Raw genomic sequence first — 57,671 nt, forward strand, 5'->3', positions numbered from 1 at the left:
ACGTTCACCGAGCCCTCGTAGGCCAGCGGGTAGTCGGCCTGGCGGCGGCCGTTGACCAGCACCAGCGTGCGGTTCGGACCCAGTCCACGCAGGTTGATGGTGTTGGCGGCCGGTGTGAACGTATTGCCGAAGTCCTCGCCCTGCACGTTGCCGGTGTTCTCGGTCAGCGCGCTCAGCGCGTCGAAGGCATTGCGGTAGCCCTGCGCATCGATCTGCTCGCGGCTGATCACCGTCACCGGCGAGGGCCCCTCGACACTGGCACGGGGAATGCGCGAGCCGGTGACCTTCACTTCCTGCAATGTGGTGGGTGCGCTTTCCTGCGCGAAGGCCGGCAGCGAGACCAGCATCAGGGACGACAGCGCGAGCACCAGCGGACGCGGGCGCAACGCCTTGTGGGAGGCGGACATGGGCTTCCTGGGGGAGTGGGCGGGTGGTACGGGGGAGCCGTGGCCTGTGCGGCACATAACGATCCCGTAACGAAAGTGTCCTGAATGGGTGGTTTCAACGGAAATGACCAGCCCTGATGGGCTTATGCCTGAACCGAATCAGACCCCCGGCTCCGCTCACCGCATTTTTGCAATGTTTTGAATGGTGCAGGGAGGCGGGCACGGCCATCGTGCCGGGGATGATGATCCCGTATCCCACCTCGCTTCTCCCCCCGTTGCGACCGGTGCTGCGCCGTCACCTGCTGCAGCTGCAGGCCGCACCGGTCACCCTGCGCCCGTTCCAGCGTACCGACCTGCCGCGCTGGCGCCTGTTCGATGATCGCCGCCGGCGCGGCCGACGCCATCCGGCGGGTATCGACGAGGAAGCACGCTTCCTGGCCCACATGCACCGCTCGCGGCTGGAGCAGGACAACGATCAGCTGATGCTGGGGGTATTCGATGACGAGCACGGCACCGTGCTGGACCAGTTGCATGTCCGCCTGCAGTGCTTGCATACGCGCTGCGCCGAGCTGCTGTCGCTGCAGCATTGGCACCCGCACGCGGATGCAGCGCTGCGGGCGCTGTGCCCGTTCCTTTTCGAGGATGTGGGCGTGCACCGCCTGTTCGTGATGCTGCCACCGGACTGCAGCAGCCCGTTCGCCACTGCACTGCACGCCTTCGGCTTCGAACAGGAAGGGCTGCTGCGCGACCACCACCTGGATCTGGACGGTTGGCAGGATCGCCAGCTGCTGGCACTGACCGCGCCGGTCTGGCGCAGCCGCCAGCACCCCGAGAGTTAGCGGACCCGCTCCAGCGATGCACCTGCGCCGGTCAGCACTGCGCAGGCGTGGTCCTGCAGCTCTTCAGCGCTGGCCTCGTTGCCGGTGCCGGGGTCCACACGGGTGGCCAGCAGGATGAAACCCGGGCCACCCTGCACCGGATCCCGTCCCGCCACCACCAGGCTCCACTGGCCCACGTCGTCCACGCCGGCGAGGTCATAGGCCAGCAGATTGAGCGGATTGGCGGTCAGTTCCGCGCCCGGCAACAGGCGGGCCTGGTACTGATGACCGCGCAGCGGCACCGGCAACGGTGACCACTGGCTGCCCAGGGCAGCGGCATGCACGTCCAACGCCTGCAACACGTCGCCACGCAGGCAATCCACGTGGATATGCAGCTGGTGCTGCGAACGGCCGTGCGGCGAGTTCAATGCCAGGCTCGCGACGTTGCGCGGCAGCGGTTGCCGCAAGGCTTGTTCGGTGTGGCTGCGCGCCTGCCAGGCCGCAGCGAAGTAGTTCGGCGCCCCACGCTGGTAAAGACCGCGGTTCTCGATGCCACTTACCTTGTCCAGCGGCATCAGCAGGAACTGGTAGTCACCGTGTGCATCCTTGACCAGCACGTCACGGCGGCCGGTTGCCGTCTCTACCCGCAGGCAGCTGCCGCGCGGGCCGTCAGCTGCCTGGCAGTCACGCTCGATCAGGCGCCACAGCGCATCGGAATGGGCGGGCGGCGGAGGCGGCGCGCTCGCACAGGCGGACAACAGCAGCAGGGGCGACAGCAGCAACGGGCGCAGGGACACGGCGGCGACTCACGGAACAGGCACGGCAGGCGGTGCCGCGCTGCATTCTAGCCAGTGCGGTGCTGCAATCAGTAGGTGCCGAACGGCACTTCAACCACGATCGGAGCCACGCCCTCGCCCGCCTGCAGGGTGTAGCGGTCCAGTGCGCCATCATCTTCGGCGTGCGGCTGGCGCTGGAAATGCAGGGAATAACGGTCATCACCCAGGCGCACGGCGCTGCCATCGGCCTCCAGCGCGGCACCTTCGGGAATCAGCAGCCCACCCAGGTCGCTGTAGGCCCCCGGCACATCGGTGAAAGCATAGTCGGCCAGTTCATCCACGCGCTGCATCGCATAGACATGCGGCAGGTAGGGGCGTGCCGGGCTGCGGCCATTGCTGAGGTCGGTCACCCAGGCCTGTGGCAGGTGGTATTGCTCGCGCAGTGCGGCCACGCCCAGCGACGGGCTGGCCACCTGCAGGCAGCACACCGCGCGCTTGCCCTCACGATCGACAATGGCGAATCGATCGCCGCGGGTGGCGGCCTGCGGCAGCATCGCGAATGCCAGGTTGCGCTGGGCGGGTGCGTAGCCTGCCTCGGTCTGCAGGTTGCGCCAGGCACCGAACACCGGCGCTTCCGCAGCGGCGTCCGGCGCCGGTTCGATGGCAGAGGCGGCAAACGCCACGCCCAGCACCGACACTGCCAGTACCCTTCTCGCCCTGCGCTTGTCGCGCAAACTGCCTGCCGTCATAGCGTATCCAACACCTGCACCGGAATGGCCCGGCCTGCCCGCTGGCGTGCTGCCAGCCATCCCTGCCACTATGCAATGACCACGCTGTGCCGGCAATGACCGGAGTGCTGACGCCTTTCGCGCGGCGGGTGCTATCGTTCCGCCCATCTTCCCTGCGCAGGAGCGCTCGCATGTCCGCCTTCCGTCTGTCCCTGCTACTGCCTGCGTCGGCCCTGCTGCTGTCGGCCTGCGTCAGCACCCCTGGCCCGCAGGTCAAGGGTACCGGCCACTGCGATGCCAGCCAGCTGGGCTGGGCAATCGGCCAGCCGGCCAACGAACCCAACATCCGCCGCCTGTCCCGCGAGAGCGGCGCCGGCCTGGTCAACCCGATCGGCCCCAGCACCATCACCACCAAGGACATCCGCCAGGATCGCCTGCGCGTTTACGTGGACAAGGACAACATCATCACCGCCACCCGCTGCGAGTAGGCGCTGTAGAGCCGAGCCCACGCTCGGCTGCGCTTCCGTGACAGCCGAGGGCAGGCTCGGCTCTACAGAAAACTCCAGTCGAGCATGGCTCGACGCTACATGTCAGGGTTCGGTATACCCCGCGCAGTCCGGCAGCGCCTGGTCGGGGTTGAACACCCCATCACTGAAGCGGAACAGCCGCGTGTAGCTGCACGCCGGGTCCTGCTCGGTGCGCAGGTCCTTCTTCTTCAGCGGGCCCTTGGCCAGCGAATCCTCGAAGCGCGAAACACCCGCCGGGAACCGGGTCGCCACGGTCTGGTAGCGCAGCATCGGCATGCCCTCGGCCACCGGATCCAGCCCGAGCTTGGCCGAGAACCCGTATTCGTCGTGGCAGGCGCCTGCGCGCTGCTTCATGTCCTGCTCGCTGAAACAGGCGCGGATCATCGCATTGCCCAGCCATGGCACGGTCAGCACGTCGTCGTCCACCTGGATGTCGTCCTGCAGGTGGCGCACGCGTGCCAACTGCAGCGTGGACGCGTCGGCACCTCCACCGGAGTACATGGTGCTGAACTTGACGATGCCGCCTACCAGCACATTCTGGCGGGCGCGCTGCTGCGGGTCGGTCACTGTTTCGTCGCTGCCCACGCCCGACGCCAGGCGCACGATCCACGGCCACAGTGACAGGTCGGCTTCCTGCGGCACGTCGATGCTGACGTGGTAGGTGTGTGGCTTGCCCTGGCCCTGCACCTTCTCAAGCACTTCCAGCACGCTCGGCCGGTCACCCTCCTCGGCGACCGGCTGCACGCGCACGCACCAGTTGCCGTCCCGCGTGCAGTCGTAAAGCCCCGATGGTCCAGTCTCACTCGCGATCAGCACCTGCCCCAGCGGTTCCATCACATTGCCAGCGGCATCGCGCTGCTGCGGCAGGATAGAAGACTGCGCCAGCACCAGCAGCGGGGTCGCCAGCAATGCAGCGCACAGGGCGGCGCGGACGGGAATGGAAGGCATGGGCGGCTCCTGTGGCTGGGATTCCGATGGTAACCGCTACCCGGACGGCGGCGGGCCTGCCCGGCATCGCCCTTGTAGCGTCGAGCCATGCTCGACTGCCCTTTCCGTCCTCAATGCCCACTGCAATCGCAGCTGCCCCACCCCTTCGCCTTCGACGTCTGGCCAATACCCGGGTTGAAGGTATTGCTCGGGTCCAGCTGCTTGTAGAACCCGGCCAGCGCCGGCTTGGCCGGGTACAGGTGGCCGACGTTGTGCTCGGCCGGATACTCGGCGCCACGCTGGTCCAGCAGCGCCCACATCGCATGCTCGATCGCCATCGGGTCTTCGCCCTTGCGCGCGATGTAGTCCTGATGGAACACGTGGCACAGGAAGTGCCCGTAATACAGCTTGTGCAACAGGCGGCCGTCGATATCCGCCGGTAGCTGCTCGAACCAGTCGGCGTCGTCACGTCGCAGCGCGATGTCCAGCGCGACGATGTCCTGCACCTGCTCACGATGCACTTCGCGGTAGCGCACCGCGGCACCGGCTACGGCGAAACGATGCAGGAACGCCTTGCGCCCCTCCTCGGCCGTGCAGTGGAAATAGCCGCCTTCGTGGCCAGCGAAGAAATCGCGCAGCCAGGCTTCGGTTTGCGCTGCGTCCTGCGCGGACACCTTCAGCAGCAGGTGATGCTCATAGCGCTGGCGGAACTCACCCATGCGCTTGGGCAGGTGCGAGGGCAGCAGGCCGGTCAGCATCTGCATCACCCGGTCGGTCACCCCGCGCAGGCCCAGCCGTTCGAACCAGCCATCGATGCGGCTCTTCAATGCGAACGCCGCGGGCACACGAGAGGTACCGAGGCGATCAATCAGCAGGAAGCTGTCCTTGCCGTAGCGCTCGCCGATGTCATAGGCATCGCGGTGAATGTACTCGCCCGCGATCGGCAGGCGCTCGAAGCCGGTCAGCAGCTGGCGGCGGATCGCGGTGAGGCTGTCGGTGCGGTTGCTGCCGATGTAGAAGACTTCGGCGGCCTCCTTTTCGAAGGTGTCCAGGCGCACCGCGAACACCGCCAGCTTGCCCGCGGACCCGGCCGCCTCGAAGTGGCGGCTGGGATCGGCGTTGAAACGTGCGGGGGTATCGGCATCGACCTTGCGTACTTCCTCGGCATAGCGTGGATCGGAAGCCGCACGGCCGTCGCCATCGCCCACGTCGGCGGCCGTGTAGTCACCGGCCTGCAGGCGCTGCAGGATCTGCTCGGGCGTGTCACCCAGCGCGATGCCCAGATGGTTGACCAGCTGCAACTGGCCCTGCGCATCGACCTGCGCATACAGCGCCAGCTCGGTGTAGGCCGGGCCACGTCGCACCAGCGCGCCACCGGAGTTGTTGCAGATGCCGCCCAGCACCGAGGCGCCGATGCAGGACGAGCCGATCACCGAATGCGGTTCGCGACCCAGCGGGGCCAGCGTCTGCTCCAGGCGGTCCAGCGTCGCGCCAGGCAGGCACAGCACCTGCCGGCCTTCGTTCAACAACTGGATGCCGGTCAGGCGCAGCGTGCTGACCAGCACGATCGGCCGGCCATAGTCATCGCCATCCGGGGTCGAGCCGCCGGTCAGCCCGGTGTTGGCCGCCTGCAGGATGATCGCGGCGCCGCCCTGCACCGCTGCCTGCAGCACGCGCCACAGTTCCAGCAGCGTCCCCGGGCGCACCACCGCCAGCACTGGGCCATCGCCGAAGCGGTAGCCGCGACGGAAGCGCCGCGTGGCCTTGTCGCCGGTCAGTACATGGCGATTGCCGACCGCATCGCGCAACTGTGCCAGCACGGCGTCGTGGCCGCTCATGGCAGGCTGACCAGCGAATCGCGGCCGATGTCGGCGATGCGGCGCGCACCGGTCAGGGTCATCGCCACGCGCATTTCCTTGGCGATCAGGTCCAGCAGGTTGGCCACGCCGGCCTCGCCCTGCGCGGCCAGCGCATAGATGAAGGCGCGTCCCAGCAGCACGGTATCGGCCCCAAGCGCCAGCATGCGCACCACGTCCAGGCCAGTGCGGATGCCGGAATCGGCGAGGATCTTCAGGTCGCCCTGCACCGCATCGGCGATGGCCGGCAACGCACGCGCGGTGGACAGCACGCCGTCCAGCTGGCGGCCACCGTGATTGGAGACCACGATGCCATCGGCACCGAACTTCACCGCATCACGTGCGTCATCCGGGTCGAGGATGCCCTTGATCACCATCGGGCCCTTCCAGAATTCGCGGATCCACTCCAGGTCCTTCCACGAAATGGAGGGATCGAAGTTGCTGCCCAGCCAACCGATGTAATCCTCCAGCCCGGTAGGGTTGCCGCGGTAGGTGGAGATGTTGCCCAGGTCATGCGGGCGGCCGAACAGGCCCACGTCCCACGCCCAGTGCGGATGGGTGATGGCCTGGCCGATGCGGCGCAGCGAGGCATTCGGGCCGCTCATGCCCGAGTGTGCATCGCGGTAGCGCGCGCCCGGCACCGGCATGTCCACGGTGAATACCAGCGTGGTCACGCCGGCAGCCTGTGCACGCTCCAGCGCATTGCGCATGAAGCCACGGTCGCGCAGCACGTACAGCTGGAACCACATCGGCCGCTGGATGGCCGGTACCACTTCCTCGATCGGGCACACCGACACCGTGGAGAGGGTGAACGGGATGCCGCGGCTGTCGGCCGCGCGCGCCGCCTGTACCTCGCCGCGCCGCGCATACATGCCGGTCAGGCCGACCGGCGCCAGCGCCACCGGCATCGCCAGTTCTTCGCCGAACAGCTCGGTTTCCAGGCTCAGGTCGGACATGTTGCGCAGGATGCGCTGGCGCAGCGCGATGTCGGACAGGTCGGAAACGTTGCGCTTCAGCGTGTGCTCGGCATACGCGCCGCCATCGATGTAGTGGAACAGGAACGGCGGCAGCCGGCGTTCGGCAGCAGCACGGTAATCGGTGGAGGCGGAGATGATCATGGGGTCAACCGTGGGGGGAAGGCAGGCGCGAGGCCCGCGCACGCCGGGCTTCGTTGTCATCGAGGGTGCGCAGTGTGGTGTGCACGAACTCGAGGTGGGCATGCGCGGCGGCGCGCGCGCGTTCGGGGTCGCCGGCCAGCACCGCATCCATCATCTCGCGGTGCTGGTCGGACAGCGGCGAGAAGGTCCTCGCCGAGGTGTAGAGCTTTTCGCGGCTCTGCGAGATGTTGGTCTGCAGCAGTTCGAACAGCCCGCGCATCACCTGCAGCAGCACCAGATTGTGCGAGGCCTCGGCGATGGACAGGTGGAAGGCCGCGTCGGCCTCGGCTTCGCCGGTGGGGTCGTCCTTGCCGTGCGCGTCCATCATGGTCTGGAAGGCTTGTGCGATGCGCGCGCGGTCCTCGTCGGTGGCACGCAGCGCCGCATGCCAGGCGGTGGCACCTTCCAGCGCGTGGCGGATCTCCAGCACGTCGAAGCGGTATTCCGGGTCGCCCTGGAACAGCGGCAGGTACGGCGCCAGCGGTTCATCCAGCGCCTGCCGCGCGCGTGCCGCAGGCTCGGCCACGTAGGTGCCGCCACCGACCCGTGCGGTCAACAGACCTTGGCTGGCCAGCTGCGCGATGGCCTCGCGCAAGGCCGTGCGCGAGACCCCCAGCTGCACCGCCAGGGTGCGCTCGGCCGGCAGCCGGTCACCCGGCTGCAGCCGTTGTTCCTGCACCAGGCCGCGCAGCTGCGCGGCCACCTTGTCCGAAATACGTTGCGTGCTCATGGCGCCATTGTGGCCCGAAGCGCGCAGCGGGTGGTCGGCCAGCCGCGCATGGCTCAGGGAATCATCCAGGTCAGCCAGTAAGCCTGGGCCAGGGTGATCAGGCCGACCATCGTGGTGAAGATCAGGCTGTGCTTGACCGTGAAGCGGAACAGATCCGACTCCTTGCCGGCCAGGCCGACCGCCGCGCAGGCAATGGCGATCGACTGCGGCGAGATCATCTTGCCGGTGACACCGCCGGTGGTGTTGGCCGCTACCAGCAGCACGTCGGACACGCCGATCTGCTGTGCGGTGGTGGCCTGCAGTGCCGAGAACAAGGCATTGGACGAGGTGTCCGAACCGGTCAGGAACACGCCCAGCCAGCCCAGGAACGGTGAGAAGAACGGGAACGCGTCGCCGGTATGCGCCAGCGCCAGGGCCAACGTGGCAGACAGTCCCGAGTAGTTGGCGATGAAGGCGAACGCCAGCACCATGCCAATCGAGTAGATCGGCATGCGCAGCTCACGCACGGTCTCGCCGAAGGTCTGCAGCGCCGAACGGACCGGCATGCGCAGCGCGATGATGGCGATCAACGCGGCCAGGATGATCGAGGTACCGGTGGCCGAGAACCAGTCGAACTTGTAGATGGCTTCATAGCTCAGCGGCGCAGCCACGATCGGTGGCATCTTCTGCACCAGCTGGTCCAGGCCTGGCACCGGGATCTTCAGCACCCAGCCTTCCAGCGGGCCGCCCGCCGCGAACAGCGACTTGAACGGCTTGATGCTCCACAGCGTGACCATCGCGGTGAGGATCAGGAACGGCGACCATGCCCTGGCGATCTGGCCGACGCTGTGGCGCGGTGCCTCCAGCGCCTGTGCGGCCGCCTCGGCGCTGGTTTCGGTGTCGAAACGGAAGATCCGTACCGGCTTCCAGCGGCGCAGGAACAGGGTCAGGCACACCAGCGACGCCAGCGAGGCGGTGATGTCCGGCAGCTCCGGGCCGATGAAGTTGGAGGTCAGGTACTGCGCGATGGCGAACGAGCCACCGGCCACCAGCACCGCCGGCCAGGTTTCCTTGATGCCGCGCCAGCCATCCATGATCGCCATGATCCAGAACAGCACGATGATGGTCAGGAACGGCAGCTGGCGACCGGCCATCTGGCCGATCTCGAATGCATCCAGGCCGGTGACCTGCCCGGCCACGATGATCGGAATGCCCATCGCGCCGAACGCTACCGGCGCGGTGTTGACGATCAGGCACAGGCCGGCGGCATACAGCGGCTTGAAGCCCAGCCCGACCAGCAGCGCCGCGGTGATCGCCACTGGCGCACCGAAACCGGCCGCACCTTCCAGGAAGGCGCCAAAGGCGAAGCCGACCATCAGCATCTGCAGGCGCTGGTCTTCAGTCACGGACAGGATCGAGGCGCGGATGATGTCGAATTGCCCGGTCTTGACCGAAACTTTGTAGAGGAACACCGCACCGATGATGATCCACGCGATGGGCCACAGGCCGTAGACGAAACCGAAGCCGGCCGCGCCCAGCGCCTGGGGCAACGGCATGCGGTAGAACAACAGGGCCACGCCGAGTGCGATGGCCACGGTGATCGTGCCGGCCAGCCAGCCCTTCATGCGCAGCACGGCCAGGGCAACGAAGAAGAACGCGATCGGCAGCAGCGCGATCAGGCTCGACAACCACAGGTTGCCGGCGGGGTCGTACAGGTGTTGCCAGGGCTGCATGAAGACTCTCGACTGGAAACGGAAGGAGCCCACCGCAGGCGGTGGGTCGCCGTGGCCGTCGATCATTGGTATTACCATTAATGATTGCGATCAGACCACTTGCAGCGGATTTAACCGCTACTCCGACGAAGAGCCTATTAGACCATAGGGCTAGCCCTTTATTGGTCTGACCATTGGAGCCGTCATGGTGGTGTCGGCCGCTGGCCGGCAACTCGACCTTCCCTACGAGATCCGTTTCTCCAACCGCCGCATCACCGCCAGCACCAGCACGCACAGCACGCTGACCCCGATCGCGATCACGTACTTGCTGATCCCCACCGCAATCCCGATCGCCGCCGCCATGATCAGCGAACTGGCCGTGGTCAAGCCGCTGACCTGGTCCTCGCGTGAGCCGCGCAGAATGGTGCCAGCGGCCACGAAGCCGACGCAGGCCACCACCGCTTCGATCAGGCGCACCGGATCAACCTGCAGCAGGTCGCGGTAACGCTCCTGCTGGAAATGCTCGGCCACCGAGTCGCCGAGACCGACGATCAATGCCGCCGCTCCGGCAATGAGCATGTGCGTACGCAGGCCGGCGGCGTGCTTGCCCATTTCCCGCTCGACACCGAGCACACCGCCGAACAGCATCGCTGCGGCTACGCGCAGCAGGATCGAGACATCCTGGGTGAGTTCCATGGGCAAGCTCCGGAATTTTCCCGCAGCGTCGCGCGGCGATTGTGGGACGGCGGTGAAGGCCATGGCACGCCTTCTTCACCGCCCGCTTTCATCCACGCATGGCGTGGATCTGCGGGCCGCATTCGCTCACTGCGCGAGGTAGCCACCATCGATGGCGTAGTACGTGCCGGTCGCGAACGAGGCATCGTCGCTGGCCAGCCAGGCTACCAATGCGGCCACTTCCTCCGGCGTACCCAGCCGCTTCAACGCGTGCCGCCCTTCCAGCGTGGCGCGCACCTTCGGGTCCATCTTCTCCAGCAGTGGCGTGCTGATGAAGCCCGGACCCACCGCGTTGACACGGATGCCGTCAGCCGCATGTTCCCACGCTGCGGTCTGGGTCAGCCCGACCACGCCGTGCTTGGCCGCCACGTACGCAGTGGAACCGGCATAGCCCACCTGGCCCAGGATCGAGGCCATGTTGATGATGCTGCCGCCCGTGCCGGCCGCGCGCATGGCCTGGATCTGCGCACGCTGGCACAGGAACACGCTGGTGAGGTTGACATCGATCACGCGCTGCCAGCCATCGATAGGATAGTCACCGCTGGCGGCGGCCGGCCCGCTGATGCCGGCGTTGTTGACCGCCACGTGCAGGCCGTCGAGTTCCTTGATCGTGCGCTGCACCGCTGCCTCCACCGCCGCGTCGTCGGTGACGTCCAGCGCGATGCCGATGGCCTGTGTGCCGGTGCTGCGCAACTGCGCCACGGTGGCATCCACTGCATCCTGCTTGAGGTCCCAGACCGAGATACGGGCACCGGATGCGGCCAGCGTCTGGGCCACGGCCAGGCCGATGCCCGACACGCCTCCGGTCACGATCGCGGTCTTGCCGGTGAGCTGGTAGTCAATCATCTGCGTTCTCCAAATGCGGGGGTATCGAAGTGGCCTGCAGCAGCCAACCTACCTACCTTACGCGCGCGCCCGTGATGGCCGGGCTGACATCGCATCTCCAGATCGTTCCAGCCATGAAACCTCAACTGCAGTTTATGTATGGAATTGCGTACGGATATGCGTGCAAAACCCCGGCGTATGTTCTTCTGCTTTTTCACTTTGGCCGTAATCGCAAATCGTTTTGACCTTATCGAAGTCAAAAGCGCGCGAATCGCGGCGACAATGGGAAACGCTTCCAGTTTCTTCGACACATTCAATTCAACCTGTGTTTGCGCAGAGCGATGTCCCGATATTTCACTTTTGCTGATTACCGCCAGTTCGGCGAACGCCATGGCTACGACTACCGGATCGAAGGGAGTGAACTGCGCGACGACCAATGGGCAGGGCGTGGCGACGTCCACGAACAGTCACTGCGCGGTGGCCTGGGCCTGATCGCCTCGGACGTGCACAACCGGTTCACCTACACGGCCACCGCTGTGCACGGTGCCGGCCTGACCATCCGCCTGATGCTTCAGGGCGAAGTGGATGTCCAGTTTCCTCGTCGCAAGGGGTTCACCCTGCGCGCCGGCACAGGCATGACCACCAGCCACCATGAACCTGTGTCGATGGCCGGGCTGCATCCCGGTGGCAGCCACCTGCGCGGGGTCAGCTTGAGCGTACCGGCCGATCTGGACGTGGACATGCTGCGCCTGCCGGCACTGCAACGGGTCCTTCATTCCCCTCTGCAGTGCCGCCACTGGGCCATTCCGCATGCCTTGCTGCCGACGCTCGCCCAATTGTTCGACAGCCCCTGGCAGGACGACATCGATGCGCTGTGGCGCGAAGGCGTGGCCCTGCAGGTGTTGGCCGTCGGCCTGCAGGCCGAGGATATGCAGACCGAGCATGTACGCACGCTGCGCGCCGGCCAGCGCGAGCGGCTGGAGCGAGTGCGCAGCTATCTGCATGACGACCCCAGCCATGCCCACAGCCTGATCGAACTGGCCCAGCTGGCCTGCATGAGCCCCAGCTCCTTGCGTCGCCATTTTGCCCAGCAATATGGAAGCTCGGTGTTCGACTACCTGCATGAGCAGCGCATGCGCCATGCCGAACAGGGCCTGCGCGAGAACGGATGGACCGTCGAGCAGGCTGCCGCCGCCAGCGGCTACCGCCACCCCAGCAACTTCGCCGCCGCGTTCCGCAAGCGCTTCGGCCTGGTCCCCAGCCGCTGGCGCACGGGCCCGTCGAAGGTGGGCTGAAGGCCCGGGCCCTGGCAGGTGTCGACCTTGGTCGACACGCTCCTGCGCCATTGCGGATGCCGGCCAGCGGCCGGCACTACCACGTGCTACCAGGCACGGCCCGGCGCCCCCCTGCGGGCCTCAATACACCGGCAGATCGATGTAGCTGGCCTGCGCCGCGCTATGCCAGACCCGCTGCGTGGCCTTCTGGTAATCGCCCGGCTTGGCCAGGTAGATGTTCGGCACGTAGGTCTGCGGATTGCGGTCGTACAGCGGGAACAGGCTGGACTGCACCTGCACCATCACCCGGTGGCCCTTCTGGAACGTATGGTTGGCGTTGGGCAGATCGAAGCGATACGGCAGCACCTGGTTGGCGGCCAGCGGCTTCGGATCGCTGAAGCTCTCGCGGTAGCGGCCACGGAAGATCGCCAGCGACACCGGCAACTCATAGCCCCCCATTTCCGGCGTCGACGCTTCCTGGTCCGGATACACGTCGATCAGCTTCACCACCCAGTCACTGTCGGTGCCACTGGTCGAGGCCTGCAGATGCACCACCGGCGCGCCGCCGATGCGCAGCGGCGCGGTCAGCGGTTCGGTGATGAAGGTCAGCACGTCCGGGCGACCATCGACAAAGCGCTGGTCCTTGACCAGCCAGGTGGTCCACATGTCGCGGTCGCCGAAGCGCACCGGGCGCGGCACGAACGGCACCGGCTTGGCCGGGTCGGACACGTATTCCTCGAAATCACCCTCGCCCGCCGCCGGTGCCTGGAACGCCAGCTTGCCCCCGGCGCGCAGGTACAGCGGCTTGCTGCTGGCGGCACACCCCTTGTCGCAGCTGCGCGGCCAGCCCTTCAAGCGGTCCCAGTGGTTTTCGCCGGTGTTGTAGATCAGCACCGGTGGCGTATCGGCCTTCGGCGCGCCATCCACCAGGTACTGGTCAAAGAAGGGCTTGAGCACGTCGCGGCGGAACTGCAGCGCGGTATCGCCGTCGAACTTCAGCGCACCCAGTTCGCTGCCGCTGTAGTTCACCTGGCTGTGTCGCCACGGCCCCATCACCAGGTAATTGCGGTTGTTGCCGCTATCGCGTCCTTCCATCGCCTGATAGGCGTGGTTGGCACCCCACATGTCCTCCTGGTCCCACAGGCCCTGCAGCCACATGGTCGGCACCTTCAGCGGTGTCTTTGCCATCACCGCGTCCAGCGCCTGGCCCTGCCAGAAGCCGTCATAGGCCGGATGCTCGACCAGCTTCTTCCACCAGGTCAACTGGTCCACGCCGGTGAAACGCGCGTAGTCGCCTGCCGAGCCGATGCGCAGGAAGGTGCTGTAGTCGTCGTAGCCGAGGCTGGGCAGCGGCGTACCCTTGCCGCGCTTCTCGGTCTGCATGGCGAAGTAGTTGAAGTTGACCTGGCGGAACGCACCGTAGTTGAGCCAGTCGTCACCCATCCAGCCATCGACCATCGGGCTCTGTGGTGCGGCCACTTTCAGTGCCGGGTGCGGGTCGGTCAGCGCCATCACCACGGTGAAGCCCTCGTACGACGAGCCGAGCATGCCGACCTTGCCATTGCTCTCCGGCACGTTCTTCACCAACCAGTCGATGGTGTCCCAGGCGTCGGTGGAATGGTCGACTTTGGTGTTGTTCAACGGCCCGCGCAGCGGCCGGGTCATCACGTAATCGCCCTCGGAGCCATACTTGCCGCGGATATCCTGGAACACGCGGATGTAGCCGCCGTCGACAAACACCTCGTCACCCTGCGGCAACAGGTCGCGCATGCGCGGCGAATCACTGCGGCTGGCGCGACCGGCAGCATCATAGGGGGTCCGGGTCAGCAGGATCGGCGCATTGTGGGCGCCCTTGGGCACCACGATCACCGTGTACAGCTTGGTGCCATCACGCATCGGCACCATCACCACGCGCTTGTCATAGTCGCGACCGACATCCGGGGCAACGAACGGCTTGCCGCTGATATCCGGGGTCATCGGCGGGGTATCGGCGGCCAGCACGGTGCTGGACAGGCAAAGGGCAATGGCTACAGCGACGGCACGCACACGCATGGACAACCCCTCCCGGCAGGAAAGCCTCAAGCCTACTCCTGCCTGGCGCCGTGAAGTGTGCGCAGGCTTTGCATTCTTCGGTGGATGCGGGCAGGACTGATGGCACATGTGCCTGCGGTGCCGCTGCGCTCGTCGGCGAAAGGTAGTGCCGGCCGCTGGCCGGCAACCGCGTAACGCGCCCAGGATCATGAAGTTGCCGGCCAGCGGCCGGCACTGCCACGTTGCGGCAGGGGTCACCCCTGCCCCGCTACAATCGGCGCCATGCACGTCTACCTGCAACATCCCGACGCCGGTGCGCAGGCACCGCGTTTCCTGCGCCTGAGCCTGCAGCCGGACCTGTTCGGCGGTTGGGAGCTGCTGCGCGAGAGCGGCCGCGTCGGCAGCCGCTCGCAGCTGCGGCGCGAGCTGTTCCTGCAGGCCGACGACGCCCGCCACGCCTTCGAGAAGGCCCGCGATGCCGAACTGCATCGCGGCTTCCAGATCCTTTCGCACGGCGACTGACGCCGCTGCTCCTCCCGTCCAAGGAATGCCCATCGTGACCAGCCCTCTCCGCAACGATCGCCTGCTGCGCGCCCTGCGCCGCGAACCGGTGGACTGCACCCCCGTCTGGCTGATGCGCCAGGCCGGCCGCTACCTGCCGGAATACCGCGCGACCCGGACCAAGGCCGGTAGCTTCCTGGCCATGGCCAAGACCCCGGAGATCGCCTGCGAAGTCACCCTGCAGCCGCTGCGCCGCTTCCCGCTGGACGCAGCCATCCTGTTCTCGGACATCCTCACCATTCCCGATGCGATGGGCCTGGAGCTGTACTTCGTCGAAGGCGAAGGCCCGAAGTTCCGCCACCCGGTACGTGATGAAGCGGCCATCGCCAAGCTGGCGGTGCCGGACATGGAGCAGGACCTGGGCTACGTGATGGATGCGGTACGCCTGATCCGCCGCGAGCTGGACGGCCAGGTGCCGCTGATCGGCTTCTCCGGCAGCCCCTGGACGCTGGCCTGCTACATGGTGGAAGGCGGCGGCAGCAAGGATTTCGCACGCATCAAGGCGATGGCGCTGAACCATCCGCAGGCGCTGCACCGCCTGCTGGAGGTCACCACCGAAGCGGTGATCGCCTACCTCGGTGCGCAACGCGCGGCCGGTGCGCAGGCGCTGCAGGTGTTCGACACCTGGGGTGGCGTGCTGTCCCCGGCGATGTACCGCGAGTTCTCGCTGCGTTACCTGCAGCGGATTGCACAGGGCCTGGATCGCGGCGAAGGCAGCGAGCGCACGCCGCTGATCCTGTTCGGCAAGGGTACCGGCCTGCACCTGGAAGCACTGTCGCAGACCGGCGCCGATGCACTTGGCCTGGACTGGACGCTGGACCTGGACGAAGCAATGCGCCGCACCGGTGGTCGCGTCGCCCTGCAGGGCAACCTCGACCCGACCACGCTGTACGCCTCGCCGGATGCGATCGCCACGGCCGCAGCGCGCGTGCTCGACACCTATGCCGCCGGCAACGGCGGCTCGCGCGAAGGCCATGTGTTCAACCTCGGCCACGGCATGTCGCCGGACATGGACCCGGCGCACGTGCAGGTCCTGGTCGACGCGGTGCACGCGCACAGCCAACGCTGAGCATTCCGCATGCCATCACGGCGCGATGTTGATCGCGCCGTGACCCGCAGTGCGCGATCATGGCCGCCCCCACGTTGCACCGGCCGCACCCCATGTCCACATCGCCATCGACCTACAACCGCCAGCGTCCCCTGCTGTGGCTGGTGTCCCTGGCGATTTTCATGCAGATGCTGGACTCGACCATCGTCAACACGGCGTTGCCGGCGATGGCGGCCAGCCTGGGCGAGAGCCCGCTGCAGATGCAGTCGGTGGTGTTCAGCTATGCGCTGGCGGTCGCCACGTTCATTCCCGCCTCGGGCTGGATCGCCGACCGCTATGGCACCCGGCGCACCTTCCTGGTGGCGATCATTCTGTTCACCCTCGGCTCGCTGGCCTGCGCGTTGGCCCAGCACCTGCACCAGCTGGTTGGCGCGCGCGTGCTGCAGGGCATCGGCGGTGCGATGCTGCTGCCGGTCGGCCGGCTGGCGGTGATGCGCTCGGTGCCGCGCGAGGATTTCCTGCGCGCGATGAGCTTCATCGCCATCCCCGCGCTGGTCGGCCCGCTGATCGGCCCGACGCTGGGCGGCTGGCTGGTCGAGATCGCCTCATGGCACTGGGTGTTCCTGATCAACCTGCCGATCGGCGTGATCGGTTTCATCGCCGCGATGAAGATCATGCCCGACCACTACGCCAGCCATCGCACCCGTTTCGACCTGCGCGGCTACATCATGCTGGCCTTTGCGATGGTGGTGCTGTCGCTGGCATTGGACGGCATCTCCGGACTCGGCACCCCGCACGCGCTGGTGATGCTGATGACGGTCGCGGGCCTGGCTGCGCTGGTGGGCTACTGGCTGCATGCCGCCAATTCCACCGCGCCCTTGTTCTCGCTGGCCCTGTTCCGCGTACCCAGCTACCGCATCGGAATCCTCGGCAACCTGTTCTCGCGCATCGGCAGCAGCGCCATGCCGATGCTGATCCCGCTGCTGCTGCAGGTCGGCCTCGGTCTAGGCCCGATGAACGCCGGCCTGATGATGGTACCGGTGGCGGCCGCCGGCATGGTCTCAAAGAAACTGGCAGTGAAGCTGGTCGAACGTTACGGCTACCGCCGCGTGCTGATGACCAACACCGTGCTGGTGGGGCTGGCAATGGCCAGCTTCATCCTGATGACACCCGGCCAGCACCTGGCCTGGCGCCTGGTGCAGCTTGCATTCTTCGGCGCGGTCAATTCACTGCAGTTCACCGTGATGAACACCGTGACGCTGCGCGACCTTGACCGCGAATTCGCCAGTTCCGGCAACAGCCTGCTGTCGATGGTGATGATGCTGGCCGCCGGTTTCGGCGCCGCGGCGGCCGGCAGCCTGCTGGCCGCGTTCGGCAATCACCTGGACAGCAACAGCGCGACCGCCGCGCTGCATGCCACATTCCTGTGCGTGGGCGCCATCACCCTGACCTCGACGATGATCTTCTGGCAGCTGCCTGACACCAAGCCCGAACCGCGGCAGGTCGAGCACGTCGCGGAGTGAGGGTGGTTCGGCAGGGCCTGCGGCCCTGCACCCGCGGTAGTGCCGGCTGCTGGCCGGCAACAGCAACAGCCAAAGCGGCATTCCGTGGGTTGGCGGGGCGGTGTCGCAGTGCGGGGACGCCGCAAGTACGTCCCTGTAGGCTTGGCAGCCGCATCCATGCGGCTGACACCCCGCACTGCGACACCGCCCCACCTCTGACGGATTCCGGCGGCTCTTGGTAGGTGTCGACCTTGGTCGACACATCTGTCAGATATCGAAATCGATCTGGGGTCAGATCCGTTTTCCTACGGGAAACGGATCTGACCCCACGCCATTTCAACAGCTCGCAGAATTCTGTCGAAGGCGGGGTGGGTCCACAGGCCCTGCAGAACCTACCTACCCGTGACCCTGGCGATCGCTTCCACCAACAGCTCACCAGTCACCGGCTTGCGCAGGAAGCCGCCGATGCCGGCCGCTTCCACCTGTTGCTGCAGGTCCGGATCGGTCCTCGCGGTCACCGCCAGCAGCGGCAGCATGTAGCCCTGGTTGCGCAGGTGCTGGGCCAGTTCGAAACCGCTCAGGCCCGGCAGGTCCAAATCCAGCAGGCCGACATCGAAATCGCCGGCACTGACCTCGCGCAGCGCCGCCAGCGCATGGCCGGCATGCACCACCTCGTGGCCGCGTGCGCTCAACAGGCCACGCACCACGTCGGCCACGGTGGCATCGTCCTCGACCAGCAGCACCCGCAGCGGCGGCATGTTCGCCGCTTCGTCGCGATGCCCCTCGGCCGATGCCTCGGCATCGCTGTTCACCACCAGCGGCAACGGCAAGGTCACGCCGAAACAGGTGCCCCGGCCCAGCTGGCTCTCCACCTGGATCCGCCCCTGCATCGCATGCGCCAGCTCGCGGCAGATCGCCAGACCGAGGCCACTGCCACCGTACTGCGCGGCGGTACGGGCACCATCGGCCTGCTCGAAGCGACGGAACAGGCGCTGCTGCTGTTCCTGGCTGATGCCCGGGCCGGTATCGCGCACCTCGAAGTGCAGCGCGCGCAGCTCGCCATCGCAACGTGCGTGCAGGGTGATAGTGCCGCGGCTGGTGAATTTCACTGCGTTCGACAGCAGGTTGAGCAGGATCTGCCGCACGCGCATGGCATCACCGGTCGCCTGCAGGCCCGGCGGCAGCTGATTGTCGAGGACGAAGCGCAGGCCCTTCTGTGCAGCCAGCGGGCCCATCAGCGCCGCCAGATCCTGCAACAGGCCATTCAACGCAAACGACTGCGACTGCAGTTCCAGGCGCCCGGACTCGATTCGCGCCAGGTCCAGCGCATCGTTGACCAGGTGCAGCAGGTGCTCGCCCGCATGCCGGATCGACTGCGTGTAGCCACGCTGCTGCGGGTCCAGTGGCGAGGCCAGCAGCAGCTCGCTCATGCCCAGCACGCCGGTCATCGGCGTGCGGATCTCATGGCCAAGGTTGGCCAGGAAGCGGGTCTTGGCCGCCGAGGCCTGCTCGGCAAGCTCCTGCTTGTGCAGCGCCAGCTGGTAGGCATGGCGCCGCTGCAGGCGGCGTCGGTACAACCAGGCGAACCAGCTGGTCAGCAGCAACCCGACCGACGCCAGCACCAGCAGGCCGGACAGGCTGCGCCACCACGGCGGCTGCACGCGGAATTCCAGGCTCTGCACCCGCGACCACACATGGTCGGCCGAGCGTGCCTGCACTTCCAGCCGGTAGCTGCCCGGCGCCAGGCGCGAGAACAGGCGCTCGCCGGCCGGGCCGACTTCGACCCAATCGGGGTCGTAGCCGGCCAGGCGGTAGCGGTACGTATTGGACGCCGAGTCGGCGAAGGACAGCAATCGCGCGACGATGCGCAGGTCGCGGTCGCCATCGGCGATCTGCAACGGCGCATCGTGGGTCATGTCCAGCACCTGCTCGTTGCGGCGCACTTCCACCCGCTCGATCACCAGCGGGGCGCGACGGACCGAAGGCCGTACCTGCTCCGGGTCGAACACCACCGCGCCCGCTGCCGTTCCGGCCACCAGGTGGCCATCGGCCGCTGCGATCAAGGTGTGCTCGCGGAATTCCTGGCTGGGCAGCCCATCATGCACGCCGTACAGGCGCACGCTCTGCCCATCGGCACTGACGCGTACCAGGCCGCGTGCGCTGGTCGCCCAAGCCACGCCCTGCGCATCCACCACCAGGCCGGAGGCGGAGATCGCCGGATAGCCCTGTTCGGCACCGACCACCGCCTGCCGTTCCAGGCGTCCCTGGCTCCAGCGGTAACGGGACAGGCGACCATCCTCGGACAACCAGACCTGGCCGTCACGGCCCACATGCAACGCATGGATCGCCGTTGCCGGCGCACCCGGCACCGGCTGGAAGCGCTCGCTTTCCGGCAGCCACTGCAGCAGGCCACGGCTGCTGGCCAGCCAGATGTGGTCCTGCGGCCCGCATTCCACATCAAGGTTGAGCTGGCCCTGCTGCAGGCCGCGCTGGCCATTGTCCAGCTGGCGCCGCACGTGGCCGTCGAGGTCGCGCTGCTGCAGGCCCGCGGGCAGCATCAACCAGAGGCTGTCGCCGTCGCAGGTCATCATCGCTTCGACGACCCCTTCCATCGCCGCATCTGCACCGGCATCACGGCCCCAACGACGCAGTTCGCGCCGTTGCGGGTCGTAGCGCACCAGCGCATCGGTCGATCCAATCCAGACCTGCCCACGCCGGTCCTCACGCACCGAGGTCAACCAGTGCATGCCGTTGACCCAGGTGCGATGCTGCTCGATCCTGCCGGTCTTCGGATCGAAGCGGTCCAGCGCGCCATGGCTGCCCACCGTCCAGACGCCGCCGTTGCTGGAGGGGCTGGTACCCAGCACGAGCGCATTGCGCAGCGAGCTGGGGTCGTCCTCCAGGCGCGACAGCACCGAGAACTGCCACCAGCGTGGCAGCAGGTGCCACAGCCCGGCATTGGTGCTGGCCAACCAGATGCCACCTTCGCGGTCCTCGTAGGCACCGGTCCAGTTCGGCCGTACCGGACCGCGCGCGATCACGCTGTACAGCGGCACGGTCTGGTACTGGCCATCGACCGCACGCCCCAGCCCGGTGCGTGTATCCAGCCAGTGCCCGCCCTGCTCGTCGCGCAGCATCATGCCCAGCACCTGCTCGCCCGGCGGCAGCTTCCACGGGGGGGCTTCGAAGCGGCCATCCGGGCGGCGCACGGTGGCGCCGGCCATCGTGCTGATCCACAGGCTGCCATCCGGTTCGGCGGTCAGCCCGTTGATCAGCAGGCTGGGGATGATGTCCGTACCGACACGCTCGAAGTCGGTCCCGGTCCAGCGCGCCACGCCATGCTTGGTGCCGATCCACAGGCTGCCATCGGCCAGCGTGGCCAGGTAGGACACCGACGACGAAGGCAGGCTGCGCGGATTGTTCGGCTCGGGCAGGAAGCGCTGCAGGCGATCCTGGCTGTCCAGGCGGTACAGGCCGCCTTCGTGGGTACCGAACCAGATCGAGCCATCAGGCGTGCTGGCCAGGCTCCAGACCGTGTTGGTACCCATCAACGGCTGGCTGCTGCGGTCGTAGAAGTGCAGCTGGCGGCGGTCGGCCGACATGCGCACCAGGCCGGCGTTCTCGGTGCCTATCCACAACTGGTTGCGGGCATCGACCAGCACCGTCCAGATGCGGTTGTCACGCAGTCCATCCTCGGAACGCCACACGCGGTAGGTGCGGCCGTCATAGCGGGCCAGGCCATCGTTGGTGGCGATCCACAGGTAGCCGTAACGGTCCTCGGCCATGCGGTTGACGGTATTGGACGGCAGGCCATCGAACACCGTCACCTGCCGCGGGCTCGGAGGCACCGGCTGTGCCGCAGCGGGCAACGCGCAGCACAGGAGGACCAGCAGCAGCATCGCCGCCCGCAGATACACCACCGATTGCCTCCTCACGCTGGTCCTGATGATTCCCGCGCAGCGGGCGTCGGCATGGTAAACCGAAAGTCGCGCCGTTCACGCCCGGCGTCGGCGTCGTCACGCGGTCGCCTGTCGTTTCGCACGCGCCTGGGCGATGGCCGTCACCAGCAGGTCGCCGGTCACCGGCTTGCGCAGGAAGCCATCGAAGCCTGCGGCCAGCACCTGGGTTTCGGCATAGGCATCGGAACGGGCGGTCACCGCCACCAGCGGCAGTTCATAGCCCATGGTGCGCAGCTGGCGGGCGATGGCCGTACCATCCAGCGCGGGCAGATCGAGATCGAGCAGGCCGACGTCGAAACCATCGGTGGCGATCTCCGACAGCGCGCCCAGGCCATGCAGCACGTGGACCACCTCATGCCCGCGCACGCGCAGCAGGCCGGCGATGACCTCGGCCACCGTGGCATCGTCCTCGACCAGCAGGATGCGCAGCGGCGGCAGTTCCGGCAGGGCCGCCACGTCGCCCGCACTGTTGGCGGCCTGGCGCGTCCAGGGCAGGGGCAGGCGCACGCGGAACCGCGCGCCCTTGCCAGGCTGGCTGTCCACTTCGATGCGCCCCCCCATCGCCACCGCCAGTTCCTGGCAGATCGCCAACCCCAGGCCACTGCCGCCGTAGCGCGACGCGGTACGCGGGCCGTCGGCCTGTTCGAAACGATGGAACAGGCGCTGCTGCTGCTCGGCGTTGATGCCCGGGCCGCTGTCATGGACTTCGAAACACAGGCCGCCCTTTTCTTCCAGGCGTACGGCCAGGCCGACGTGGCCGCGCTCGGTGAATTTGATCGCGTTGCCGAGCAGGTTCAGCAGGATCTGGCGCACGCGCATCTCGTCGCCACTGACACTGATCGGCCCGGGCGGGTCTTCGCCGCGCTGGAACACCAGCTGGCGTTGCTGCGCCATCGGCTGCATCAGGCCCTGCACCTGGTCCAGCAGCTCCCCCAGATCGAACGGGCGCAGGTCCAGCTCCAGCCGCCCGGCTTCGATCCGGGCCAGGTCCAGGGCATCGTTGACCAGCCGCAGCAGATGGCTGCCGGCCTGCTGGATGGACCCGGCGTAGCCGCGCTGCACCGGATCCAGCGGGGTCGCCAGCAGCAGTTCGCTCATGCCCAGCACGCCGGTCATCGGCGTGCGGACTTCGTGGCCCAGCGTGGCCAGGAAACGGCTCTTGGCCTGCGAGGCCTGCTCGGCCAGCTGCTGCTTGTGCACCGTCAGCTGCCATTGCTGGCGGCGGCGCAACCGCGCGCGGATCGACCAGACCAGAACCACCAGCAGCAACGACCCCAGCAGGATGTAGCCGAATATCGCCATGCCGCTGCGCCACCACGGCGGCAGCACCTTCACCTGCAACTGCTGCGAAGGCGTCCACGTGCCCCGGGCAGTCGCAGCCTGCACCTCGATGACATAGCGGCCGGTCGGCAGCCGCGACAGGGTGCGCTGGCCATCGCCCCCCTGCTCCACCCAGTCCTGGTCGTAACCCTGCACGCGGAAGCGGTACCGGTTGCCCTGCGGGCTGGCATAGGACAGCAGCCGCGCATCGATCTGCAGATCGCGGTCGTCCGGTCCCAGCAGCAGGGTGCCAGTAAGCGGCAACGGTTGCCAGCCGCGTGCGTCGTCGCGCCGCACACGCACTTCGGCGATCACCAGCGATGAAGGCGGCAGCACGGTGTCGTCGGCATTCACATCAAAGGCGACCAGGCCGGTCTGGGTAACCGCCAACACGCGGCCATCGGCATTCACCGCAGGTGGCCGACCGGTGAACTCGGCATCGGACAGGCCATCGCGTTCGTTGAACTGTTGCAGGCGCCGCGTCTTCGGGTCCCACCGCAGCAGGCCGCGCGGCGTCGTGGCCCAGAGCTGGCCATTGTCGGCCAGCGCCAGCCCCCCCATGGTCACCGGCGGCACGCCCGCACTGCCGTCGATGCGCTGGATCAGGCGCAGGCTCATGCCATCCCACTGGTAGCGCTCGAAGGCGCCTTGGCGCGCCAGCCACAACTGCTGCGGATCGATCCATACCAGATCGTAGATCGGGCCGCGCGACACGCCGGGCACTGCCTCGAAGCGTCCGGCCTGCTCACGCCAGATGCCCATGTCGCCCATCACCCAGGGCCGGCCTTGGGCGTCGAAGCGAATCTGCTCGATCGGCGCATCGGCCGTCCCGCGGAAATGTTCCAGCGGATGACTGTGCAGCAGCCGGCCCTCTGCATCGCGCTGCTGCAGGTCCAGGCCCATCACCGACACCCACACCGTGCCATCAGGGGCCTGCCGCATCAGGTCGATGCGCTGGCGCAGGTCGGCACTGCCATCGATCCGCAGGTCACGCAATGCGCCGGTGGCCGGATCGTAGACGGTGATGCGGCCGCCGCGTCCCAGCCACAGGCGACCATCCGGGCGCGGCAGCACCGACCACACCACGCCGTTGCCGAGCTGCCGGTCGCTGGCCAGCAGACGCAGGGTGCCCTGCGCATCGAGCTGGTACACCCCTCGCGCCGAGCCGACGTAGTAGTTCTTCCCATCGCTGGCCGCGCTCAACAGGTACTGGCTGTCCAGGGGCTTGCCGTCGAGCTGGTTCCAGATCGAGAAGCGCCGCCAGTCCGGTGGCAGATAGGCCAGGCCCTGGGTCAGCAACGCCACCCACAGTCCGCCCTCGTGGTCCTGCAGCAGGTCAAGCACACCGCTGTGCGCGGTCAGGAAGCCGCTGCCGCGGTCCCCCTCCAGGCGGCGCAACGCCGCCGCATCCCCTCGCAACAGGCCATCGGAGGTACCCGCCCAGTAGCCCCCCTGGCGATCGGCCAGGACCAGGGCCGACCGCAGCTGGGCACTGTCGGCCCATCGCGGGCGACTGACCCGGTCCTGCCCATCGATGCGGTAGAGGCCATCGTTCTGGCTGCCTACCCAGATCGAACCGTCTGCATCACGGCTCAACCGGAGCACGCTCAGCCTACCCAGTTCCCGCGCGGCCACCGGCTCGAAGCCGCTGCCGTTCCAACGCGCCACACCGGCTTCGGTGCCGACCCACAGGCGGCCCCGCGCGTCGACTAGGCTGGTGAAGATGCTGTTGCTGGGCAGGCCACCCGGGTGCGCCGGATCATGGGTGTAGAGGCGCACGCTGCCGTCTTCGCCGAAACGGCAGACGCCATGGTTGTTGGTCCCGATCCACAAGGCGTCGTCGACATAGGCCAGTGCCCAGAACTGCCCCTGGCAGGTGGAATTGACCGTATCGAAGGTCTGGAAGCGTTCGCGGTCGGCATCCAGGCGTGCCACGCCCTTGCCATTGATGCCCACCCAGACCCGGTCCAGCGGGTCGATCAGCAGGGTCTCGATCTCGTTGCCTGGCAACGAGCCCGGCTGTTCCGGGTCGTGCTCCCAGACCCGCAGGCTGTTGCCGTCATAGCGGGCGAGTCCACCATCGGTGGCGGCCCATACGTGGCCCTGGCGATCCTCGGCCAGCGCCACCACCATGCGAGACGGCAAGCCTTCGGCGGCACCGAAGCGGCGCAGGCGTGGTGTTTCTGCCATGTGCAGGGTCGCAGCCGCCGTGGCCATCGCCACCAGCAGCAGTCCCATACCTGCGATGCCACGGCACCACAGGCGCCAGCCGCTCGTCATCCTGAACCCCCTGTCCTGCGCCGATTGTCACACAGGGCCGGGGTCATGGCTGCAACAGCCTGTTTCCAGCGGCGGCACCACCACGAACTGTTGCACCCATGCACGCAACGTTGGCAGGGGGCTGTGCGTATGATCGCAGCGTCCCCTTCCGGAGCCCGCCATCGATGCGTCCCTGTCTGGCCCTGCTGCCGATGCTGCTCGCCACCGCCCCTGCCTGGGCGGCCGCTGACACCTATCGCCTCGATCCGGTGCACACGCGGGTGCTGTTCTCGATCGACCACGCAGGCTACTCGCAGGCCATGGGCACGGTATCGGGCAGCGAGGGGCGCGTGCGGTTCGATCCCGACAACTGGCGCGACGCCACCGTGGAAGTGGATATCCCGGTGTCGCGACTGGACCTTGGTGATGCCAAGTGGAACCAGGCCACGTTGGCCCGCAGCCTGCTCGACGGCGAGCGTTTCCCGACCGCGCGATTCGTCTCCACCAAGGTCGAGCCGATCGATGCCAGGCGCGCCCACGTGACCGGCACGCTGACCCTGCGCGGGGTCAGCCAGGAAGTCACGCTGGATGTCACCCTCAACGCCATCAAGCGCTACCCGCTTCCCCCGTTCCGACGCACCGCCGGTTTTTCCGCCAGCACCACGCTGAGCCGGCGCGCGTTCGGCATCACCGCCTGGCCGGGCGTCATCGGTGATGCAGTACAGCTGAGGATCGAGGCTGAAGCCACCCTCGACCGCAGCGACGCCCCGGGAACTCCCGCTCCCGTTCCGCACTCCGACCCCAAGACGGCCCGCTAGAGGACCCCTCATGACCGCCAAGAACACCCCCGCCGCCTGGGGGAGTGTCAGCCAGATCCTGCATTGGTTGATCGCACTGCTGATCCTCGCCCTGGGCGTGGTCGGCCTGACCATGGGTGAACTGCCCAAGACCCCGAAGTACTTCTGGGTCTACACCGCGCACAAGTCGATCGGCATCACCGTGCTGGCGCTGGTGCTGTTCCGCCTGGGCTGGCGCCTGTACGCCGGTGCACCGAAGCCGGTGCCGGGCGTGCCCAGCTGGCAGGAGCGCATCGCCAGTGCCACCCACGTGCTGCTGTACGTGCTGATGTTCGCCATCCCGCTGTCGGGCTGGCTGTACGACTCGGCCAGCGGCCTGCGCCCGTTCCGCTGGTTCGGCCTGGTCGACGTGCCCAAGCTGAGCGGTCCCGACCCGCAGGTTGTCGCGGTATCGCATGCCATCCACGAATACGGCTTCTGGCTGTTGATCGCGGTGGTGCTGGCCCATGCCGGCGCTGCCTTCTACCACCACCTGTTCCAACGCGATGCAACGCTGTCCCGCATGTTGCCGCGCGGCTGGCTCGCCTCCCCTCAGAAGGACTGACCGATGAACCTGAAACTGACCACTCCGGCCGCCGTGGCCGCCGCCCTGGCCGGCATGCTGGCCACCGCTCCGGCACTCGCTGCCGATTACGCGCAGGCTCCCGGCGCCGGTTCGATCCTGGTGTTCGCCACCAAGTACGACGGCGAAGTGTTCACCGGCAGCTTCCCGGGCTTCGCCACCAAGCTCAGCTTCGACCCGGCCAACCCGGCCGCCGGTTCGCTGGACGTGGTGATCCCGCTGGCCGGTGCCAAGAGCGGCAACAGCGACCGCGATTCGACCCTGCAGGGTGCCGACTTCTTCAATGTTGGCAAGTTCGCCACCGCACGCTACACCGCCAAGGGCTTCCGCGCGGTGGGCAACAACCAGTTCGCCGCCGATGGCACACTGGAGCTGCGCGGCGTCAGCAAGCCGGTCACCCTCACCTTCACCTGGAAGCCGGGCACCCAGCCGGTGCTGACCGGCAAGGCCACGGTCAAGCGCCTGGACTTCGGTGTCGGCGGCGGTGACTGGGCCGACACCAAGACCATCCCGGACGAAACCGCGATCAGCACGATCGTGAAGTTCGACGCGAAATAAACCGCATCGGGTAGTGCCGGCCGCTGGCTGGCATCACCGGGAACAGAGGGGTTGCCGGCCAGCGGCCGGCACTACCGATCGACGGCCAACCACGCCCGAACCGTGGCGGCGTCGAACGGCCAGTCCAGCTCGCGGTCGCCGCGCTCGTCACGCAGCACAGGCACCCGCGTGCCATAGCGCGCTTCCAGCGCCGGCTGGTCGTCCAGGAACAGCGATTCGAACTCCGGCGCCCGTGCCCTCGCCAGCTCGGCCAGGGCCATGTCGCACAGGTGGCAATCGTCACGTTGGATAAGGGTCAACACCGGCCGGGCTCCCGTGGCGGAAATGCTGCGCCGCAGCCATGGAAGTGCGGCGTGAACCGCTAGAATAGCGATCTCTTCCGGTACCCGCAGTACGGCAATCATGGCTGTCAGCACGTTCGACGTTTTCAAGATCGGCATTGGCCCGAGTTCCTCGCACACCGTCGGGCCGATGAAGGCCGCCGAGCGATTCATCCATCGCTGGCTGCTCGACCCGGGCCGCCTGCACGAGGTCGCGCGCATCCGCGCCGATGTCTATGGCTCGCTGGCACTGACCGGCCGCGGCCACGGCACCGACAAGGCGATCCTGCTGGGCCTGGAAGGCCAGCGGCCGAACCTGATCGACCCGGACATCATTCCGGCCACGCTGGAGCGCATCCGCAGCAGCAAGCGCATCCAGCTGATGGGCCAGCACGAGATCGCCTTCGACGAGAAGCGCGACCTCGGCATGAACAAGCGCCAGAAGCTGCCCTACCACACCAACGGCATGCGCTTCACTGCCTACAACGCCGACGACGAAGTGATCGCCACCCGCGACTACTACTCGGTGGGCGGCGGCTTCGTGGTCAACCAGGACGACGCGGCCGATGATCGCATCGTGCCCGACGAGACCCCGCTGCCCTACCCCTTCAAGAGCGGCGATGAGCTGCTGGCGCAGACCGCGCGCAGCGGCCTGAGCATTGCCCAGCTGATGTTCGAGAACGAGAAGTGCTGGCGCAGCGAAGACGAGATCCGCGCGCAGCTGCGCGAGATCTGGAGTGCGATGCAGTCGTGCGTGGCGCGCGGCATCCGCGAGGAAGGCGTGCTGCCGGGTGGCCTGAAGGTGGGCCGTCGTGCACCGGCGCTGTACCGCGAGCTGTCGTCGAAGCCGGAAGCGGCGATGCGCGACCCGCTGACCACGCTGGACTGGGTCAACCTGTACGCGCTGGCCGTGAACGAGGAGAACGCGGCCGGTGGCCGTGTGGTGACCGCGCCGACCAACGGTGCGGCCGGTGTGCTGCCGGCGGTGCTGCACTACTTCGACCGCTTCTGCCCGGGCGCGAACGAACAGCGCGTGTTCGACTTCCTGCTGACCTCGGCGGCGATCGGCATCCTCTACAAGGAAAACGCCTCGATTTCCGGCGCCGAAGTGGGCTGCCAGGGCGAGGTTGGCGTGGCCTGCTCGATGGCGGCCGGCGGCCTGGTCGCGGCACTGGGTGGCAACCCCAGCCAGATCGAGAACGCCGCAGAAATCGGCATGGAACACAACCTGGGCCTGACCTGCGACCCGATCGGTGGCCTGGTGCAGATCCCCTGCATCGAACGCAACGCGATGGGCGCGGTGAAGGCGATCAATGCCTCGCGCATGGCGATGCGTGGCGACGGCAAGCACAAGGTGTCGCTGGACAAGGTGATCAAGACCATGCGCGATACCGGCCGCGACATGCAGGACAAGTACAAGGAAACCAGCCGCGGTGGCCTGGCAGTGAACGTCATCGAGTGCTGAGTTGTAGAGCCGGGCACCTGCCCGGCTGATGGGGCAGGAGCAGCCGGGGGTGGCCCCGGCTCTACATCGGACGACACCATCACCGCGTTCCGGTTAGGCTCGGGGCTCCCCCATCCCGGATTGCCCCATGCGCGTGATCGCTGCTGCCCTGCTTGCCTGCCTTCCGCTGCCTGCCCTGGCCGCGCCCAGCTACGGGCCGCGCCTGGAGGGCTTCGACTACGGCTATCCGGTGAAGACCTTCGCGCTGGAATCGCAGCGGCAGCCGCTGGAGATGGCCTACCTGGACATCGCACCGAAGAAGACTCCGATCGGCGTGGTGGTGCTGCTGCATGGCAAGAACTTCTGTGCGGCCACCTGGAAGGAATCGATCAAGCCGCTGGTTGCCGCCGGCTACCGGGTGATCGCTCCGGACCAGGTCGGCTTCTGCAAATCCAGCAAGCCCGAGCGCTACCAGTACACGTTCGCACAGCTGGCAGCCAACACCCATGCCCTGCTGCAGCAGCTGCAACTGGGCGACGTGCCAGTGCACCTGGTCGGACATTCGATGGGCGGCATGCTGGCGGTGCGCTACGCGCTGATGTACCCGCAGGACCTGCGCAGCCTATCGCTGGTCAACCCGATCGGACTGGAAGACTGGAAGGCGCTGGGCGTGCCCTGGCGCAGCGTGGACGCGTGGTATGCCGGTGAAATGAACATCAGCTACGACAGCATCCGCCGCTACCAGCTGGATGTGTACTACGACGGCAAATGGAAGCCGGCCTACGAACCCTGGGCGCGGATGCAGTCAGGCATGTACGAAGGGCCCGGCAAGCAGGCCGTCGCATGGAGCCAGGCGCTGGCCTCGGACATGGTGTTCAACCAGCCGGTGGTCTACGAACTGAAGAACCTGCAGGTGCCGACTACGTTGTTCATCGGGCAGAAGGACCGCACCGCGATCGGCCGCGACCTGGCGCCGCCTGCGGTGAAGGCGACGCTGGGCAACTATTCGGTGCTCGGCAAGTCCGCGGCCGCGACGATTCCCGGCGCCACGCTGGTCGAGTTCGCCGAACTGGGCCATTCGCCGCAGGTGCAGGACCCGAAGCAGTTCAACGCCGCGTTGCTGAAGTCCTTGAAGTCACGCTGACCGGCAGGGCGCCCCTGTAGAGCCGAGCCCATGCTCGGCTCATCCAGCAGGAGGGGATCTCGCCAGTAGCAGCCGAGCATGGGCTCGGCTCTACAAGAACTGTGCGATCAGCCGACGATCCGCAGCACGTCATCCAGCAACGCGGCGGCGGTGACTTCCGCGCCCGCACCCGGGCCTTGGATCAACAGCGGCTGGCGACGGTAGCGATCACTGTGGATGGCGACGCGGTTGTCGGTCCCCGCACCCTGCGCCAACGGGTGATCAGCCGGCAGCTCGCGCAGGCCCACCTGCGCACCCTCACCGTCAACACGGCCAACGAAACGCAACACGCGGCCGTTTTTGCGTGCCTGCTGCCAACGCGCCTGCAACGGCGCATCCAGCTGCTCCAGTGCCGCCAGTGCATCCTCCAGCGGCAACGCTTCCAGCGTTTCAGGCACCAGTGAATCCACCTGCACCTGCGAAGCATCCAGCGCCAGCCCGCTGCTGCGGGCCAGGATCAGCAGCTTGCGCCGCACGTCTTCGCCGGACAGATCCAGGCGCGGATCGGGCTCGGTGTAGCCGGCCGCCAACGCTTCGCGCACCGCCGCCGAGAACGGCGACTGGCCGTCGTAACGATGGAACAGCCACGCCAGCGAACCGGACAGCACACCCTCGATGGCATGGATGTGATCGCCACCGGCCACCAGCGCGCGCAGGCTGCTCAGCAGCGGCAGGCCCGCGCCGACGGTGGCGCTGTCGCCATAGCGCGCACCACTGTCTGCGCAGCTTTCGGCAATCGCCTGCGCGCGTGCGAGCTGCGCACCACGGCCCAGCTTGTTGGCGGTCACCACATGCACGCCGCGCGCCAGCCACTGCACGTGACGTGCGGCCACGTCTTCGCTGGCGGTGGCATCGACCACCACATCGCCACGCTCCAGCCCTTCGGTGCTGGCCCACGCCGGCGAACTCTGGCCATCGCGTGGCGCACGTCGCGCCAGCTCCAGCGGCAGCACCAGGTCACGATCGATCTCCAGCGCAGTGCGTGAATTGGCCAGCCACTGCACGCTGGGCAGTTCCAGCCCACGCGCCCGCAATGCCTGGTAACGCTGCACGAAGGCCGAGCCGACCGTGCCAGTGCCCAGCAGCGCCAGGCGTCCCACGCCCAGCGAAGGAATGTCGGCGGCGAGCGCGCTCATGCATCCACCACCTGTTTGCGGCGTGCGGCCGCATCGATCACGACTTCGGCGCGCTGCAGCGCGGCACCGAGATCGGCCAGCAGGTCGCGCTCGGCCTCGATGCCGACCGACAGGCGCAGCAGCCCTTCGCTGATGCCAGCGGCGGCACGTGCTTCTGGGGTCATCGCCGCATGGGTCATGGTCGCCGGATGGGCGATCAGGCTTTCGACGCCGCCCAGCGATTCGGCCAGGGTGAAGCAGCGCAGGCCATCCACGAATGCGCGCACTGCCGCGTGCGGATCTTCACAGGCGCAGTGCGCAAGCTCGAACGACAGCATCGCACCGAAGCCGTTCTGCTGGCGTGCGGCGATGGCATGGCCGGGATGTTCGGCCAGGCCCGGGTAGTACACCGTGCCGACCGCCGGATGCTGGTCCAGCAGGGCGACGATCGAGGCGGTATTTTCCTGGTGCACGCGCAGGCGCGCATCCAGCGTGCGCAGGCCACGCAGCGTCAGGAAGGCATCGAACGGTGAACCCGTCAGGCCCAGCGCGTTGCCCCACCACACCAGTTGCTCGTGCAGTGCCGGATCACGCGCGACCACTGCCCCGCCTACCACATCGCTGTGGCCGTTGATGTACTTCGTGGTGGAATGCAGCACCAGGTCCGCACCGAACGACAGCGGTTGCTGCAGCGCTGGCGACAGGAACGTGTTGTCGACCACCACGAGAGCGCCGGCCTTGTGCGCGGCATCGATGACGAAGCGCAGGTCGGTGATGCGCAGCAGAGGGTTGGACGGCGTTTCCACCAGCACCAGCTTCGGCTGGGTGGCCAACGCCTGCGCCAGTGCACGCGGATCGGTCAGGTCGGCGGTGACCAGTTCAAAGTGGCCCTTCCTGGCCAGCGCATTGAACAGGCGCCAGCTGCCGCCGTACGCATCGTGCGGCACCACCAGGGTATCGCCCGGCTGCAGCAGTGCGTTCAGCACCAGGTTGATCGCGCCCATGCCGGTGGCGGTGACCACACCACCGACGCCGCCTTCCAGTTCCGCCAGCGCCTCACCCAGCAGGTCGCGGGTCGGGTTGCCACTGCGCGTGTAGTCGTACTGGCGCTTGTTGCCGAAGCCGTCGAAGCTGAAGTTCGACGACAGCACGATCGGCGGTGTGACCGCGCCATGCGCGGTGTCCCGATCGATGCCCGCACGGACGGCGGCAGTGGTGCGACTACAGGACGGCTCGTTGGCGTGCAGGCTCATGCGGACTCTCCAGAGGTGCGGAAGGCGGTGGCGAGGATCGCGTCGATGCGATCGGTTTCTTTGAGGAAGGCGTCGTGGCCATAGGGCGAACGCAGCACGCGCAGGCTGCCGCGCGGGCCCAGCCCTTCGACCAGGCCGACCAGGTCGGCCAGCGGCACCAGGCGGTCGCCCTCCACGGCGACCACCACGGTCGGTGGCAGGATCGCGGCGGGGTCGACACGGTGCAGGTCGATCGATTCGGACAGGCGCAGGTAGGCGGTCACCGGCGTGCGCGCGACGTACTGCGCGCCGGCGGCGTCGAGGTAGTCTTCGGCGGCCACGCGCACGCGGCCATTGATGACCTCCGGCGCGGCGTCGAAGCGCTCGCCGAATTCTTCCGGGGTGCGGTAGCTGAGCATGGCGAACTGCCTGGCCAGGGCCAGGCCGTGGTCTTCGCCGCACTGCAGCTGGCCCAGCTCAACCGCGCGGCGCTGCAGCGCGCGCCACGCGGCGGCATAGGGATGCGGGCGGTGCGCGCCGCTGGCCAGCACCAGCTGGCGCACGCGGGCGCGGTGACGGATCGCGAACTGCTGGCCGACCAGCGCGCCATACGAATAGCCGACGAAGGCCTTCAGCGTGCGGATGCCGAGATGGTCCAGCAACAGCGCCAGCGCATCGGCCTGGTCGGCAGTATCGATCGGCACATCCAGTGCACCGTCGGCACCGATGAAATCGAAGGCCAGCACGCGCAGCTGCTGCGGGTCGAGCGCGCGGCCGCTACCCACAAGCGCTTCGGCCCAGCCCTTCTCGCTGAACTGTGCATTGGACGCCACGTGGCGATGGGCGGAAATGCCACCGGCCAGCACCACCACCGGTGCGTTGGCCGGGCCCACCCACTCATAGCGCAGGCGCACCGGGCTGGGGCCTGCATGGCGCATCGACAGCACCGCGGCGAACTCACCGCGCTCCGCGTGCACGTGGTCTGCGACCGGCACGCTGACGGGGACAAAGGGTTCGGGGCGAATGGCGGTACTGGCAGCGAAGCTCATGGCGGGATCCGGTTGGGGAATCGGCCATCGAGCCTTCGCGGGCCCGCGTTCGATATGCACGTGGGGTGCATGGTTCGAACCATCTTTCGGTGGACGCCACGGTCCCCGCAGGATTTGGCACCTACGCAGACGCTTGCGCGCCTGCGGGCTGCCCCGGCTTCAAAGGGCCTGTCCCTCTGCCGGTCTCGATGGTGGAGCCACGATGCCAGCCCTTTCCGGCACTGTCAATCCCTTCATGCGGATAAAGCGATAGATATTTCCAGGATCACTCTGCGAGGGCCGTCCCGGTCGCCCCGTTCAGGATCGGGTACAGTCCCGGCGGTCCTCTTGCTGAAAACGCCGATGCCGCGCCTGCCCCTGTCCTGCCTGCTGTTGCCTCTGCTGGCGAGCGCGACCGCATACGCCGGCGACTGGCGCCAGGGCTGGGGACTGGCTCCCCCTTCCGCCCCTGCCACCCGCGCAGGCAGTGCCGAGGGCGCCGTCCCCATGGCCCGGTTGCGCCTGCAGCCGGTCGGTACGCAATGGCAGGCGCGGATCGACAACGGGCTGGCAGGGCCGCTGCAGATCCAGCTGCGCGCCGCCCCCGGACACCCGGTCGAAGGCCTCCCGGTCGAGTCGCTGATCCAGGGCGACAGCAGCCTGGTGGTCGGCCACCTGCCCGCCCCGATCGATGGCCGCATGCTGGATCTGCGCCTGCAGTCGGTGCCGGGCAACCCGGCCGCACAGGCCGAAGATGTCGGCTATCGCCTGCCGTTCGATGCGACCCGCCTGCGTGTGGACCAGGCACCGCAGGGGCGATTCAGCCATGACGACGAGGAGAACCGCGACGCGGTCGACTTCGCACTGCCGGAGGGCACCCTGGTGCTGGCCGCGCGCGAGGGCACGGTGATGCAGATCCAGGATGGCTTCCGTGGCAACGGCCAGGACCGCGAGCGCGATGGTGCCCGTGCCAATTTCATCCGCGTGCTGCACAGCGACGGCAGCATGGCCCTGTACGGCCACCTCCAGGCCGGCGGCATGCGCGTGCGCCGCGGCCAAGCGGTGGGAGCCGGGCAACCGATCGGCCTGTCCGGCAACAGCGGCTACAGCACTGCGCCGCACCTGCACTTCGTGGTGCAGGTCAACCGCGGCATGGGCCTGCGCTCGGTGCCGGTGCGCATCTTCGCCGGGCAGGGCCAGCTGCAGTTCGCCCGCCACAGCGAGGCCGACGGCGGTATCGGGCGCTGACCGGCCCCGGCCGGTATAATCGGGCGCTTATCTCTTTGAAAAGCGCCCCGGGCGGGCGCCACTGCCATGTCCGAAGTCGCCAACGAAGCGTCGCGTCGCCGCACCTTCGCCATCATTTCCCACCCTGACGCCGGCAAGACCACGCTGACCGAAAAGCTGCTGCTGTTCGGAGGCGCGATCCAGATGGCCGGTTCGGTCAAGGGCCGCAAGGCCGCCCGCCACGCCACCTCCGACTGGATGGCGCTGGAAAAGGAGCGCGGCATCTCCGTCACCTCCTCGGTGATGCAGTTCCCGTACGAAGGCAAGATCGTCAACCTGCTTGACACCCCTGGTCACGCCGACTTCGGCGAGGACACCTACCGCGTGCTGACCGCAGTGGACTCGGCGCTGATGGTGATCGACGTGGCCAAGGGCGTGGAAGAGCGCACCATCAAGCTGATGGAGGTGTGCCGCCTGCGCGACACCCCGATCATGACCTTCATCAACAAGCTCGACCGCGAGGGCAAGGACCCGATCGAGCTGCTGGATGAAGTGGAGACCGTGCTCGGCATCCAGTGCGCGCCGGTCACCTGGCCGATCGGCATGGGCCAGCGCCTGAAGGGCGTGGTTCACCTGCTGACCGGCGAAGTGCACCTGTACGAACCGGGTCGCAACTTCACCCGCCAGGACTCGACCATCTTCCCATCCATCGATGCGCCCGGCCTGGCCGAGAAGATCGGTGCGCAGATGCTGGCCGACCTGCGCGACGAACTGGAACTGGTGCAGGGCGCCAGCCATCCGTTCGATCTGGACGCTTACCGCGCCGGCAAGCAGACCCCGGTGTTCTTCGGCTCGGGCGTGAACAACTTCGGCGTGCAGCCGCTGCTGGACTTCTTCGTCGAGCATGCGCCGTCGCCGCAGGCGCGAACCACCACCGGCCGCGAAATCGCACCGGAAGAGAACAAGCTGACCGGCTTCGTGTTCAAGATCCAGGCCAACATGGACCCGCAGCACCGTGACCGCGTGGCATTCATGCGGGTCTGTTCGGGCCGTTTCAGCGCCGGCATGAAGACCTTCCACGTGCGCACCGGCAAGGAAATGAAGCTGGCCAACGCGCTGACCTTCATGGCCAGCGACCGCGAGATCGCGGCCGAAGCGTGGCCCGGCGACGTGATCGGCATCCACAACCACGGCACCATCTCCATCGGCGATACCTTCACCGAAGGCGAAGCGGTGACCTTCACCGGCATTCCCAACTTCGCCCCGGAACTGTTCCGCCGCGCACGCCTGCGTGATCCGCTCAAGCTCAAGCAGCTGCAGAAGGGCCTGGCCCAGCTGTCCGAGGAAGGCGCGACCCAGTTCTTCCGCCCGCTGACCAGCAACGACCTGATCCTGGGTGCCGTCGGCGTGCTGCAGTTCGACGTGGCGGCCTACCGCCTGAAGGACGAGTACGGTGTGGAAGCCACCTTCGAGCCGGTCAGCGTGACCACTGCGCGCTGGGTCCACTGCAGCAACGAGAAGAAGCTGGAAGAGTTCCGCGAGAAGAATGCGCTCAACCTGGCGCTGGATGCGGCCGGTCACCTGGTCTACCTCGCTCCGACCCGGGTCAACCTGCAGCTGGCCCAGGAACGCTCGCCGGATGTGCGTTTCTCGGCCACACGCGAAGCGGCGCACACCGTTTCGGCAGGCTGATGCCACGGGGTCGGATCCCTTTCCGCAAGGAAAGGGCTCTGACCCCGCCGTCGCAACGCAGGGATTCACCCACCATACGGTGACGGGCGTGCACGTGCCGCCCATCGCGGCGATGATAGAGGGGTGCGGGTCCCCCTCCCCGCGAACGATGCCTACGCCATGTCCACGACTTCCGTTGCTTCGATCCGCGAAGAAATCGCCAGCGCCCTGACCCACGGCCTCGGTGCCGTGCTCGCCCTGGGCGCCGGTGCGGTGCTGATCACCCTGGCCGCGATCTACAGCGATGGCTGGCAGCTGGCCGGCGCCATCGTGTTCGGCATCGCGCTGCTGCTGCTGTACACCGCGTCCACCCTGTACCACGCCATCCAGCACCCGGTCGCCAAGGGCCGGCTCAAAGTGTTCGACCACTGTGCGATCTACGTACTGATCGCCGGCACCTATACCCCATTCACCCTGATCGGCCTGCGCGGCCCGTGGGGCTGGGGCCTGTTCGCCGCGATCTGGACCCTGGCCCTGGCCGGCGTGGTGTTCAAGCTGTTCTACACCGGTCGCTTCAAGCGCCTGTCCACTGCCATCTACGTGGCCATGGGCTGGCTGGTGATCGTGGCGGTCAAGCCGATGCTGGCCTCGATCGACGGCTGGACGCTGGGCTGGCTGCTGGCCGGCGGCCTGTCCTACACGCTGGGCACCTATTTCTACCACCGCGAATCGATTCCCTATTCGCATGCGATCTGGCACCTGTTCGTCATCGGTGGCAGCGTCTGCCACTTCGTCGCGGTCACCATGCAGGTGCTGTAGCACCGGCCCGTGCGTGGCGCGTGCACGCCGCGCACATGGACGCTTCGCGCCCCGTCCACGATGAGGGGGCAACCATGGCAGCGTGAATGCCGCCGCCTCCCCTGCCACAAAGCGCACGAACCGCTGGCGCCTGGGCCGCCTCGGCCCGCGAGGCCGGCGCTGGTTGACGCTGCTGATCTTCCTGCTCGCGGCGATCCTGGTACTGATCGCACTGTGGGACTGGAACTGGTTCAAAGGCCCTGTCGAGCGCGCCGTGCAGGCCCGTACCGGTCGTGCACTGCACATCGGCCATCTGGATGTCGACCTCGGCCGGACCAGCACCATCCGTGCCGATGCGATCACCTTCGCCAATGCCGGTTGGGCGAAGCAGCCGAACATGGCCACGGCCGACCGCGTCGAGATCGACGTGCGCGTGTGGCCCCTGCTGCGCGGCAGCGTGCAGCTGCCGGAAGTGCGCCTGACCCGACCGGACGTGCTGCTGGAAACCGCCCCACGCCAGGGCGAGCCGGGCAACTGGGACTTCCTCGGTGACAGCGCTGGCGGCACCAGCCCGCAGCTCAAGCGCCTGCGCGTCGACGACGGCCGGCTGCAGTTCCTCGACGCACCGGGCCGTACCGACATCCGCGTGGGCGTGCGCAGCGGCCAGCCGAAGCAGGCAGATGCCTCGCCGCCGCTGCTGGTGCAGGGCAAGGGCCACTGGCAGGGCAATGCGTTCACCCTGCAGGGCGGAACCGAATCGCCGCTGGAACTGACCAACAGCGACCACCCGTTCCGCATCCACCTCGACGGCCGCGCCGGCGCCACCCACGCGGTGGCCAGCGGCACGCTGACCAATCCGTTCCAGCTGCGCGTGTTCGACCTGCAGTTCGCACTCAGTGGCCAGGACCTGGCCGATCTCTACCCATTGCTCGGCATCGCCATTCCGCCGTCCCCGCCCTACGCGCTGAACGGACGCCTGAAGCGCGACCACGACGTCTGGCGTTACGACGGTTTCACCGGCAAGGTGGGCGACAGCGACCTCGGTGGCAGTCTTCAGTTCGAGGTGGGCCGCGACCGTCCGCGGCTGACCGCGACGCTGGAATCCAAGCGCCTGGACTTCGATGACCTGGCCGGCTTCGTCGGCGCGCCGCCGAAGACCGGCGGCGGCGAAACCGCCAATGCGGAGCAGAAGGCCGAGGCCGCACGGGTGGCCGCGCGCGCGCGCGTGCTTCCGGACACGCCCTACAACCTCGGCAAGCTGCGTGCGATGGATGCCGATGTGCGCTGGAAGGCCCACCGCATCAACGCACCGTCATTGCCATTGGACGACATGGACGCCCATCTGCTGCTGGATGACGGGGTGCTGCGGCTGGCCCCGCTGAACTTCGGCGTCGCCGGCGGCGATATCCGCAGCACCATCCGCATGGACGCACGCCAGCCGCAGATCAGCACTGCGCTGAAGGCGAGCGTGCGCGGCGTTCAGCTGGGCCAGCTGTTCCCCGATGCCAAGCTGGCCGAACAGGCCAAGGGCGGCATCGGCGGTGAGGTGGACCTGAGTGGCCGCGGCAATTCGATCGCCGCGATGCTCGGCAGCAGCAGCGGCAAGGTCGGCCTGGCGATGGGTCCTGGCCACGTCGGCAACCTGGTGATGGAGCTGGCCGGCCTGGATATCACCGAATCGCTGAAGTTCCTGGTGACCGGCGACAAGCAGATTCCCCTGCGCTGCGCCTTCGCCGACTTCGGTGTGCGCGACGGCCTGATGACCAGCCAGGCACTGGCGGTGGACACCACCGACACGATCCTCATCGGCGAAGGCACCGTCAGCCTGCGCGACGAAACCCTGGACCTGCTGTTGAAGCCGCGCCCCAAGGACAGGAGCATCCAGGTACTGCGCTCGCCGCTGCACGTTGCCGGCACGTTCAAGGACCCGTCGTTCCGCCCCGACTTCAAAGCGCTGGGCATCCGCGGTGCGGTGGCCCTGGCACTGGGCAGCATCGCCCCGCCGGCGGCGCTGCTGGCGACGATCGAGCTGGGGCCGGGCAAGGATGCCGACTGCGGTGGGCAGTATGCGAAGTAGGTTTACAGCGTTGTTCGCGGCGCCTCTTTTCCCGCGCGTAGAGCCGGAGCAGGGCGACAGGCAGGACACGCCGTAAATACGTCCCTGTAGGCTCGGTCGGCGCATCCATGCGCCTCACGGTCCTGCCTGCCGCCTTGCTCCGGCTCCGGACAGTTTCCTGCGCGCGCGGAACTAGAGCGAAATTCAAAGTCAAAAGAAGAAAGCAAAGTCAAAAGCTGTTGCCAACCAAGGTTGGCGGCTACCAAAAGCGAGCCATCGCGCATGTGCGCACCGCACTCACAGGAACGTGTCCAGAGGCGGAGGGTGCGGCTGGGCAGGACCGTGAGGCGCATGGATGCGCCGATCGAGCCCCCATGGATGGGTTTACGGCGTGTCCTGCCCAGCCGCACCCTCCGCCTCGCAACGTATCAGGAAGGCGCTGCTTTGGCTTTGGCTGTGGCTTTGAGCTTCGAAAAGCGGGCCGGCGGGCCGCAGGCCCGCCAGCGACACCCTCACCCGGCAACGATGTACTGCTGCAGTTGATCCAGCTCCCGCCGCTGCGCATCGATCACCGACTTCACCAGGTCGCCGATGGAGATCACCCCCAGCACCTGCGCGCCCTCCACGACCGGCAGATGGCGGATGCGATAATCGGTCACCAACTGCAGGCAATGCTCCACCTGCTCGCCCGGCGACACCGTCACCACCTGCGACGTCATGATCTCTGCCACCGCCGTATCGCGCGAAGAGCGATCACGCAACACGATCTTGCGCGCGTAATCACGCTCGGACAGGATTCCCACCAGCCGCGGGCCGTCCATCACCAGCACCGCACCGATGCCCTTTTCCGCCATCAACCGGATCGCATCGATCACCGCCGCATCCGGCGCGACCGCATGTACTTCAGGAGACTTGCCGTCCAACAGTTGCCGTACCGTGGTCATCTGCCTGCCCTCCCAGGGTGGGTTGCGGGACCGAGTCTGCCACGGACGATGCTAGCCAGGCGTCAACCAGGTACAACGGCCGCTGCTTGGACTCCTCGTACAGCCGCCCCAGGTACTCGCCGATCAGGCCAAGCGCGATCAGCTGCACGCCGCCCAGAAACAGGATCACCGCCATCATCGTCGGCCAGCCCGCCACCCGGTCGCCATACAGCGCCGCCTTCACGATCACCCACAGGCCGAACACGAAAGCGACGGCCGCGGTTGCCAGCCCGAGGTAGGTCGCCGCCCGCAACGGCACGGTCGAGAACCCGGTGATGCCTTCGAGGGCGAAATTCCACAGCCGCCACAGGCTGAACTTGCTGGTGCCGGCCACACGCGCGTGGCGGTGGTAGGTCACGGCGATCCGCTTGAATCCCACCCAGCTGAAAAGTCCCTTCATGAAGCGGTGGCGCTCGCGCATCCCGCGCAGGGCGTTCAGCGCGCGCGGTGACAGCAGGCGGAAGTCCCCGGTATCGGCCGGAATCGGTGTCCGCGACAGGCGGCCCATCACCCGATAGAACATCGCTGCCGTGGCGCGCTTGATCCAGGCCTCGCCATCGCGGGCCATGCGCGTGCCGTAGACGTTGTCATGCCCTTCGCGCCAGCGCGCAACGAACTGCGGCACCAGCTCCGGCGGGTCCTGGCCATCGGCATCGAGGATCATCGCCGCACCCTCGTGCACCAGATCCAGGCCGGCGGTCAGCGCCGCTTCCTTGCCGAAGTTGCGCGACAGCTTCAGCGCCGATACGCGTGCATCGGCCTGGGCCAGCCCGGCGATCACGTCCCAGGTACCGTCATGGCTGCCGTCGTCCACATAGAGGATGTGACCGTCGATGTCGGGCATGCCGTCGAGCACCGCGCACAGCCGTGGATGCAGCAGCGGCAGTGCCAGGGCCTCGTTGTAGGCGGCGATGACGAAGGTAAGCCGTTCGCGGGTCATGCCCGGATTATACGTTGCCGGCACGCGCCCGGCCCGTCGCCTGCCAATTGCAGCGCCGGGCTCAGTCCTCCGACAGATAGGACGCACCACCCAGCTGGCGCGCCTGGCGTTGGATCCACGCGGCCCGCCGCTGCACATACGGCCCAGGTTTTGCCGCGTTGTAGCGACGCGGTGCCGGCAACACCGCGGCCAGGCGCGCGCTCTCGGCCGGACTCAGCCGGGCCGCGTCCTTGCCCCAGAATTTCTGCGCTGCCGCTTGCGCGCCATACACGCCATCACCGAATTCGGCAATGTTGGCGTACATCTCCAGGATCCGCTCCTTTGGCCACAGCGCCTCGATCAGCACCGTGTACCAGACTTCCAGGCCCTTGCGGATCCAGCTGCGGCCCTGCCACAGGAACAGGTTCTTGGCCACCTGCTGGCTGATCGTGCTGGCGCCGCGCAGGCGCCCGCCCCTGGCGTTGTGGTCGCGCGCCTTTTCGATGGCCTGCAGGTCGAAGCCGTTGTGGTCGGGGAAGCGCTGGTCCTCGGCGGCCACCAGCGAGATCGGCAGGCTTGGTGCCATCTGGCCGAGGTCGCGCCACTGGTAATGCAGCCGATAGGACCAGTCGGCCTCGCCCAGCGCCTCGCCATAGCGCCACAGCATCACCATGGACACCGGCGGGTCGATGAACCGCAGCACCAGCACCTGCAGGCAGCTGAAGGCGGCCAGCAGCACCGGCAGCCACAGCAGCCGCTTCCAGCGCCAGCGTCGCCGGCGCGGCGCGGCGACCACGGCCTCTACCTTGTGCTGCTCTCCCGCTGCCCCCATTACTGGTGCATCCTTCTTCTGTCTGGTTGTCGGCGCATTATCCGGCAACCGCCCCCGTTTACGCGCGATGTGAGCCGATGACCGCCAACCCCGATTCCCTGATCCGTTTCCTGCTCCCCGACGCCGGCGTGCGTGGCGTGCATGTGCACCTGCAGGCCACCTGGCAGGAAATCCTGTCCCATGCCGCCTACCCGGACGCCGCTGCCGAACTGCTTGGCGAGGCCTGCGTCGCCTCGGCGCTGTTCACCGGCCACACCAAGATCGACGGGCGCCTGTCGGTGCAGCTGCGCAGCAGCACCGCGCTGCGCACCCTGTTCGCCGAATGCACCGCCGTCGGCACCCTGCGCGGTATCGCCCAGCTCAGCGAGGGTGGCGACGCACCGCGTGACCTGTCCCGCCTCGGTGATGACGCAATCCTCGCCATCACCATCGAGAACCCCGGCCTGGACCCGCGCGAGCCGCAGCGCTACCAGAGCCTGGTCGCGCTGACTGCGCCGGAACTGGACGAGGCCTTCGAGGACTACTTCCGCCAGTCGGAGCAGCTGCCTACCCGCCTGCTGCTGGCCGCCGACCGCAACGGTGCCGCCGGTCTGCTGCTGCAGAAGCTGCCGGGCGACGAAGGCGACGAAGATGGCTGGGCCCGCGCCAGCGCCCTGTTCGAAACCCTGGGCAAGGCCGAACTGCTGGCGACCCCGGCCGAGCAGCTGCTGCACCGCCTGTTCCACGAGGAGCGGCCGGAACTGCTGGGCGACAAGCCGCTGTCCTTCGCCTGCTCATGCTCGCGCGAGCGGGTGGCTGGCATGCTGCAGTCATTGGGCGAGGACGAAGCCCGCGCGGCCGCCGAGGCCACCGGCGCCGTCGAGGTGCGTTGCGAATTCTGCGGGCGTGAGTATCACTTTCCATTGACGGAGTTCGGCATACTGTTCCACGGCGCCCAGGGGGCTGTGGCGGCGCCTGAACGACTTCAGTAAACGGCAGTCTTGTACCTGGGGAGGATCAAGGCTTGTTAAGAATTCATAAAAACCCTAGGATCGAGTTCCCGTCCCCGCGGGAACTTCCGTTGTCCGTCCCTGTCTGAACTGGTCCGATGCGTACCTTCCTGCGTCTACCGCTGGCCCTGCTGATCGCCCTTGGCGCGATCACGGGCGTGCATGCGCAGAGCAAGGACACCCGCACCGTGTTGCCGGTATGGAACAAGGGCAGCGGCAAGGTCGAGGCGCTGCTGTACCTGGAGCCGACCGGCGAACAGGCAGCCGGCGCCCGCTGGCATTTCGGCCGCAATTCGCTGGACGCGGCCTTTGGCCTGTCCTCCGGCGATTCGCTGGGCCTGCTCTGCAACAGCAGCAGCGGCACCAGCATCAGCGGCCTGGCCAGCCATTGCATGCTGGCCAGCCTGGGCGACGAGGATGATCTGAACAGCCGTCGTTTCAGTGGTACCGCCGCGTTGAACCGGGGCAACAGCCGCTTGGGCATCACCGCCGGCACCGGCCGTGAAACCCTGCCCGCCTGGTTGTCGGGCCCGAACAAGACGCCCTCGCTTCGCGCCGAGCAGAACGATCTGACCGTGTTCGCGCAGAAGAACATTGGCCGCGAAGGCTTCGTCTCCATCGCCGGTACCTACGCCAAGGCACGCCTGGTACCGCTGGCCGACGCTTCGCCGGCCATCGTCGATCGCTGGGACAGCAAGAGCCTGAGCATCGGTGCCGGTTACGGCAACTTCACCGGCAGCATCATCGGCCGCGTGGTCGACGTGCCGGGGAAGCCCGGCAAGTTCGAAGGCCTGGGCATCGGCCTGACCTGGCGTACCCCGTGGTCTGGCCAGCTGACCGTCGGCGCCGAGAACGTGATCAGCCGCGGCAAGAATCCATTCTCCCCGCGCAACGAAAGCAACGACGACGGCACCGTGCCGTACGTGCGTTACGAACAGGATCTCTGATCCCCTCAATCAGGTTCAGCAACGATATTCCCGAAGGCGCCGAAAGGCGCCTTTTTGCATCTGCGTGCCTGCCTCGCACTCGCATGAGCGGTATCGACCGTAGAGCGTATCGACATAATGGGATACATATCAGTCGAAACTTTTTTCATCATTCTGTGTTAACAAACGAGGCAGATCAGCATGACCATACCGGCAACCCGTTGATTGGGCTGGGAAAAGAGCTTTTTCACCAAAATCACAGACTTCATTAACACAGCTTTAATTCTTGGCGAACGCCCGTTACTATCGGGTCAGCCTCGCGATTTGGGAGCGCTTTTTTCGCTCCCCCGCCGGGCATTAACCCCAGCCAAGATTTCTTGGAGAGAGAGAGCCAATGAAACTCAAGTCCAGCCAGCTGCGTGACGCAGTTGTGATCGCGCTTGTCGCCGGTGCCACCACCGCGACGGCCCACGCCCAGGAAGCCACCAACCTCGACCGTATCGAGGTCACCGGTTCGCGCATCCGTCAGGTCGATACCGAAACCGCCCAGCCCGTCCTGAGCATCAGCCGCGCTTCGATCGAGAAGAGCGGCTTCAAGACGGTTGCCGACGTCCTGCAGAACATCTCTGCCGCCGGCAGCCCGGCCATCAGCCGTTCCGAGCCGCTGTCCTCCGGCGAAGCCGTCGGTGGCTTCTACATCGACCTGCGCAACCTCGGTGCCGAGCGCACCCTGGTGCTGGTCGACGGCAAGCGCCTCGGCGCCAGCGTCAGCGGCCTGCAGGACGTGTCGCAGATTCCGTCGGCCATCGTCGAGCGCATCGACGTGCTGAAGGACGGCGCCTCGTCGATCTACGGCTCCGACGCGATCGCCGGCGTGATCAACATCATCACCCGCAAGAACTTCCAGGGCCTGGAAGCCAACGCCTACGTCGGCCAGTACGGCGAAGGCGACGGCCAGAAGAGCAGCTTCGACTTCGTGGCCGGCTTCACCGGTGATCGTGGTTCGGTCACCATCGGTGCGGAATACGCCGAAGAAAAGGCCGTCTGGGCCAAGAATCGCTGGTTCAGCAAGTCGCAGCGCACGGATCGCCACCCGGACCGCGGCTGGACCCCGGTCAGCCAGTGGGGCGCGGTCTATGACGTCAATGATCCGAATGCACCGTTGCTGACGCTGAACCGTGGTGGAAATCCGTTCGATCCGAACGCCTATCACGAGACCGACCTCACCCCGATCACCGGTGACGTCAGCAACTCCAACGAGCAGATGCACCTGCTGACGCCGACCAAGCGTCGTTCGGTGTTCGCCAACGTACAGTACGACCTGACCGACAACATCCGCTTCGTCTCCGACCTGCTGTACACCCGTCGCGAGTCGCAGGCCCAGGTCGCCGGTTATCCGCTGCAGTCGGCCGACTATGAGCGTCAGCTGGGTACCGTGCTCTCGCAGGACAGCTACTACAACCCGTTCGGCACCGACATGGGCTTCATCCGTCGTGGCTGGGAAGTGCCGCGCCTGTCGACCAACAAGCTGACCACCTTCCGCTTCACTGGCGCCCTGCAGGGCAGCTTCCAGTTCAATGACAAGTACTTCGACTGGGAAGCCGGCTACATCTACCAGAACTCGGAGAACCTGCAGACCCAGACCGGCAACTACAACATGCTGGCGGTCACCCAGGCCACCGGAGCGTCGTTCCTCAATCCGGCCACCGGCCGCGTCGAGTGCGGCACGGCCGCCGGCCTGGCCGCGGGCACCAACCCGATCTATGGCCCGGGCCCCGGCGGCTGCATTCCGTGGAATCCGGCCATTCCGTACGGCCGTACCGGCGACGGCGGCCTGACCGGCAACCCTGCCCTGCAGCAGTTCCTGTTCCCGACCACCAAGAACACCGGTGAAGTCACCACCAAGACCTACTACGCGAACATCGCCGGCAGCCTGTTCACCCTGCCAGCCGGCGACCTGGGCTTCGCGCTGGGTTACGAGTACCGCGAAGACAAGGGCACCTACGTTCCGGATGCGCTGTCACAGTCGGGCTACTCGACCGATCTGGCGGCCGGCCCGACCGGTGGTGGCTACAACGTCAACGAAGTGTATCTGGAGCTGAACGTTCCGATCCTGGCCGACCTGCCGGGTGCCAAGGAACTGAGCTTCAACGCCGCATCGCGCTACTCGAAGTACAACACCTTCGGCAACACCACCAACAACAAGTTCGGCCTGAAGTGGAAGCCGATCGACCAGCTGCTGGTGCGTGCCACCTATGCCGAGGGCTTCCGCGCACCGACCATCGACAATCTGTACGGTGGCAGCTCGCAGACCTTCGCCTACTTCACCGATCCGTGCGATACCGATTTCGGCCTGGCTGCCAGCGATCCGGCCACCGCCCAGCGTTGCGCCGCCGCCCTGGGCGCGCTGGCCCCGAATTTCCGCCAGCTGAAGCAGGGTTACGTCCCGGCGGAAGGTCAGGATGAGCAGAGCCCGGTGCCGTTCAACGCCGTCTCCAACCCGAACCTGACTCCGGAAAAGTCCAAGTCCAAGACCGTCGGCCTGGTGTGGAGCCCGACCTTCGCCCAGGGCCTGAACATGAGCCTGGACTGGTGGAACATCAAGATCACCAACACCATCGTCACCGACGATCCGACCACCCAGCTCAACGACTGCTACGTACTCGGCATCGCCGACCGCTGCAACTCGTTCACCCGCGACGCAACCCGCGGCATCGTGACCAACCTGACCTACGCACCACGTAATGCCGGTTACCAGGAAACCGAAGGCTTCGACTTCGATGTGGCCTATCGCTTCGAAACCAGCAGCTGGGGCAGCTTCAACGCCAACCTGCAGAACACCTACGTCAGCAAGAACGTGCTGAAGACCACCAACGCGCAACAGGTGCCGGTGTCGATCCTCAACGGCTTCAGCAGCAACTTCCGCCTGCGTTCGAACCTGGTGCTTGGCTGGGAATACGGCGATTGGGGCATCACCTGGGGTACGCGCTACTTCTCCAGCGTGAAGGAACAGTGCTACTTCTCGACCGAGTGCAGCCTGCCGGACTTCGGTTCGCCGGATCCGGCACGCGACCAGCCGATGAACCGCCGTGGCGCCACCACCTTCCACGACGTCCAGGTCTCCTGGAACGCACCGTGGAATGCAACCATCGCCGTGGGCGCGCGTAACGTGTTCGACCATTACGGCCCGCAGATGTACTCGGCGCCGAACTCGCAGTACTCCTACTACGGTGGCTACGACATCGGTCGCTTCATGTACATGCAGTACAAGCAGAAGTTCTGATCGGGAACCTGATCAGCTGATGCAGCAACGGCCCCGAAAGGGGCCGTTGTTCTTTGTGCGCCATGGACGGGCGCTGGCCAGCGCACAACAAAAAAGGCCGCAGCATCGCTGCGGCCTTCCTTCGAGATCATTTCCGGGCGCTCATCCGTTCGGAATCAGCGTCTCGATCAGATGCTCGACGTACGCTTCGAAATCCTCGCGCGCCTGCTTGGGCTGCTGCAGCTGCAGCGACAACTGCAGGAAGCCGACATAAGCGGCGTACGCAAGGCGTGCGCGATGACGCGCATCGGTCGAGCTGAGGCCGGCCTGGCGGAACGAGGCGACCAGATAGTCGAGGCGACGCTGCGAGACCCGGTCGATCACCGGCCGCACCATCGGATGATCCAGCGCCTTCAGCAGCTCGCTGTAGATGATGTGCGGCTGCACTTCATGCGCCACCATCTGGAACAGCTGGCGCAGGCGCACGCGCGGATCCGGTACGTCTTCCAGGCTGCCGAACACCTGTTCCTGTTCGAACAGTTCCCAGCGTTCCAGCGCCGCCTGCAGCAATGCATCGCGCGAAGGGAAATGCCAGTAGAAACTGCCCTTGGTAACGCCGAGCCGCCGTGCCAGCGGCTCTACCGCGACGGCGCCGACACCTTGTTCAGCAATCAGATCGAGGGCCGCCTGGGCCCAGTCTTCGGCACTCAGGCGGCTGTTGCGGCCGGCGCGCGGTTCGCCGGCGGAAGCGTCAGGTTGATTCATGGACTGATTTAACCATACGCCGGGGTTCGTTGCAGTACGCGGTTGCGGTCGAAACCGTCGCAGGCCCGTCGGAAGGGTCCCTCCACGCGCGTTCTGCAACGCACCATACCGTGCAGTATTGACTTCCTCTCGAAGCTCTCCATACTAGCAAGTATGGTTATGTCCCCAACTCCAGCTGCGTTCCATGACCTGCGCCTGGACGCCGCCCATGGCGCCCGCCTGGCGGCGACCGTCAGCGACCATGGCCGGCGTGGCCGGGTCCTGTTGGCCCATGGCTTCGGCCAGACCCGCCACGCCTGGAATGCCACTGCCCGCGCACTGAACGCGGCCGGCCTGCAGACGCTGGCCTACGACGCCCGCGGCCATGGCGATTCCGACTGGAATGGCGCCGATCTGCCCTATCACGGCGAACAGTTCGCCGACGACCTGATCGTGTTGGCCGGCGAACAGCCGCGCCCGCCGGTGCTGGTTGCCGCTTCGATGGGTGGCCTGTTCGGCCTGCTTGCCGAATCGCGCTGGCCGGGCCTGTTCTCGGCCATGGTGCTGGTCGACATCACCCCGCGCTGGGATACCGCCGGTGTCGAGCGCATTCTCGCCTTCATGACCGCCCATCCCGACGGCTTCGCCTCGCTGACCCAGGCCGCCGACGTGATCTCGGCCTACATGCCGCACCGGCCGCGCAAATCCGAGCAGTCGCTGCGTGCGCTGCTGCGCGAGGACGGCCACGGGCGCTGGCGCTGGCATTGGGACCCGCGCCTGGTGGCCGAGCTGGCCCGCGACAGCGAACAGCACCAGGACGCACTGGCCGAGGCCGCACGCCAGGTGAAGTGCCCGCTGCTGCTGGTCAGCGGGGGCCGCAGCGACCTGGTCACGCCGCAGACCGTGGCCGAATTCCTGACGCTGGCGCCGCATGCACGCCATGTACAGCTGCCGCAAGCGACCCACATGGTCGCCGGCGATGACAACGACGCCTTTACCGCTACTGTGTTGGACTATCTGGACGTGTTGCCCGCAGCGGACGCTGCGGCTTCGTCCGCCACAAACGAGCACGTCACCGGAGCACGCTCATGAGCATCGTTCTTCCCTTCCTCGCCTTGCTGCTGGCAGGCGCCTTCGTCGCCTACCACCGCATGCGGCTGGTTACCTGGACGCTGATCAGCGTGGCCCTGCTGGCCGCCTGCTGGTTCATTCCCTACGTCAACCAGACCGCCACCATCGTCGCTGCGGCGGTGCTGGCGGTGATCGCCGTGCCGCTGCTGCTGCCGTTCATCCGCAAGCCGCTGCTGACCAGCCCGATGATGAAGGTGTTCCGCAAGGTGCTGCCGCCGCTGTCGCAGACCGAGCGCATCGCGCTGGAAACCGGTTCGGTCGGTTTCGAGGGCGAACTGTTCACCGGTGATCCGGACTGGAACATCCTGCTCAACTACCCCAAGCCGCAGCTGACCGCTGAAGAACAGGCCTTCCTCGATGGCCCGGTGGAAGAGCTGTGCACGATGGTCAACGACTGGGAAATCACCCACGTCCACGCCGACCTGCCGCCGGAGCTGTGGGCCTTCATCAAGAAGAACAAGTTCTTCGGCATGATCATCCCGAAGGAGTACGGCGGCCTGGGCTTCTCCGCGCTGGCCCACCACAAGGTGATCCAGAAGCTGGCCTCGGTGTCCTCGGTGGTCAGCTCCACCGTCGGCGTGCCCAACTCGCTGGGCCCGGGTGAACTGCTGGTGCATTACGGCACCCAGGAACAGAAGGACCAGTACCTGCCGCGCCTGGCCGATGGCCGCGAAGTGCCCTGCTTCGGCCTGACCGGTCCGTTCGCCGGCTCCGACGCCACTTCGATCCCGGACTACGGCATCGTCTGCAAGGGCGAGTGGAACGGCGAGCAGGTGCTCGGCGTCAAGCTGACCTTCGACAAGCGCTACATCACCCTGGCCCCGGTCGCTTCGCTGATCGGCCTGGCCTTCCGCATGTACGACCCGGATGGCCTGATCGGCGATACCCGCGACATCGGCATCACCCTGGGCCTGCTGCCGCGTGACACCGCCGGCGTCGAAATCGGCCGTCGCCACTTCCCGCTGAACTCGACGTTCCAGAACGGTCCGATCCGCGGCAAGGACGTGTTCATTCCGCTGACCCAGCTGATCGGTGGCGCAGCCATGGCCGGCAAGGGCTGGAACATGCTCAACGAGTGCCTGGCCGTGGGCCGCTCGATCACCCTGCCGTCCACCGCCAGCGGCGGTGCCAAGGCTGGCGCCGCGGTGACCGGCGCCTATGCACGCATCCGCAAGCAGTTCGGCCTGTCGGTCGGCCGCTTCGAGGGCGTGGAAGAAGCGCTGGCCCGCATCGGCGGCAAGGCCTACAAGATCAGCGCGCTGTCGCAGGCCACTGCCGCCGCGGTCGATCGTGGTGACGTGCCGTCGGTGCCGTCGGCGATCGCCAAGTACCACTGCACCACCATGAGCCGCGAAGTGATCTCGGACATGATGGACGTGATCGGCGGCAAGGGCATCATCCTGGGGCCGCGCAACTTCGCCGGCCGCAGCTGGCAGGCCGCGCCGATCGCGATCACCGTGGAAGGCGCCAACATCATGACCCGCAGCCTGCTGATCTTCGGCCAGGGTGCGATCCTCTGCCACCCGTGGGTGCTCAAGGAAATGAAGGCCGCGCAGGATCCGGATACCCGTGCCGGCCTGCAGGAGTTCGACCGCAGCCTGTTCGGCCACATCCGCTTCGGCATCTCCAATGCCGTGCGTTCGTTCTGGTTCGGCCTGACCGGCGCGCGCTTCGGCGCCGCCCCCGGCGACGCCTACACCCGCCGCTACTTCCGCAAGCTGGACCGTTACTCGGCCAACCTGGCGCTGATGGCCGACATCTCGATGATGACCCTGGGCGGCAAGCTGAAGTTCAAGGAATCGCTGTCCGGCCGCCTGGGCGACGTGCTGAGCCATGTCTACATGACCAGCGCCATGCTCAAGCGCTACCACGACGAAGGTGCACCGCAGGCCGACCAGCCGCTGCTGGCCTGGGCCTTCCATGACAGCGTGCACAAGATCGAAGAGTCGCTGTCGGCCGCGCTGCGCAACTTCCCGATCCGTCCGATCGGCTGGCTGATGTGGGCGCTCATCTTCCCGTTGGGCCGTCGTGCCGAGGCTCCGGGTGATCGCTTGAGCCGCCGCGTCGCCGCCCTGCTGATGGCGCCGAATGAAGCCCGCGACCGTCTCGCCAATGGCGTGTTCCTGACCCCGTGCGAGAACAACCCGGGCGGCCGCATCAACAGTTACCTGAGCAAGGCGATCATGGCCGAGCCGGTGGAGCGCAAGTTCCTCAAGGCGCTGAAGAGCAAGGGCATCGAGGCGCTGGACTTCAAGGCGCAGCTGGACGAAGCCGTGGCCGAGGGCGTGATCACCCAGGACGAGCGCAGCCTGCTGGAAGAGCTGCGCACGCTGACCCTGGACACCATCACCGTGGACGACTTCGACACCCATGAACTGCGCGCGGCCAGCTACTACGACCGCCAGCGCAAGGATCCGCATTCGCAGGCGGCCTGATCGCCCGCGACACGCGTTGCCTTCGACGGCGGGCCTCGGCCCGCCGTCGCGTTATCCGCCGAACGGAATACCCCTCATGTCCACGCCCCTGCTCTCGCTTTACCAACGCCTGCAGCGCTGGCCCGCCGGCGCCTGGCTGTTCTCGCGCGCGGTGTGCCTCAAGGCCCCCTACTTCGCCAGCATCGCGCCACGCATCACCCGCCTGGAACACGGCCGCTGCGAAGGCACGCTGGCCGACCGCCGCAGAGTACGCAACCACATCGGCACGGTGCACGCGATCGCGATGTGCAACCTGGCCGAACTGACCGCCGGGCTGATGGTCGATGCATCGCTGCCGAAGGGCATGCGCTGGATCCCGAAGGGGATGCAGGTGCAGTACCTGGCCAAGGCGCGTGGCACGCTGCAGGCGGTGGCGTTGCCGGCACAACCGATTGTCGTTGCGGCCGAGGGCTATGCGCTGCCGGTGACGGTCAGCGTGCGCGACCGCGCGGGCACCGAGGTGTTCAGCGCGATCATCGACATGTGGATGTCGCCGGCCAAGTAAGTTCCCGCGAACGGCGCAGCCCCTCTTGGGTGGACGCGGAATGCGGTTTATCGGTGGGGCCGGAGGGGTGGGGCCAGGCGGGGACGCCGCAAGTACGTCCCTGTAGGCTTAGCCGCGCCATCCATGGCGCGGATACCCCGCCCGGCCCCACCCCTCCGGCCTCTGACAGATCTCTGCGGCGTCCACCCACGCAAGAGAAAAAAGAAGAGCAGAAGCAGAAGCGGCCCAATGGCCGCTTTTTTCCATGCGCACAGAACCCAACGAGCGCAGCGACCCGCTGTTGCTCTTGATCTTCTTTTTTTCTTCTCCGTGGGCTGGCCGCGCACGGAACCTGTCTGAGGCCGGGCGGGTTGGGTTCGCGGGGGTGTCCGCGGCATGGATGCCGCGGCCAAGCCTACACGGACGTACTTGCGGCGTCCCCCGCGAACCCAACCCGCCCGGCCAACCCCATGACAAGCTCTACGCGGCCAACCCACGAGGGGCCGCGCCGTTGGCTGGAATCTACGCTACCGCGCGAAACACCAACGCCAGGATCGCAGGCACCGCCTGGATCATGAAAATGCGGCGGCTGACGCTGTAGGCGCCATAGCACCCCGCCACCACCACGCAGGCCAGCGAGAACGTCACCAGCACTGGCTGATCGATCACCAGCCCCACCACGATGCCTGCTGCCAGGAAGCCGTTGTACAGGCCCTGGTTGGCCGCCAGGACGCGCGTGGTCGCCGCCTTCTCCGGCGTGTTGCGGAACGTCTTCAGGCCCAGCGGGCGGGTCCACAGGAACATCTCAAGCGCCAGGAAATAGACGTGCAGCAGTGCGACCAGCAAGGTCAGGGCGAGTGCGATCCAGTACATGGGCGGTTCCTTGGACAGGGATGGGGCTCGGAGCCCGGGAAATCATCGGTCGCGCGGCAGTTTCTTTTCTTCGCGCAGTACACCGAACGCGGCTGCGGTCATGCACGCGGCCACCAGCATGCCGCCGATGAACACTACGTGCGAGCCGAACAATGACAGGCCCTTGTGCACCCAGGCAAAGCTCAGGTCCGCACCGCGGTAGACCACGGTGTCGATCGCTGCGCCGGCCTTGTAGCGCCACTGCCGGTCCACGCGCGTGTAGATTGTCTCGCGCGCCGGCTTGGCCAGTGCGAATTCGCTGGCCCGGGTCATCACCTGCACTACCGCGACCATCAGCGGCATCGGCGAGGCCGCCAGCACCGAGAAGCCGATCAGGATCGCGAAACCGGGAATCAGCAGCGCCGGGGCGATGCCGTGCCGGGACAGCAACCAGCGGGTCAGGCCCAGCTGCATCAACAGCGCCAGCGCATTCACTGCCAAGTCGATGCGCGAGAAAAACGCGGTGCTGGCTGCGGGGTCAGTGAACGCCGCACGCACGATCGCAGCCTGCTCGTTGTAGAGCAGCGTCCCCACGCCCACCCCGAACACCACCATGATCGCCAGCCAGCGCAGCAGCGGCTCGCGCACGATCAACTTCAGGCCGTCCAGCACGCTGCCGCCCATCGGCTGCTCGCCGGACACCAGCTGCTGCTCGCGTTCGCGCAGCACCGCCCAGTGCCGCAGCCGCCAGATGCACAACAGGCACACGACCAGGAAAGCTGCGGAGACCAGCATCAGGTTGGCGATGCCCACGCTCTGCACCAGCGCACTGGTGATGATCGGACCAAGGAAGGCACCGACGGTGCCCGCCGCGCCAATGTATCCATAGAAGGCCCGGGCCTGCACATTGGAGAACACATCGGCCATGAAGCTCCAGAACACCGCCACCGCGAACAGGTTGAAGACGGTGATCCAGAAGAAGAAGGCCATGCCGCGGCCAGGCACGCCGCTGTCGAACATCATGTAGAAGCCCAGCAGGGTCACGATGAAGAACCCATACACCGCCGGCAGGAACACCCGTCGCGGGAAGCGGCTGACCAGCCAGCCGTACACCGGCTGCAGCACCAGCATGATCACGAACACGCAGGAGAACAGGAACTGCAGCACGAAGTCCTTCAACGCAATGCCGTGGCTGGCGAACCAGGCGATCAGCACGGGTGGGAACACCGTTTCCAGGTCTGCCGAGGCGGCCATGGCCTCACGCACCGGGCGCAGCACGTAGTAGCCGCTGAGCAGGCAGAAGAAGTACAGGAACGACCACCACAGCGCTGGCGACTCGCGCAGTGCCGACGCCAAGCCCTGCAGCGACCCCTTCTTCCGTACCGCACTCACGCGGTGTCCCTCGCCTGAAGACGGCGGTTGGACAGCGGCATGGCAGGCTCCGGGGCGATGAAACGCGTACGTTAGCCAATGCACCGCAACATCGCCAGCGCGACGCGCCTTCCTGCGGGCGGATCGGCTCCGCTGATCGGCCCCGGATGACACGTTCCGATACATGCTTTCAGCACCTCAAATTCCAAATTTTTCAACGAGATGCGCATTCATCTTCGCTTTGTTTGTGCACAAGGGAAAAGCGGCGCTAGAATCGCCATCAGCAGTCGCGCACGGGTCCAACCGATGAAAAAGAACAGCCTGCGTCGCCCGATCCGTTCGGCGGCCACCGGTTTGCTGGGCATGCTGATGCCCGTTGCCTTGTCCACCACCGCGCAGACACCGCCGGCATTGCCGCCGATGCCGACCAACATCGAATCCGCTGCCGGTCCCACTGTCGCCCACACCCAGCCGGCGGCCTACCGCACCGGCCTGGTGCCGCGCGTGCAGGCCCCGGCGCCCGGCTTCAACGTCGCCAACATCGAATCGATGGCGCAGCAGCTCACCTATGGCGAACGCGTGCCGGGCATGGCCGTGGCGATCGTGCAGGGCGGCCGTATCCTCAGCGCGCGCGGCTATGGCGTCACCGACGTCAACAATCCGCTGCCGGTCGATGCGCACACCGTGTTCCGCCTGGCTTCGCTGTCCAAGGCCTTCGCCGGCACCATGGCCGGCCTGCTGGTCAACGACGGCACGCTGCGCTGGGACAGCAAGGTCACCGACTACGTGCCGGGCTTCCGCCTCAATTCGCCCGAAGCCACCGACCGCCTGACCGTGGCCGACGTGCTCAGCCATCGCGTCGGCCTGCCGTACAACGCCTACGACCGCGACATCGAGGGCAACGCCGAGTACTACGCGCTGACCCAGAAACTGGCCAACACCAGCCTGAAGTGCCTGCCGGGCGACTGCTATGCCTACCAGAACGTGGCCTTCAGCCTGATCGGCGATGTCGTCTACGCGGCCTCCGGCAGTTTCTACGAGCAGTCGGTCGAGCGCCGCATCTTCAAGCCGCTGGGCATGAACGATGCGAGCCTCGGCCTGGCCGGCATCCAGGCCAGCTCGCGCTGGGCGCGTCCTCACGTGCGCAGCCGCAACGGCTGGGTCTCGCTGACGCCGAAGCCGACCTACTACCGGGTCGCCCCGGCGGCCGGCGTCAATGCCAGCGCCAGCGACATGGCGCAGTGGCTGCTCGCCCACACCGGCCACCGCCCCGACGTGCTGCCGGCACCGCTGCTGGCCACCCTGCATTCGAGCCTGATCAGCACCCCCGGCGAGATGCGTTCGGGCTGGCGCCGCGAGCGCCTGCACTCGGCCGGCTACGCCCTGGGCTGGCGCACCTTCGACTACGCCGGCCACGACGTGGTGTTCCATGCCGGTGCCGTGCAGGGCTATCGCGGCCTGGTCGCGCTGGTGCCGGAACGCGATCTGGGCATCGCCATCATGTGGAATGGCGAAAGCAGCCTGCCCAGCGGCCTGCTGCCGACCGTGCTCGACTCCGCGCTCGGCCTGCCGGCGCAGCGCTGGCTGGACGTGGACACCGACTTCGGCAGCGACAACCTGATGGCCGAGGGCGCCAGCCCGGCGCAGCAGGACAAGCGCAAGGGCAAGGGCGCCTCAGGCAATCGTGCGGTGGCGTCGCCGCGCTGATCAGGCGGGCTCGATCGTGTGTGCGAAGGGCGGCCTGCGGGTCGCCCTTTTTGTTGGCTCGACTCTACAGATGCAAAGAGCAGTTCCGCGGCGCTAGTGCGCGAAGTAGTGCATGCCGCCGTCCACCGGAATCACCGCGCCTGTGATGTAGCCGGCCAGCGGCGAGGACAGGAAGGCCACCAGTGGCGCCACTTCCTCGGGTTCACCGAAGCGTCCGATCGGGATATTGCTGGCGATGAACGCACGCCGGCTTTCCTCGGTGGGATGCAGGCGTTCCAGGATCTGCGCGCTGTTGATGCGCCCCGGTGCAATCGCATTCACCGTAATGCCCTGCCCGGCCACCTCCGACGACAGCCCCTTGCTCCACAGATGCAGCGCCGCCTTCGCCGCAGTGGCCGCGTTCACCGCACGCGGTTCCATCGAACCGCTGAAGTTGATCACCCGCCCCCATGCCTGCGCCTGCATGCCAGGCAACAGCGCCTGGGTCATCCGCCGCGCAGCGGAAAAGTTCAGGGCGATCGCTTCCTCCCAGACATCATCATCGGCATCGACGGTGGTCGGCCGGGAGCCACCTGCGGCGTTGACCAGGATGTCGACGCGTTGCAATGCGTCCCGGGATGCCTGCGCGATGTACCGGACGTCACCGGCCACGGTGACATCGCCGGCCACGATGACCGGTGCCACGCCGCCTTCGGCTTCGATCCGCGCCGCCAGCGCCTGCAGGGGTGCCCGCTGCCGTGACGTGATGGCAACGCGCACGCCCTGGGCCGCCAGCTGCCTGGCGACGGCGGCACCGATGCCGCTGGCCGCGCCCGTCACCAAGGCGGTACGGCCTGCAAGATTCAAGTCCATGGTGTTCTCCTGTCCGCATGGCCGGCCAATCCAGCCCTTGCACGACATGCTGTTTGATCACCCCTGATTGATAAACTCCGCGCAGGTTTCAGCATTCAACACCCGGGGTGTCAGATGAACCTGCTGGAAAGCATGCGGGTCTACGTGCTGATCGTGGACAAGGGCAGCCTCAGTGCGGCAGCTGCGGCGATGAACATCTCCGCGACGATGGCCGGCAAGCATCTGCGTGCATTGGAAGCACGGCTGGGCATGCAGCTGTTGAGCCGAACCACCCGGCGCCAGCACACGACCCCGTTCGGCCAGGATTACTACACGCGCTGCCGGGAGATCCTGCGCCTGGTGGACGAAACCGATGCGCAGGCGCAGCACCAGCACCTGGCACCGGCGGGCACGCTGCGCATCAGTGCACCAGTGATCTTCGGTACGCATGCGCTGGTACCGGCACTGGCCGAGTACATGGCGCGCCATCCGGATGTCCGGGTCGAAGCGACGCTGACCGATCGCGTGGTCGACCTTGCCGAAGAGGGCTTCGAAGCGGCGCTGCGGATCGGCACGCTGGCCGACAGCAGCGTGCTGGTGGCACGAGCCCTGGCCCCTTATCGCCTGATGATGTGCGCCTCGCCGGCGTATCTGGCCAGGCATGGCACGCCACACAGCGTGCATGCACTTGCCGGCCATCAATGCCTGTCGTTCGAACCGAGTGCACTTGCGCAGTGGCTGCAGGACGACGCTGGCGAGCTCGACCACGTGCCCGACGGCCGACTGCAGATCAACAATGGCGAAGCGCTGCGTTCGGCGGCGCTGCATGGCCTGGGCATCGTCCTGCAGTCGACGCTGCTGCTGGCAGCCGATGTCGAGGCTGGACGACTTGTGCAGCTGCTCCCAGGGCACGGCCAGGCCGGTCGGCCGATGCACGTGGTCTATGCGCACGACCGTTACCACTCCACCCGCCTGCGCAGCTTCCTCGACTTCCTGGTGGAACGA

The 57,671-nt window shown here is 67.0% G+C and carries 47 protein-coding genes and 1 riboswitch (2 of these 48 only partly in view); of the genes, 23 read left to right on the forward strand and 24 right to left on the reverse strand.

Annotated features, from left to right (window positions below):
* Positions 1-407: the 5' end (the start) of a TonB-dependent receptor gene (locus ROV93_RS18645; protein WP_072167477.1), read on the reverse strand. 2,320 nt of this gene lie to the left of the window's left edge; only the first 407 of its 2,727 coding nucleotides appear in the window; it begins with the start codon at positions 405-407; its stop codon lies beyond the left edge, outside the window.
* 218 nt (positions 408-625) lie between these two features.
* On the opposite strand from ROV93_RS18645, the gene ROV93_RS18650 reads away from it, so the two are divergent.
* A complete protein-coding gene (locus tag ROV93_RS18650) occupies positions 626-1,225 on the forward strand; it encodes a GNAT family protein (protein ID WP_072167476.1) in 600 nt (199 codons plus the stop codon).
* Here ROV93_RS18650 and ROV93_RS18655 read toward each other — a convergent pair.
* Complete coding sequence (locus ROV93_RS18655) at positions 1,222-2,001, reverse strand: CDP-diacylglycerol diphosphatase (RefSeq protein ID WP_072167475.1); 780 nt, start codon at positions 1,999-2,001, stop codon at positions 1,222-1,224. The genes ROV93_RS18650 and ROV93_RS18655 overlap by 4 nt on opposite strands.
* 68 nt (positions 2,002-2,069) lie before the next feature.
* Complete coding sequence (locus tag ROV93_RS18660) at positions 2,070-2,729, reverse strand: decarboxylase (protein ID WP_072167474.1); 660 nt, start codon at positions 2,727-2,729, stop codon at positions 2,070-2,072.
* A gap of 170 nt (positions 2,730-2,899) precedes the next feature.
* Between ROV93_RS18660 and ROV93_RS18665 the strand changes: the two genes are divergently transcribed.
* Positions 2,900-3,196, forward strand: coding sequence for an I78 family peptidase inhibitor (locus ROV93_RS18665; protein ID WP_069138284.1), 297 nt, complete (start codon positions 2,900-2,902; stop codon positions 3,194-3,196).
* 102 nt (positions 3,197-3,298) lie between these two features.
* Here the strand turns inward: ROV93_RS18665 and ROV93_RS18670 are convergent, their stop codons facing one another.
* The 7 genes from ROV93_RS18670 to ROV93_RS18700 all read right to left on the reverse strand — a co-directional run bounded on the left by ROV93_RS18670 (position 3,299) and on the right by ROV93_RS18700 (position 11,177).
* Complete coding sequence (locus ROV93_RS18670) at positions 3,299-4,183, reverse strand: hypothetical protein (RefSeq protein WP_072167473.1); 885 nt, start codon at positions 4,181-4,183, stop codon at positions 3,299-3,301.
* Between the two features lie 110 nt (positions 4,184-4,293).
* Positions 4,294-6,000 (reverse strand): D-lactate dehydrogenase, encoded by a 1,707-nt coding sequence (dld, locus tag ROV93_RS18675; RefSeq protein WP_072167472.1) that lies wholly within the window; start codon positions 5,998-6,000, stop codon positions 4,294-4,296.
* Complete coding sequence (gene lldD, locus ROV93_RS18680; RefSeq protein ID WP_072167471.1) at positions 5,997-7,136, reverse strand: FMN-dependent L-lactate dehydrogenase LldD; 1,140 nt, start codon at positions 7,134-7,136, stop codon at positions 5,997-5,999. The genes dld and lldD overlap by 4 nt, the downstream gene beginning before the upstream one ends.
* A gap of 4 nt (positions 7,137-7,140) precedes the next feature.
* On the reverse strand, positions 7,141-7,905 hold the full coding sequence (gene lldR / locus ROV93_RS18685; RefSeq protein WP_012511377.1) for a transcriptional regulator LldR: 765 nt from the start codon (positions 7,903-7,905) through the stop codon (positions 7,141-7,143).
* Positions 7,906-7,958: 53 nt separating this feature from the next.
* Positions 7,959-9,617, reverse strand: coding sequence for an L-lactate permease (gene lldP, locus ROV93_RS18690; RefSeq protein WP_072167581.1), 1,659 nt, complete (start codon positions 9,615-9,617; stop codon positions 7,959-7,961).
* A gap of 222 nt (positions 9,618-9,839) precedes the next feature.
* Entirely contained in the window at positions 9,840-10,292 is a 453-nt protein-coding gene (locus ROV93_RS18695; protein ID WP_005413774.1) for an MgtC/SapB family protein, read from the reverse strand.
* Between the two features lie 126 nt (positions 10,293-10,418).
* Positions 10,419-11,177 (reverse strand): SDR family NAD(P)-dependent oxidoreductase, encoded by a 759-nt coding sequence (locus ROV93_RS18700; RefSeq protein WP_072167469.1) that lies wholly within the window; start codon positions 11,175-11,177, stop codon positions 10,419-10,421.
* A gap of 320 nt (positions 11,178-11,497) precedes the next feature.
* On the opposite strand from ROV93_RS18700, the gene ROV93_RS18705 reads away from it, so the two are divergent.
* Positions 11,498-12,451 carry an AraC family transcriptional regulator gene (locus tag ROV93_RS18705; RefSeq protein ID WP_072167468.1) on the forward strand — a complete coding sequence of 318 codons (954 nt, stop codon included), beginning with the start codon at positions 11,498-11,500 and terminating at the stop codon, positions 12,449-12,451.
* A 120-nt stretch (positions 12,452-12,571) separates the two neighbouring features.
* On the opposite strand, the gene ROV93_RS18710 is transcribed toward ROV93_RS18705, so the two are convergent.
* Positions 12,572-14,482, reverse strand: coding sequence for a CocE/NonD family hydrolase (locus tag ROV93_RS18710; RefSeq protein ID WP_088496135.1), 1,911 nt, complete (start codon positions 14,480-14,482; stop codon positions 12,572-12,574).
* A gap of 261 nt (positions 14,483-14,743) precedes the next feature.
* Between ROV93_RS18710 and ROV93_RS18715 the strand changes: the two genes are divergently transcribed.
* From ROV93_RS18715 to mdtD, 3 genes are all read left to right on the forward strand, one after another.
* Complete coding sequence (locus ROV93_RS18715) at positions 14,744-14,983, forward strand: WGR domain-containing protein (protein ID WP_053498927.1); 240 nt, start codon at positions 14,744-14,746, stop codon at positions 14,981-14,983.
* Positions 14,984-15,008: 25 nt separating this feature from the next.
* The gene (gene hemE, locus ROV93_RS18720) at positions 15,009-16,091 is read left to right on the forward strand and encodes a uroporphyrinogen decarboxylase (protein ID WP_061478866.1); all 1,083 of its coding nucleotides are present in this window, start codon (positions 15,009-15,011) and stop codon (positions 16,089-16,091) included.
* 92 nt (positions 16,092-16,183) lie between these two features.
* Positions 16,184-17,593, forward strand: coding sequence for a multidrug transporter subunit MdtD (gene mdtD, locus ROV93_RS18725; RefSeq protein ID WP_005418383.1), 1,410 nt, complete (start codon positions 16,184-16,186; stop codon positions 17,591-17,593).
* Positions 17,594-17,964: 371 nt separating this feature from the next.
* On the opposite strand, the gene ROV93_RS18730 is transcribed toward mdtD, so the two are convergent.
* Positions 17,965-21,492 carry a hybrid sensor histidine kinase/response regulator gene (locus tag ROV93_RS18730; RefSeq protein WP_180890565.1) on the reverse strand — a complete coding sequence of 1,176 codons (3,528 nt, stop codon included), beginning with the start codon at positions 21,490-21,492 and terminating at the stop codon, positions 17,965-17,967.
* Positions 21,493-21,588: 96 nt separating this feature from the next.
* Entirely contained in the window at positions 21,589-25,131 is a 3,543-nt protein-coding gene (locus ROV93_RS18735) for an ATP-binding protein (protein ID WP_072168573.1), read from the reverse strand.
* 164 nt (positions 25,132-25,295) lie between these two features.
* On the opposite strand from ROV93_RS18735, the gene ROV93_RS18740 reads away from it, so the two are divergent.
* Genes ROV93_RS18740 through ROV93_RS18750 form a run of 3 tightly spaced genes read left to right on the forward strand, consistent with a single transcriptional unit; the run spans position 25,296 to position 27,087 of the window.
* The gene (locus ROV93_RS18740) at positions 25,296-25,928 is read left to right on the forward strand and encodes a YceI family protein (protein WP_072168572.1); all 633 of its coding nucleotides are present in this window, start codon (positions 25,296-25,298) and stop codon (positions 25,926-25,928) included.
* Positions 25,929-25,938: 10 nt separating this feature from the next.
* A complete protein-coding gene (locus tag ROV93_RS18745; protein WP_005410672.1) occupies positions 25,939-26,511 on the forward strand; it encodes a cytochrome b in 573 nt (190 codons plus the stop codon).
* A 3-nt stretch (positions 26,512-26,514) separates the two neighbouring features.
* Positions 26,515-27,087, forward strand: a complete 573-nt coding sequence (locus ROV93_RS18750; protein ID WP_072168571.1) for a YceI family protein — start codon at positions 26,515-26,517, stop codon at positions 27,085-27,087.
* Positions 27,088-27,158: 71 nt separating this feature from the next.
* Here the strand turns inward: ROV93_RS18750 and ROV93_RS18755 are convergent, their stop codons facing one another.
* Entirely contained in the window at positions 27,159-27,389 is a 231-nt protein-coding gene (locus ROV93_RS18755; RefSeq protein WP_072168604.1) for a glutaredoxin family protein, read from the reverse strand.
* Between the two features lie 100 nt (positions 27,390-27,489).
* Between ROV93_RS18755 and ROV93_RS18760 the strand changes: the two genes are divergently transcribed.
* Both ROV93_RS18760 and ROV93_RS18765 read left to right on the forward strand, forming a co-directional pair.
* Complete coding sequence (locus ROV93_RS18760) at positions 27,490-28,872, forward strand: L-serine ammonia-lyase (RefSeq protein WP_049415888.1); 1,383 nt, start codon at positions 27,490-27,492, stop codon at positions 28,870-28,872.
* A 127-nt stretch (positions 28,873-28,999) separates the two neighbouring features.
* Positions 29,000-29,995 carry an alpha/beta hydrolase gene (locus tag ROV93_RS18765; protein WP_072168570.1) on the forward strand — a complete coding sequence of 332 codons (996 nt, stop codon included), beginning with the start codon at positions 29,000-29,002 and terminating at the stop codon, positions 29,993-29,995.
* Positions 29,996-30,102: 107 nt separating this feature from the next.
* Here ROV93_RS18765 and ROV93_RS18770 read toward each other — a convergent pair whose 3' ends face one another.
* From ROV93_RS18770 to ROV93_RS18780, 3 genes are read right to left on the reverse strand one after another with little or no spacing between them, the layout of a single operon-like run.
* On the reverse strand, positions 30,103-31,170 hold the full coding sequence (locus tag ROV93_RS18770; RefSeq protein WP_072168569.1) for a homoserine dehydrogenase: 1,068 nt from the start codon (positions 31,168-31,170) through the stop codon (positions 30,103-30,105).
* Complete coding sequence (locus tag ROV93_RS18775) at positions 31,167-32,402, reverse strand: O-succinylhomoserine (thiol)-lyase (RefSeq protein WP_072168568.1); 1,236 nt, start codon at positions 32,400-32,402, stop codon at positions 31,167-31,169. The genes ROV93_RS18770 and ROV93_RS18775 overlap by 4 nt, the downstream gene beginning before the upstream one ends.
* Entirely contained in the window at positions 32,399-33,430 is a 1,032-nt protein-coding gene (locus tag ROV93_RS18780; protein WP_312540786.1) for a homoserine O-succinyltransferase, read from the reverse strand. Before ROV93_RS18780 ends, ROV93_RS18775 begins: the two co-directional genes overlap by 4 nt.
* A 76-nt stretch (positions 33,431-33,506) precedes the next feature.
* Positions 33,507-33,625, reverse strand: a riboswitch (SAM riboswitch).
* A gap of 147 nt (positions 33,626-33,772) precedes the next feature.
* Here ROV93_RS18780 and ROV93_RS18785 point away from each other — a divergent pair.
* The 4 genes from ROV93_RS18785 to ROV93_RS18800 all read left to right on the forward strand — a co-directional run bounded on the left by ROV93_RS18785 (position 33,773) and on the right by ROV93_RS18800 (position 39,182).
* The gene (locus ROV93_RS18785; protein ID WP_088496802.1) at positions 33,773-34,657 is read left to right on the forward strand and encodes a M23 family metallopeptidase; all 885 of its coding nucleotides are present in this window, start codon (positions 33,773-33,775) and stop codon (positions 34,655-34,657) included.
* Between the two features lie 66 nt (positions 34,658-34,723).
* Positions 34,724-36,328: a peptide chain release factor 3 gene (locus ROV93_RS18790; protein ID WP_049415910.1), complete on the forward strand. Its 1,605-nt coding sequence runs from the start codon at positions 34,724-34,726 to the stop codon at positions 36,326-36,328.
* Positions 36,329-36,487: 159 nt separating this feature from the next.
* Positions 36,488-37,126: a hemolysin III family protein gene (locus tag ROV93_RS18795; protein ID WP_005418403.1), complete on the forward strand. Its 639-nt coding sequence runs from the start codon at positions 36,488-36,490 to the stop codon at positions 37,124-37,126.
* Between the two features lie 82 nt (positions 37,127-37,208).
* Positions 37,209-39,182, forward strand: coding sequence for an AsmA family protein (locus tag ROV93_RS18800; protein ID WP_312540789.1), 1,974 nt, complete (start codon positions 37,209-37,211; stop codon positions 39,180-39,182).
* 491 nt (positions 39,183-39,673) lie between these two features.
* Here the strand turns inward: ROV93_RS18800 and ROV93_RS18805 are convergent, their stop codons facing one another.
* From ROV93_RS18805 to mtgA, 3 genes are all read right to left on the reverse strand, one after another.
* Positions 39,674-40,105: a CBS domain-containing protein gene (locus tag ROV93_RS18805; protein WP_005418405.1), complete on the reverse strand. Its 432-nt coding sequence runs from the start codon at positions 40,103-40,105 to the stop codon at positions 39,674-39,676.
* Positions 40,065-41,084 (reverse strand): glycosyltransferase family 2 protein, encoded by a 1,020-nt coding sequence (locus ROV93_RS18810; RefSeq protein ID WP_072168565.1) that lies wholly within the window; start codon positions 41,082-41,084, stop codon positions 40,065-40,067. Before ROV93_RS18810 ends, ROV93_RS18805 begins: the two co-directional genes overlap by 41 nt.
* Before the next feature lie 61 nt (positions 41,085-41,145).
* Positions 41,146-41,895 carry a monofunctional biosynthetic peptidoglycan transglycosylase gene (mtgA, locus tag ROV93_RS18815; RefSeq protein WP_072168564.1) on the reverse strand — a complete coding sequence of 250 codons (750 nt, stop codon included), beginning with the start codon at positions 41,893-41,895 and terminating at the stop codon, positions 41,146-41,148.
* Between the two features lie 77 nt (positions 41,896-41,972).
* On the opposite strand from mtgA, the gene ROV93_RS18820 reads away from it, so the two are divergent.
* The 3 genes from ROV93_RS18820 to ROV93_RS18830 all read left to right on the forward strand — a co-directional run bounded on the left by ROV93_RS18820 (position 41,973) and on the right by ROV93_RS18830 (position 47,093).
* Positions 41,973-42,866: an Hsp33 family molecular chaperone HslO gene (locus ROV93_RS18820; RefSeq protein WP_072168563.1), complete on the forward strand. Its 894-nt coding sequence runs from the start codon at positions 41,973-41,975 to the stop codon at positions 42,864-42,866.
* Positions 42,867-42,982: 116 nt separating this feature from the next.
* Positions 42,983-43,831 (forward strand): hypothetical protein, encoded by an 849-nt coding sequence (locus tag ROV93_RS18825; protein WP_061478882.1) that lies wholly within the window; start codon positions 42,983-42,985, stop codon positions 43,829-43,831.
* A gap of 373 nt (positions 43,832-44,204) precedes the next feature.
* Positions 44,205-47,093, forward strand: coding sequence for a TonB-dependent receptor (locus ROV93_RS18830; protein ID WP_053496147.1), 2,889 nt, complete (start codon positions 44,205-44,207; stop codon positions 47,091-47,093).
* A 141-nt stretch (positions 47,094-47,234) separates the two neighbouring features.
* Here ROV93_RS18830 and ROV93_RS18835 read toward each other — a convergent pair whose 3' ends face one another.
* Positions 47,235-47,837 carry a TetR/AcrR family transcriptional regulator gene (locus ROV93_RS18835; RefSeq protein WP_005418411.1) on the reverse strand — a complete coding sequence of 201 codons (603 nt, stop codon included), beginning with the start codon at positions 47,835-47,837 and terminating at the stop codon, positions 47,235-47,237.
* Positions 47,838-47,990: 153 nt separating this feature from the next.
* Here ROV93_RS18835 and ROV93_RS18840 point away from each other — a divergent pair, with 153 nt between their 5' ends.
* The 3 genes from ROV93_RS18840 to ROV93_RS18850 all read left to right on the forward strand — a co-directional run bounded on the left by ROV93_RS18840 (position 47,991) and on the right by ROV93_RS18850 (position 51,926).
* Positions 47,991-48,908 (forward strand): alpha/beta hydrolase, encoded by a 918-nt coding sequence (locus tag ROV93_RS18840; protein ID WP_180890567.1) that lies wholly within the window; start codon positions 47,991-47,993, stop codon positions 48,906-48,908.
* Positions 48,905-51,382 carry an acyl-CoA dehydrogenase gene (locus ROV93_RS18845; protein WP_072168562.1) on the forward strand — a complete coding sequence of 826 codons (2,478 nt, stop codon included), beginning with the start codon at positions 48,905-48,907 and terminating at the stop codon, positions 51,380-51,382. The genes ROV93_RS18840 and ROV93_RS18845 overlap by 4 nt, the downstream gene beginning before the upstream one ends.
* A gap of 76 nt (positions 51,383-51,458) precedes the next feature.
* The gene (locus ROV93_RS18850) at positions 51,459-51,926 is read left to right on the forward strand and encodes a hotdog fold domain-containing protein (protein ID WP_072168561.1); all 468 of its coding nucleotides are present in this window, start codon (positions 51,459-51,461) and stop codon (positions 51,924-51,926) included.
* Between the two features lie 501 nt (positions 51,927-52,427).
* Here ROV93_RS18850 and ROV93_RS18855 read toward each other — a convergent pair.
* Both ROV93_RS18855 and ROV93_RS18860 read right to left on the reverse strand, forming a co-directional pair.
* Positions 52,428-52,778 (reverse strand): DUF1304 domain-containing protein, encoded by a 351-nt coding sequence (locus ROV93_RS18855; RefSeq protein ID WP_072168560.1) that lies wholly within the window; start codon positions 52,776-52,778, stop codon positions 52,428-52,430.
* A 42-nt stretch (positions 52,779-52,820) separates the two neighbouring features.
* Positions 52,821-54,149, reverse strand: a complete 1,329-nt coding sequence (locus ROV93_RS18860) for an MFS transporter (RefSeq protein WP_072168559.1) — start codon at positions 54,147-54,149, stop codon at positions 52,821-52,823.
* Between the two features lie 285 nt (positions 54,150-54,434).
* On the opposite strand from ROV93_RS18860, the gene ROV93_RS18865 reads away from it, so the two are divergent.
* Positions 54,435-55,835, forward strand: coding sequence for a serine hydrolase domain-containing protein (locus ROV93_RS18865; protein ID WP_005418422.1), 1,401 nt, complete (start codon positions 54,435-54,437; stop codon positions 55,833-55,835).
* A gap of 93 nt (positions 55,836-55,928) precedes the next feature.
* Here ROV93_RS18865 and ROV93_RS18870 read toward each other — a convergent pair whose 3' ends face one another.
* Entirely contained in the window at positions 55,929-56,687 is a 759-nt protein-coding gene (locus ROV93_RS18870) for an SDR family oxidoreductase (protein ID WP_072168558.1), read from the reverse strand.
* A 114-nt stretch (positions 56,688-56,801) separates the two neighbouring features.
* On the opposite strand from ROV93_RS18870, the gene ROV93_RS18875 reads away from it, so the two are divergent.
* Positions 56,802-57,671, forward strand: the 5' portion of a protein-coding gene (locus ROV93_RS18875; RefSeq protein ID WP_072168557.1) for a LysR family transcriptional regulator. 45 nt of this gene lie beyond the right edge of the window; only the first 870 of its 915 coding nucleotides appear in the window; it begins with the start codon at positions 56,802-56,804; its stop codon lies off the right edge, out of view.

It is taken from the genome of Stenotrophomonas maltophilia group sp. msm4, assembly GCF_032025605.1.
Classification (GTDB): Bacteria; Pseudomonadota; Gammaproteobacteria; order Xanthomonadales; family Xanthomonadaceae; genus Stenotrophomonas; species Stenotrophomonas sepilia.

What these genes read in the sequence shown, in the direction of transcription:
- ROV93_RS18650 (WP_072167476.1), top strand. Translation starts at nt 626, where the DNA reads ATGATGATCCCGTATCCCACCTCGCTTCTCCCCCCGTTGCGACCGGTG.
- ROV93_RS18660 (WP_072167474.1), bottom strand. Translation starts at nt 2,729, where the DNA reads ATGACGGCAGGCAGTTTGCGCGACAAGCGCAGGGCGAGAAGGGTACTG.
- ROV93_RS18665 (WP_069138284.1), top strand. Translation starts at nt 2,900, where the DNA reads ATGTCCGCCTTCCGTCTGTCCCTGCTACTGCCTGCGTCGGCCCTGCTG.
- ROV93_RS18670 (WP_072167473.1), bottom strand. Translation starts at nt 4,183, where the DNA reads ATGCCTTCCATTCCCGTCCGCGCCGCCCTGTGCGCTGCATTGCTGGCG.
- dld (WP_072167472.1), bottom strand. Translation starts at nt 6,000, where the DNA reads ATGAGCGGCCACGACGCCGTGCTGGCACAGTTGCGCGATGCGGTCGGC.
- lldD (WP_072167471.1), bottom strand. Translation starts at nt 7,136, where the DNA reads ATGATCATCTCCGCCTCCACCGATTACCGTGCTGCTGCCGAACGCCGG.
- lldR (WP_012511377.1), bottom strand. Translation starts at nt 7,905, where the DNA reads ATGAGCACGCAACGTATTTCGGACAAGGTGGCCGCGCAGCTGCGCGGC.
- lldP (WP_072167581.1), bottom strand. Translation starts at nt 9,617, where the DNA reads ATGCAGCCCTGGCAACACCTGTACGACCCCGCCGGCAACCTGTGGTTG.
- ROV93_RS18695 (WP_005413774.1), bottom strand. Translation starts at nt 10,292, where the DNA reads ATGGAACTCACCCAGGATGTCTCGATCCTGCTGCGCGTAGCCGCAGCG.
- ROV93_RS18700 (WP_072167469.1), bottom strand. Translation starts at nt 11,177, where the DNA reads ATGATTGACTACCAGCTCACCGGCAAGACCGCGATCGTGACCGGAGGC.
- ROV93_RS18705 (WP_072167468.1), top strand. Translation starts at nt 11,498, where the DNA reads ATGTCCCGATATTTCACTTTTGCTGATTACCGCCAGTTCGGCGAACGC.
- ROV93_RS18710 (WP_088496135.1), bottom strand. Translation starts at nt 14,482, where the DNA reads ATGCGTGTGCGTGCCGTCGCTGTAGCCATTGCCCTTTGCCTGTCCAGC.
- ROV93_RS18715 (WP_053498927.1), top strand. Translation starts at nt 14,744, where the DNA reads ATGCACGTCTACCTGCAACATCCCGACGCCGGTGCGCAGGCACCGCGT.
- hemE (WP_061478866.1), top strand. Translation starts at nt 15,009, where the DNA reads ATGCCCATCGTGACCAGCCCTCTCCGCAACGATCGCCTGCTGCGCGCC.
- mdtD (WP_005418383.1), top strand. Translation starts at nt 16,184, where the DNA reads ATGTCCACATCGCCATCGACCTACAACCGCCAGCGTCCCCTGCTGTGG.
- ROV93_RS18735 (WP_072168573.1), bottom strand. Translation starts at nt 25,131, where the DNA reads ATGACGAGCGGCTGGCGCCTGTGGTGCCGTGGCATCGCAGGTATGGGA.
- ROV93_RS18740 (WP_072168572.1), top strand. Translation starts at nt 25,296, where the DNA reads ATGCGTCCCTGTCTGGCCCTGCTGCCGATGCTGCTCGCCACCGCCCCT.
- ROV93_RS18745 (WP_005410672.1), top strand. Translation starts at nt 25,939, where the DNA reads ATGACCGCCAAGAACACCCCCGCCGCCTGGGGGAGTGTCAGCCAGATC.
- ROV93_RS18750 (WP_072168571.1), top strand. Translation starts at nt 26,515, where the DNA reads ATGAACCTGAAACTGACCACTCCGGCCGCCGTGGCCGCCGCCCTGGCC.
- ROV93_RS18760 (WP_049415888.1), top strand. Translation starts at nt 27,490, where the DNA reads ATGGCTGTCAGCACGTTCGACGTTTTCAAGATCGGCATTGGCCCGAGT.
- ROV93_RS18765 (WP_072168570.1), top strand. Translation starts at nt 29,000, where the DNA reads ATGCGCGTGATCGCTGCTGCCCTGCTTGCCTGCCTTCCGCTGCCTGCC.
- ROV93_RS18770 (WP_072168569.1), bottom strand. Translation starts at nt 31,170, where the DNA reads ATGAGCGCGCTCGCCGCCGACATTCCTTCGCTGGGCGTGGGACGCCTG.
- ROV93_RS18775 (WP_072168568.1), bottom strand. Translation starts at nt 32,402, where the DNA reads ATGAGCCTGCACGCCAACGAGCCGTCCTGTAGTCGCACCACTGCCGCC.
- ROV93_RS18780 (WP_312540786.1), bottom strand. Translation starts at nt 33,430, where the DNA reads ATGAGCTTCGCTGCCAGTACCGCCATTCGCCCCGAACCCTTTGTCCCC.
- ROV93_RS18785 (WP_088496802.1), top strand. Translation starts at nt 33,773, where the DNA reads ATGCCGCGCCTGCCCCTGTCCTGCCTGCTGTTGCCTCTGCTGGCGAGC.
- ROV93_RS18790 (WP_049415910.1), top strand. Translation starts at nt 34,724, where the DNA reads ATGTCCGAAGTCGCCAACGAAGCGTCGCGTCGCCGCACCTTCGCCATC.
- ROV93_RS18795 (WP_005418403.1), top strand. Translation starts at nt 36,488, where the DNA reads ATGTCCACGACTTCCGTTGCTTCGATCCGCGAAGAAATCGCCAGCGCC.
- ROV93_RS18805 (WP_005418405.1), bottom strand. Translation starts at nt 40,105, where the DNA reads ATGACCACGGTACGGCAACTGTTGGACGGCAAGTCTCCTGAAGTACAT.
- ROV93_RS18810 (WP_072168565.1), bottom strand. Translation starts at nt 41,084, where the DNA reads ATGACCCGCGAACGGCTTACCTTCGTCATCGCCGCCTACAACGAGGCC.
- mtgA (WP_072168564.1), bottom strand. Translation starts at nt 41,895, where the DNA reads ATGGGGGCAGCGGGAGAGCAGCACAAGGTAGAGGCCGTGGTCGCCGCG.
- ROV93_RS18820 (WP_072168563.1), top strand. Translation starts at nt 41,973, where the DNA reads ATGACCGCCAACCCCGATTCCCTGATCCGTTTCCTGCTCCCCGACGCC.
- ROV93_RS18825 (WP_061478882.1), top strand. Translation starts at nt 42,983, where the DNA reads ATGCGTACCTTCCTGCGTCTACCGCTGGCCCTGCTGATCGCCCTTGGC.
- ROV93_RS18830 (WP_053496147.1), top strand. Translation starts at nt 44,205, where the DNA reads ATGAAACTCAAGTCCAGCCAGCTGCGTGACGCAGTTGTGATCGCGCTT.
- ROV93_RS18835 (WP_005418411.1), bottom strand. Translation starts at nt 47,837, where the DNA reads ATGAATCAACCTGACGCTTCCGCCGGCGAACCGCGCGCCGGCCGCAAC.
- ROV93_RS18840 (WP_180890567.1), top strand. Translation starts at nt 47,991, where the DNA reads ATGGTTATGTCCCCAACTCCAGCTGCGTTCCATGACCTGCGCCTGGAC.
- ROV93_RS18845 (WP_072168562.1), top strand. Translation starts at nt 48,905, where the DNA reads ATGAGCATCGTTCTTCCCTTCCTCGCCTTGCTGCTGGCAGGCGCCTTC.
- ROV93_RS18850 (WP_072168561.1), top strand. Translation starts at nt 51,459, where the DNA reads ATGTCCACGCCCCTGCTCTCGCTTTACCAACGCCTGCAGCGCTGGCCC.
- ROV93_RS18855 (WP_072168560.1), bottom strand. Translation starts at nt 52,778, where the DNA reads ATGTACTGGATCGCACTCGCCCTGACCTTGCTGGTCGCACTGCTGCAC.
- ROV93_RS18865 (WP_005418422.1), top strand. Translation starts at nt 54,435, where the DNA reads ATGAAAAAGAACAGCCTGCGTCGCCCGATCCGTTCGGCGGCCACCGGT.
- ROV93_RS18870 (WP_072168558.1), bottom strand. Translation starts at nt 56,687, where the DNA reads ATGGACTTGAATCTTGCAGGCCGTACCGCCTTGGTGACGGGCGCGGCC.